75 protein-coding genes and 1 other RNA gene (2 of these 76 only partly in view) are annotated in these 53,775 nt (G+C 45.3%); 59 read left to right on the top strand and 17 right to left on the bottom strand.

Features of this window, described 5'->3' with window-relative positions; translation table 11 throughout:
• From J4N45_RS10655 to J4N45_RS10635, 5 genes are all read left to right on the top strand, one after another.
• Positions 1-30, top strand: partial view of a DMT family transporter gene (locus J4N45_RS10655; RefSeq protein ID WP_252011387.1) — the final stretch only. It extends 867 nt beyond the left edge of the window; the window shows 30 of its 897 coding nt (coding positions 868-897); its start codon lies off the left edge, out of view; it ends in the stop codon at positions 28-30.
• A 382-nt stretch (positions 31-412) separates the two neighbouring features.
• An RNA gene (ffs, locus tag J4N45_RS10650) (signal recognition particle sRNA small type) lies at positions 413-509 on the top strand.
• A gap of 437 nt (positions 510-946) precedes the next feature.
• The gene (locus J4N45_RS10645; protein ID WP_252011386.1) at positions 947-1,195 is read left to right on the top strand and encodes a hypothetical protein; all 249 of its coding nucleotides are present in this window, start codon (positions 947-949) and stop codon (positions 1,193-1,195) included.
• Positions 1,196-1,889: 694 nt separating this feature from the next.
• Positions 1,890-2,273, top strand: a complete 384-nt coding sequence (locus J4N45_RS10640) for a hypothetical protein (protein WP_252011385.1) — start codon at positions 1,890-1,892, stop codon at positions 2,271-2,273.
• 44 nt (positions 2,274-2,317) lie between these two features.
• On the top strand, positions 2,318-2,812 hold the full coding sequence (locus tag J4N45_RS10635) for a hypothetical protein (protein ID WP_252011384.1): 495 nt from the start codon (positions 2,318-2,320) through the stop codon (positions 2,810-2,812).
• Positions 2,813-4,229: 1,417 nt separating this feature from the next.
• Here the strand turns inward: J4N45_RS10635 and J4N45_RS10630 are convergent.
• The gene (locus tag J4N45_RS10630) at positions 4,230-4,580 is read right to left on the bottom strand and encodes a hypothetical protein (RefSeq protein WP_252011383.1); all 351 of its coding nucleotides are present in this window, start codon (positions 4,578-4,580) and stop codon (positions 4,230-4,232) included.
• A 253-nt stretch (positions 4,581-4,833) separates the two neighbouring features.
• Between J4N45_RS10630 and J4N45_RS10625 the strand changes: the two genes are divergently transcribed.
• From J4N45_RS10625 to J4N45_RS10605, 5 genes are all read left to right on the top strand, one after another.
• The gene (locus J4N45_RS10625; protein ID WP_252011382.1) at positions 4,834-5,040 is read left to right on the top strand and encodes a hypothetical protein; all 207 of its coding nucleotides are present in this window, start codon (positions 4,834-4,836) and stop codon (positions 5,038-5,040) included.
• A 55-nt stretch (positions 5,041-5,095) separates the two neighbouring features.
• A complete protein-coding gene (locus J4N45_RS10620; RefSeq protein WP_252011381.1) occupies positions 5,096-5,359 on the top strand; it encodes a hypothetical protein in 264 nt (87 codons plus the stop codon).
• A 354-nt stretch (positions 5,360-5,713) separates the two neighbouring features.
• Positions 5,714-5,974, top strand: coding sequence for a hypothetical protein (locus J4N45_RS10615; protein ID WP_252011380.1), 261 nt, complete (start codon positions 5,714-5,716; stop codon positions 5,972-5,974).
• A gap of 119 nt (positions 5,975-6,093) precedes the next feature.
• Positions 6,094-6,315 carry a hypothetical protein gene (locus J4N45_RS10610; RefSeq protein ID WP_252011379.1) on the top strand — a complete coding sequence of 74 codons (222 nt, stop codon included), beginning with the start codon at positions 6,094-6,096 and terminating at the stop codon, positions 6,313-6,315.
• A 1-nt stretch (position 6,316) separates the two neighbouring features.
• Positions 6,317-6,775, top strand: coding sequence for a hypothetical protein (locus J4N45_RS10605; RefSeq protein ID WP_252011378.1), 459 nt, complete (start codon positions 6,317-6,319; stop codon positions 6,773-6,775).
• 183 nt (positions 6,776-6,958) lie between these two features.
• Here J4N45_RS10605 and J4N45_RS10600 read toward each other — a convergent pair whose 3' ends face one another.
• The 3 genes from J4N45_RS10600 to J4N45_RS10590 all read right to left on the bottom strand — a co-directional run bounded on the left by J4N45_RS10600 (position 6,959) and on the right by J4N45_RS10590 (position 8,324).
• Positions 6,959-7,357: a hypothetical protein gene (locus tag J4N45_RS10600; protein ID WP_252011377.1), complete on the bottom strand. Its 399-nt coding sequence runs from the start codon at positions 7,355-7,357 to the stop codon at positions 6,959-6,961.
• 108 nt (positions 7,358-7,465) lie between these two features.
• Positions 7,466-7,957 carry a hypothetical protein gene (locus J4N45_RS10595; RefSeq protein WP_252011376.1) on the bottom strand — a complete coding sequence of 164 codons (492 nt, stop codon included), beginning with the start codon at positions 7,955-7,957 and terminating at the stop codon, positions 7,466-7,468.
• Positions 7,947-8,324, bottom strand: coding sequence for a hypothetical protein (locus tag J4N45_RS10590; protein ID WP_252011375.1), 378 nt, complete (start codon positions 8,322-8,324; stop codon positions 7,947-7,949). The genes J4N45_RS10595 and J4N45_RS10590 overlap by 11 nt, the downstream gene beginning before the upstream one ends.
• A 220-nt stretch (positions 8,325-8,544) precedes the next feature.
• Between J4N45_RS10590 and J4N45_RS10585 the strand changes: the two genes are divergently transcribed.
• Positions 8,545-8,784 carry a hypothetical protein gene (locus tag J4N45_RS10585; RefSeq protein ID WP_252011374.1) on the top strand — a complete coding sequence of 80 codons (240 nt, stop codon included), beginning with the start codon at positions 8,545-8,547 and terminating at the stop codon, positions 8,782-8,784.
• A gap of 113 nt (positions 8,785-8,897) precedes the next feature.
• Here J4N45_RS10585 and J4N45_RS10580 read toward each other — a convergent pair whose 3' ends face one another.
• The 3 genes from J4N45_RS10580 to J4N45_RS10570 are packed head-to-tail and all read right to left on the bottom strand — an operon-like array spanning position 8,898 to position 10,683.
• Complete coding sequence (locus J4N45_RS10580) at positions 8,898-9,137, bottom strand: hypothetical protein (RefSeq protein ID WP_252011373.1); 240 nt, start codon at positions 9,135-9,137, stop codon at positions 8,898-8,900.
• A 32-nt stretch (positions 9,138-9,169) separates the two neighbouring features.
• Entirely contained in the window at positions 9,170-9,478 is a 309-nt protein-coding gene (locus tag J4N45_RS10575; protein ID WP_252011372.1) for a hypothetical protein, read from the bottom strand.
• Between the two features lie 8 nt (positions 9,479-9,486).
• Positions 9,487-10,683 carry a DNA sulfur modification protein DndB gene (locus tag J4N45_RS10570; RefSeq protein ID WP_252011371.1) on the bottom strand — a complete coding sequence of 399 codons (1,197 nt, stop codon included), beginning with the start codon at positions 10,681-10,683 and terminating at the stop codon, positions 9,487-9,489.
• Between the two features lie 214 nt (positions 10,684-10,897).
• On the opposite strand from J4N45_RS10570, the gene J4N45_RS10565 reads away from it, so the two are divergent.
• On the top strand, positions 10,898-14,269 hold the full coding sequence (locus J4N45_RS10565; protein ID WP_252011370.1) for an adenine nucleotide alpha hydrolase family protein: 3,372 nt from the start codon (positions 10,898-10,900) through the stop codon (positions 14,267-14,269).
• On the top strand, positions 14,269-14,760 hold the full coding sequence (locus J4N45_RS10560; protein ID WP_252011369.1) for a hypothetical protein: 492 nt from the start codon (positions 14,269-14,271) through the stop codon (positions 14,758-14,760). Before J4N45_RS10565 ends, J4N45_RS10560 begins: the two co-directional genes overlap by 1 nt.
• A gap of 131 nt (positions 14,761-14,891) precedes the next feature.
• Here the strand turns inward: J4N45_RS10560 and J4N45_RS10555 are convergent, their stop codons facing one another.
• Positions 14,892-15,083 carry a hypothetical protein gene (locus J4N45_RS10555; protein WP_252011368.1) on the bottom strand — a complete coding sequence of 64 codons (192 nt, stop codon included), beginning with the start codon at positions 15,081-15,083 and terminating at the stop codon, positions 14,892-14,894.
• Positions 15,084-15,373: 290 nt separating this feature from the next.
• Between J4N45_RS10555 and J4N45_RS10550 the strand changes: the two genes are divergently transcribed.
• From J4N45_RS10550 to J4N45_RS10360, 40 genes are all read left to right on the top strand, one after another.
• Positions 15,374-15,574 (top strand): hypothetical protein, encoded by a 201-nt coding sequence (locus J4N45_RS10550; protein ID WP_252011367.1) that lies wholly within the window; start codon positions 15,374-15,376, stop codon positions 15,572-15,574.
• Positions 15,575-15,644: 70 nt separating this feature from the next.
• Complete coding sequence (locus tag J4N45_RS10545) at positions 15,645-15,875, top strand: hypothetical protein (RefSeq protein ID WP_252011366.1); 231 nt, start codon at positions 15,645-15,647, stop codon at positions 15,873-15,875.
• Between the two features lie 19 nt (positions 15,876-15,894).
• Entirely contained in the window at positions 15,895-16,257 is a 363-nt protein-coding gene (locus tag J4N45_RS10540) for a hypothetical protein (RefSeq protein WP_252011365.1), read from the top strand.
• 34 nt (positions 16,258-16,291) lie between these two features.
• Complete coding sequence (locus tag J4N45_RS10535; protein WP_252011364.1) at positions 16,292-16,459, top strand: hypothetical protein; 168 nt, start codon at positions 16,292-16,294, stop codon at positions 16,457-16,459.
• A 75-nt stretch (positions 16,460-16,534) separates the two neighbouring features.
• Entirely contained in the window at positions 16,535-16,666 is a 132-nt protein-coding gene (locus J4N45_RS27205; protein WP_286036866.1) for a hypothetical protein, read from the top strand.
• Between the two features lie 42 nt (positions 16,667-16,708).
• The gene (locus J4N45_RS10530) at positions 16,709-16,873 is read left to right on the top strand and encodes a hypothetical protein (protein WP_252011363.1); all 165 of its coding nucleotides are present in this window, start codon (positions 16,709-16,711) and stop codon (positions 16,871-16,873) included.
• Positions 16,874-17,211: 338 nt separating this feature from the next.
• Complete coding sequence (locus J4N45_RS10525; protein WP_252011362.1) at positions 17,212-17,751, top strand: LOG family protein; 540 nt, start codon at positions 17,212-17,214, stop codon at positions 17,749-17,751.
• A 41-nt stretch (positions 17,752-17,792) separates the two neighbouring features.
• Complete coding sequence (locus tag J4N45_RS10520; RefSeq protein ID WP_252011361.1) at positions 17,793-18,329, top strand: hypothetical protein; 537 nt, start codon at positions 17,793-17,795, stop codon at positions 18,327-18,329.
• A gap of 101 nt (positions 18,330-18,430) precedes the next feature.
• Entirely contained in the window at positions 18,431-20,314 is a 1,884-nt protein-coding gene (locus tag J4N45_RS10515) for a BRCT domain-containing protein (RefSeq protein WP_252011360.1), read from the top strand.
• 241 nt (positions 20,315-20,555) lie between these two features.
• Positions 20,556-20,903: a DUF3085 domain-containing protein gene (locus J4N45_RS10510; protein WP_252011359.1), complete on the top strand. Its 348-nt coding sequence runs from the start codon at positions 20,556-20,558 to the stop codon at positions 20,901-20,903.
• Between the two features lie 14 nt (positions 20,904-20,917).
• Positions 20,918-21,658 carry a hypothetical protein gene (locus tag J4N45_RS10505; protein ID WP_252011358.1) on the top strand — a complete coding sequence of 247 codons (741 nt, stop codon included), beginning with the start codon at positions 20,918-20,920 and terminating at the stop codon, positions 21,656-21,658.
• Between the two features lie 54 nt (positions 21,659-21,712).
• Positions 21,713-22,012: a hypothetical protein gene (locus tag J4N45_RS10500; protein WP_252011357.1), complete on the top strand. Its 300-nt coding sequence runs from the start codon at positions 21,713-21,715 to the stop codon at positions 22,010-22,012.
• Positions 22,009-22,308, top strand: a complete 300-nt coding sequence (locus J4N45_RS10495; RefSeq protein ID WP_252011356.1) for a hypothetical protein — start codon at positions 22,009-22,011, stop codon at positions 22,306-22,308. The genes J4N45_RS10500 and J4N45_RS10495 overlap by 4 nt, the downstream gene beginning before the upstream one ends.
• Positions 22,305-22,658: a hypothetical protein gene (locus J4N45_RS10490; RefSeq protein ID WP_252011355.1), complete on the top strand. Its 354-nt coding sequence runs from the start codon at positions 22,305-22,307 to the stop codon at positions 22,656-22,658. Before J4N45_RS10495 ends, J4N45_RS10490 begins: the two co-directional genes overlap by 4 nt.
• Before the next feature lie 227 nt (positions 22,659-22,885).
• On the top strand, positions 22,886-23,413 hold the full coding sequence (locus tag J4N45_RS10485) for a hypothetical protein (RefSeq protein ID WP_252011354.1): 528 nt from the start codon (positions 22,886-22,888) through the stop codon (positions 23,411-23,413).
• A 74-nt stretch (positions 23,414-23,487) separates the two neighbouring features.
• Entirely contained in the window at positions 23,488-23,766 is a 279-nt protein-coding gene (locus tag J4N45_RS10480; RefSeq protein WP_252011353.1) for a hypothetical protein, read from the top strand.
• Between the two features lie 3 nt (positions 23,767-23,769).
• Positions 23,770-24,264 carry a hypothetical protein gene (locus J4N45_RS10475; protein WP_252011352.1) on the top strand — a complete coding sequence of 165 codons (495 nt, stop codon included), beginning with the start codon at positions 23,770-23,772 and terminating at the stop codon, positions 24,262-24,264.
• 153 nt (positions 24,265-24,417) lie between these two features.
• The gene (locus J4N45_RS10470) at positions 24,418-24,759 is read left to right on the top strand and encodes a hypothetical protein (protein ID WP_252011351.1); all 342 of its coding nucleotides are present in this window, start codon (positions 24,418-24,420) and stop codon (positions 24,757-24,759) included.
• A gap of 269 nt (positions 24,760-25,028) precedes the next feature.
• Positions 25,029-25,238 (top strand): hypothetical protein, encoded by a 210-nt coding sequence (locus J4N45_RS10465; RefSeq protein WP_252011350.1) that lies wholly within the window; start codon positions 25,029-25,031, stop codon positions 25,236-25,238.
• Positions 25,235-25,492 (top strand): hypothetical protein, encoded by a 258-nt coding sequence (locus J4N45_RS10460; protein ID WP_252011349.1) that lies wholly within the window; start codon positions 25,235-25,237, stop codon positions 25,490-25,492. The genes J4N45_RS10465 and J4N45_RS10460 overlap by 4 nt, the downstream gene beginning before the upstream one ends.
• Positions 25,493-25,509: 17 nt before the next feature.
• A complete protein-coding gene (locus J4N45_RS10455; RefSeq protein ID WP_252011348.1) occupies positions 25,510-25,935 on the top strand; it encodes a hypothetical protein in 426 nt (141 codons plus the stop codon).
• A 37-nt stretch (positions 25,936-25,972) separates the two neighbouring features.
• Positions 25,973-26,257 (top strand): hypothetical protein, encoded by a 285-nt coding sequence (locus tag J4N45_RS10450; RefSeq protein WP_252011347.1) that lies wholly within the window; start codon positions 25,973-25,975, stop codon positions 26,255-26,257.
• 356 nt (positions 26,258-26,613) lie between these two features.
• The gene (locus tag J4N45_RS10445) at positions 26,614-28,035 is read left to right on the top strand and encodes a DNA cytosine methyltransferase (protein WP_252011346.1); all 1,422 of its coding nucleotides are present in this window, start codon (positions 26,614-26,616) and stop codon (positions 28,033-28,035) included.
• Positions 28,036-28,462: 427 nt separating this feature from the next.
• Entirely contained in the window at positions 28,463-28,840 is a 378-nt protein-coding gene (locus J4N45_RS10440) for a hypothetical protein (protein WP_252011345.1), read from the top strand.
• A gap of 96 nt (positions 28,841-28,936) precedes the next feature.
• Entirely contained in the window at positions 28,937-29,224 is a 288-nt protein-coding gene (locus tag J4N45_RS10435; protein WP_252011344.1) for a hypothetical protein, read from the top strand.
• Entirely contained in the window at positions 29,208-29,480 is a 273-nt protein-coding gene (locus J4N45_RS10430) for a hypothetical protein (RefSeq protein ID WP_252011343.1), read from the top strand. The genes J4N45_RS10435 and J4N45_RS10430 overlap by 17 nt, the downstream gene beginning before the upstream one ends.
• Before the next feature lie 13 nt (positions 29,481-29,493).
• Entirely contained in the window at positions 29,494-29,730 is a 237-nt protein-coding gene (locus J4N45_RS10425; RefSeq protein WP_252011342.1) for a hypothetical protein, read from the top strand.
• Between the two features lie 11 nt (positions 29,731-29,741).
• Positions 29,742-30,035 (top strand): hypothetical protein, encoded by a 294-nt coding sequence (locus J4N45_RS10420; protein WP_252011341.1) that lies wholly within the window; start codon positions 29,742-29,744, stop codon positions 30,033-30,035.
• Between the two features lie 53 nt (positions 30,036-30,088).
• Positions 30,089-30,607, top strand: a complete 519-nt coding sequence (locus J4N45_RS10415) for a DUF6884 domain-containing protein (RefSeq protein ID WP_252011340.1) — start codon at positions 30,089-30,091, stop codon at positions 30,605-30,607.
• Positions 30,604-30,831 (top strand): hypothetical protein, encoded by a 228-nt coding sequence (locus J4N45_RS10410; protein ID WP_252011339.1) that lies wholly within the window; start codon positions 30,604-30,606, stop codon positions 30,829-30,831. The genes J4N45_RS10415 and J4N45_RS10410 overlap by 4 nt, the downstream gene beginning before the upstream one ends.
• A gap of 115 nt (positions 30,832-30,946) precedes the next feature.
• A complete protein-coding gene (locus tag J4N45_RS10405; protein WP_252011338.1) occupies positions 30,947-31,183 on the top strand; it encodes a hypothetical protein in 237 nt (78 codons plus the stop codon).
• A gap of 23 nt (positions 31,184-31,206) precedes the next feature.
• The gene (locus tag J4N45_RS10400; RefSeq protein WP_252011337.1) at positions 31,207-31,536 is read left to right on the top strand and encodes a hypothetical protein; all 330 of its coding nucleotides are present in this window, start codon (positions 31,207-31,209) and stop codon (positions 31,534-31,536) included.
• Between the two features lie 60 nt (positions 31,537-31,596).
• Entirely contained in the window at positions 31,597-31,773 is a 177-nt protein-coding gene (locus J4N45_RS10395) for a hypothetical protein (protein WP_252011336.1), read from the top strand.
• A 12-nt stretch (positions 31,774-31,785) separates the two neighbouring features.
• Positions 31,786-31,989 carry a hypothetical protein gene (locus J4N45_RS10390; RefSeq protein ID WP_252011335.1) on the top strand — a complete coding sequence of 68 codons (204 nt, stop codon included), beginning with the start codon at positions 31,786-31,788 and terminating at the stop codon, positions 31,987-31,989.
• Positions 31,990-32,038: 49 nt separating this feature from the next.
• Entirely contained in the window at positions 32,039-32,386 is a 348-nt protein-coding gene (locus J4N45_RS10385) for a hypothetical protein (RefSeq protein WP_252011334.1), read from the top strand.
• A 35-nt stretch (positions 32,387-32,421) separates the two neighbouring features.
• Positions 32,422-32,724 carry a hypothetical protein gene (locus J4N45_RS10380; RefSeq protein ID WP_252011333.1) on the top strand — a complete coding sequence of 101 codons (303 nt, stop codon included), beginning with the start codon at positions 32,422-32,424 and terminating at the stop codon, positions 32,722-32,724.
• 106 nt (positions 32,725-32,830) lie between these two features.
• Positions 32,831-33,097: a hypothetical protein gene (locus J4N45_RS10375; RefSeq protein ID WP_252011332.1), complete on the top strand. Its 267-nt coding sequence runs from the start codon at positions 32,831-32,833 to the stop codon at positions 33,095-33,097.
• Positions 33,098-33,139: 42 nt separating this feature from the next.
• On the top strand, positions 33,140-33,703 hold the full coding sequence (locus J4N45_RS10370) for a DUF5983 family protein (RefSeq protein WP_252011331.1): 564 nt from the start codon (positions 33,140-33,142) through the stop codon (positions 33,701-33,703).
• 78 nt (positions 33,704-33,781) lie between these two features.
• Complete coding sequence (locus J4N45_RS10365) at positions 33,782-34,204, top strand: AAA family ATPase (protein ID WP_252011330.1); 423 nt, start codon at positions 33,782-33,784, stop codon at positions 34,202-34,204.
• 200 nt (positions 34,205-34,404) lie between these two features.
• A complete protein-coding gene (locus J4N45_RS10360; protein WP_252011329.1) occupies positions 34,405-35,031 on the top strand; it encodes an integrase arm-type DNA-binding domain-containing protein in 627 nt (208 codons plus the stop codon).
• 122 nt (positions 35,032-35,153) lie between these two features.
• On the opposite strand, the gene J4N45_RS10355 is transcribed toward J4N45_RS10360, so the two are convergent.
• From J4N45_RS10355 to J4N45_RS10315, 9 genes are all read right to left on the bottom strand, one after another.
• A complete protein-coding gene (locus J4N45_RS10355; protein WP_252011328.1) occupies positions 35,154-35,918 on the bottom strand; it encodes a nuclease-related domain-containing protein in 765 nt (254 codons plus the stop codon).
• A gap of 12 nt (positions 35,919-35,930) precedes the next feature.
• On the bottom strand, positions 35,931-36,374 hold the full coding sequence (locus J4N45_RS10350; RefSeq protein WP_252011327.1) for a hypothetical protein: 444 nt from the start codon (positions 36,372-36,374) through the stop codon (positions 35,931-35,933).
• Between the two features lie 300 nt (positions 36,375-36,674).
• Entirely contained in the window at positions 36,675-37,652 is a 978-nt protein-coding gene (locus J4N45_RS10345) for a S49 family peptidase (RefSeq protein ID WP_252011326.1), read from the bottom strand.
• Positions 37,653-37,677: 25 nt separating this feature from the next.
• Positions 37,678-38,361, bottom strand: coding sequence for an IncC plasmid conjugative DNA transfer DtrJ family protein (locus J4N45_RS10340; RefSeq protein WP_252011325.1), 684 nt, complete (start codon positions 38,359-38,361; stop codon positions 37,678-37,680).
• Between the two features lie 2 nt (positions 38,362-38,363).
• The gene (locus tag J4N45_RS10335; protein ID WP_252011324.1) at positions 38,364-38,999 is read right to left on the bottom strand and encodes a hypothetical protein; all 636 of its coding nucleotides are present in this window, start codon (positions 38,997-38,999) and stop codon (positions 38,364-38,366) included.
• 10 nt (positions 39,000-39,009) lie between these two features.
• Complete coding sequence (gene traD / locus J4N45_RS10330) at positions 39,010-40,929, bottom strand: conjugative transfer system coupling protein TraD (protein ID WP_252011323.1); 1,920 nt, start codon at positions 40,927-40,929, stop codon at positions 39,010-39,012.
• Positions 40,922-43,600, bottom strand: coding sequence for a MobH family relaxase (gene mobH / locus J4N45_RS10325; protein WP_252011322.1), 2,679 nt, complete (start codon positions 43,598-43,600; stop codon positions 40,922-40,924). Before mobH ends, traD begins: the two co-directional genes overlap by 8 nt.
• On the bottom strand, positions 43,601-44,371 hold the full coding sequence (locus tag J4N45_RS10320; protein WP_252011321.1) for a hypothetical protein: 771 nt from the start codon (positions 44,369-44,371) through the stop codon (positions 43,601-43,603).
• A complete protein-coding gene (locus J4N45_RS10315; protein ID WP_252011320.1) occupies positions 44,364-45,269 on the bottom strand; it encodes a hypothetical protein in 906 nt (301 codons plus the stop codon). Before J4N45_RS10315 ends, J4N45_RS10320 begins: the two co-directional genes overlap by 8 nt.
• Positions 45,270-47,086: 1,817 nt before the next feature.
• Here J4N45_RS10315 and J4N45_RS10310 point away from each other — a divergent pair.
• From J4N45_RS10310 to J4N45_RS10285, 6 genes are all read left to right on the top strand, one after another.
• Positions 47,087-48,172, top strand: a complete 1,086-nt coding sequence (locus J4N45_RS10310; RefSeq protein WP_252011319.1) for a ParM/StbA family protein — start codon at positions 47,087-47,089, stop codon at positions 48,170-48,172.
• On the top strand, positions 48,169-48,696 hold the full coding sequence (locus J4N45_RS10305) for a hypothetical protein (protein ID WP_252011318.1): 528 nt from the start codon (positions 48,169-48,171) through the stop codon (positions 48,694-48,696). Before J4N45_RS10310 ends, J4N45_RS10305 begins: the two co-directional genes overlap by 4 nt.
• Before the next feature lie 313 nt (positions 48,697-49,009).
• Positions 49,010-49,690 carry a hypothetical protein gene (locus J4N45_RS10300; protein WP_252011317.1) on the top strand — a complete coding sequence of 227 codons (681 nt, stop codon included), beginning with the start codon at positions 49,010-49,012 and terminating at the stop codon, positions 49,688-49,690.
• Between the two features lie 21 nt (positions 49,691-49,711).
• The gene (locus J4N45_RS10295) at positions 49,712-50,392 is read left to right on the top strand and encodes a hypothetical protein (protein WP_252011316.1); all 681 of its coding nucleotides are present in this window, start codon (positions 49,712-49,714) and stop codon (positions 50,390-50,392) included.
• Positions 50,385-51,320 carry a conjugal transfer protein TraF gene (gene traF, locus J4N45_RS10290; RefSeq protein WP_252011315.1) on the top strand — a complete coding sequence of 312 codons (936 nt, stop codon included), beginning with the start codon at positions 50,385-50,387 and terminating at the stop codon, positions 51,318-51,320. The genes J4N45_RS10295 and traF overlap by 8 nt, the downstream gene beginning before the upstream one ends.
• A gap of 134 nt (positions 51,321-51,454) precedes the next feature.
• Positions 51,455-53,775, top strand: partial view of an Ig-like domain-containing protein gene (locus J4N45_RS10285; protein WP_252011314.1) — the 5' portion only. 136 nt of this gene lie beyond the right edge of the window; the window shows 2,321 of its 2,457 coding nt (coding positions 1-2,321); its start codon is at positions 51,455-51,457; its stop codon lies off the right edge, out of view.

Raw genomic sequence — 53,775 nt, 5'->3', positions numbered from 1 at the left:
TGTTTGTTAATTCAAGTAAAAGGTAGGTAGCTACCTTCCCATGTTAAGCATTAGGCTGACTGCTAACAAAGCTGTTTGACAGTGATATATAAAGTCACACTAGAACGTAGGATACCCCCACCTAGCGATTTTCTAATGCCTATAGTTATTCGTGTATTAATAAATGATCAACCTCGGTAACTCATTTATGTCCAAAAGTTTGTTTCAGTGCTTTCTATTCAGATGTGATTTCAACTCAGAGATAGCTCAACTTCTGAATGACAGAATAAAGAGGAGTTTCAAAATTAACTGCTGATTAGTAGACAGTAGTTAGAAGCTGTCGAGGTTTGCTTTACTGCGGATAAGTTCTTGCAATTTGGCGATTAATACTGATAATAATGTCCATTCGCGAAAAGCGTCAGAATCTATGGGATTTTGGTCCTCTCGCAACAATAGCATGTGAACTCGGTCAGGGTCGGAAGACAGCAGCCGCAGCGTGTGATTTGTGTGCCGAGATGTGGCTGAGATCCCACCCTTTAGAGAACCGCCTTTTGGCGGTTTTTGCTTATTGGGGATGGAGTAGTTCTGTCCAGGGTTGCTTTGCTATTTCCAAAAGTAGCTACCTACCACCCAGACTTAATCAACCGCTTAATCTGCGCCACCGTATCGTACACATCATAAAAAATAGTTATTGTTGGTTGCAGTGAGATCTTCAAGAGATTTATCCGTTAAGTAATGAGCCTCCGAAACCTGCAAAGTTCAAACTTATGACCTTACTTGGTGTAACTTTCTTTCAGCTTGAGAGACAATTTTGAGTTGGAAAAAAATTGGGACGCCTTATGGTTTCATATTGGGACGCTTTATGGTTTTTACTTTGTTCTAAGTTGTTGAATCTATTGCTACTACATGGACGTCTTTTGATTCTAACCACAACATACCGGCGATAGTCGTTGGTGCTCGAAAAGGTATGTGCACGCAGAAAGCCTTCCGCATCTCAAATCAATGCAGTTACGCTGCGGCATACCGCAAAGCGGTGGATTTTTTTGTAAAAACGCGAGAGATGACCGAAGTCGAACGCGATCACCTATTAACTCAAATGCCTTCAGAAGAAGTATTCATGATTCATGTCGAGCGACTTCAGAAAGCAGGTCACACGATTTGTGCTGAGTCAATAATGGCTAAACTCAGAAGTCACCCTGTTACATTGACCGATTGATCCTTTCATGTCCTATCCCTCGGCCAAACGGCTCCGAGTGAGCCTTGGTTGCCCAATAATTATTTAAAGTGTCGGTTTTTGCTTGTCAAAGATTGACGCCGATTTCCGGTAAAAGAAAGTGAAGAGCAAATTTAATGGGTAAAGTTTCGTAGACGCGGTTACCGCGTCGTTAAAGTGTTACCCATTAACTCGCTGCGCCGCAATGACGCTGCGCTGTGCGTCCCAGATATTCCTCGCCCTATCCATCAGAGCGTACTAATAAAAGTAAATGCGACGATTGCTGCTAGTACAGTAGGTATGTATAGGTTTAGGGTGATTGCTTTGTTAGCAAAGAAATTTTGCATGTACCTACTTCCTCTTCGACTGTTTTTGACGCTAGGCCACGAAGCAACAAAACATGTTGTGAGGAAGCATCCTGTTAAATAGTTCGTGATGTCTCCGCCGAATATCAAATGGCTTGCGAACGCGCTTCCAAATATTAATAGAGCAATGTGGAGTACAGCCTTATACCAGACCCCCATGTAATCGCTTAGGTCAATCATCTCGAAATCTGTAGTGTATGGTTACCTGCCATTATACATCTTAAACAGTTTGATTTACGCCATTAACGAGCCAAATTCGCTCCTCTATTCCCTAAAACCACGTTTTGTTTTGTGTATAAATAAGCGACACATACACTAAAGGAACTTGGGATATGAAATTAAAAACGATTCTCGCGGCATCAGTGCTCACTCTAACGGCAGGTTTTGCTCAAGCAAGCTCGCCAATCGACGGGTTCGTGTACATGGTCTCGGGTAAACATTCAGTGTCAGTGATTGATTCCGGGCAACATGAAGACTTCTATCGGGTTGCTGGGGTAAATGTGTCAGGAACCAGTTGTACTGCAGAAATCACATTTGTTCCGAACCCAGCGCTAGATACATTAGCGGTCAAAAGTCTCAGTGGCAGAGTAGAAAAGTTAGAATGCTCCAATAAAGCCGAGTCAAAATTATTCACCGGTCACGGCAACGTGGTTGGACGTTTCGACAGTAACGCAATGACGATGGAAGGTCTCATCGTTTCGCTGTGGTTCATTTGATAATCAAGATTTTTCTTAGATAAACAACAAGACTGAGGAATAGGATGGCTTTAGTTGATAAACACAAAAAGGTGCTCGCAGGGGCAATTATCTTGGCCATATGTGGCATGGCTTCCTATGAGCCGACTAGTCCTTTAATTTTCTATCTGATTGTATCGATGGTGGTTATTATACTTGTCAGCGTTGGAGTCCAAACGTATAGAAGCTATAAGCGTTGGCAATTATTCATCATGCAGAGAGTAAATATGTCAGTTCCAGGTTCTCGCTTGATTGGAACATGGAAGTCACCTACCAGCGATCACCATTTAAAATTTACTGAGATGGGTACTATAGAGGCTTTTAGCGACACTGAGAAATGCCATCTAGTCGCAAGCTATGTTATAGAAGGGCAAACCATCAAGATTATGGAAGGTAGTGAACTATTTGGGTTTATAGATCATAAGACACGGCGCTCACCTTTCGATATTAATAGTGACACGCTTACATTATACCGTGACGTTGATGATACTATCACATTAAAGAAAGTCGAAGCGGTTTGATTCTAAGGGTAATGCTACAGGGAATATTTATGAATATTTTAGGATACATTGTTCTACAACTTGGTATCGTAGTCTTCTTGGTCAACCCTATGAATAGTTACTGGGTTTCATTGGTCAATTTCATGGCTCTAACCATACTTTATATGAAGGTACGACCATGTATCATTGAGTATATTGAGAACCGTAAAAGCTTCGAAACCTATGTAAATATCCTCTATGACTGCAATCGAAATATGAACGCTATAAAGCGTTTTGGCTCCTTTATTGACAAGCACATTTTATTAAACTCAAAACATCCCCAAACGACCGAGAGAAGTAGAAATCTCGGTGCTTATGTTGCAACAGATTTTCAACTATCTTTATTGGTATTTGCTCACGCCGTTTTGCCAGCCATGATCATAAAGGCCGTATTCTTTTAAATCGATAGACCTAGAGTAAGTGTTAATTGGCTATTTTCTGAGAATGAAATTGCTGACTAAGGCATAGTGCAATGCATCTACACGTAGAACTACGAAGGGGAGCCGAAGCTCCCCTTTATCATAGTACAAACCCTGTTTTAAAGTGTATTGCGGTCGCAAGTGCTCACGATAACAACGACGACCGGAGTCGCCTCGTGATGTTCATCTACCTTTGGTTTATCGCCTTTTAAGAGCGAAGATAGAATTGCTACAACAATCCACTGGATCAGTTTCTTCACAGCCACATTTCCAGATGAAAGGTGGCAGATGCTCTCTCCAGCCAAGTTGGCGGCGACGTGGAGGGGGCTCTCAGATAGCAAAAATCAAGAGTGCCCTTGCATGTGCCGTTAATGATCTCTACAGCCAACGGGGCTCCCCAGCCCTAAGAGTCCAAACGAAGTGCGGTTATCCCGCGTTTCTATTTTAAAGAGATACATATTTCATGTATCGCTAGTCAAATAAAACTGGTCTAACCACTTAACCCGCAATGTTTCAGACCCATCAGAAATGAGTCTGAAGGGTGCGGGTTAGTATCGAATGTTTACAACGTCACAAGTGCATCTATATTGCGTCTGTGGGAATAGTATAAAGGAAATCAGGAAGTTGCACAGTCTTTATATGAAAAAAAACCGCCCATATGGACGGTTTCTATTCATTTGCAAACCTCGCGGGTACAAGATTTACAAGGGTTTGTACTTGTTCGTTTGTGGGTCAAACTTCACAAGGGCACTCTTGATTTTTGCCTCTATAGTGTTGCTCCAATAGGAACAAAAGTCAACATATTCGGTTCTAAGTTGCTGTATTAGCATGAATAAGTCTATATGTTTATGATATATCGACTAATTAATTTTGTACACTTCTTGTACTGCAATCCCTCTTGTTTAATTTACGTAGACACTTACGGTCTCTGGCTGACATTGACTAAGTATAGTCGCTGGTGGACGTTACCTGTTTCAACGCTAGGCTATATCAACATCAACCGTGTGCTCTTGGATTGAGAAGGCAGCGGTTGTTTCAGTGTCATTCTGAGTCGAGAAGTACCATTCGCAATAACGCAGCTGGTCATCCTGATTTGCTTCTTTCAGAACTGCAATAAGCTCATCGACATTCATGGAAGGACACTCCAAAACCTCCTCACGAAATAGATCCGGGCAAGCGTGCAGCAGGCGTTGCTCTACATAATCGAAAACATGACCTAGAGCATCGCTATATGAGCTCGTGACATAAGGCTCAAGGTCGTCACTTGATATACCGTTAGATTTATCGCAGTCATGAAAGTTAGAGGTGTATAACGTAACTATCTTACCCATTAGTGCTTCCTTCTTCATAAAGTTTAAGCGTTGAGTCCACAAAATTGCATGCAATGTTTAGCCGTCATCTGTGAACACTGTTCATCACCAGTGTGGTCTGGAACCTAAATCATATGGCTGCATGTAGACCGTCCCCCCCGAATGTACTGTGAGCAACGTATAGTGGGCTTTGAAAATGGAAAAGGGGGGAGAGGTGGTTTTGTCATTCATACTGATTACACCAAGTTGTTGAGTAATTTTATGAGGTGAACCCATGACTAAATACAAAGCCGAATTGCATTCAGCTTTCTCATCAAAAACCGTTGAGTTTGAAACAGAGAAAACAGGCGTGGCGCTGGTTAGATTGGCTAAAAAGAAGTTGAATTGCACAGGATTCAAACTTCAACTAGCTGTGCATTCTGGTGACCACAAGCAGTGGGTTTCTCCTGATTTCAGCATGACACTTAATCCCCTCACTTAACCGGTAGAGAAGTGGCCACAAAAGAGCGCAGCCAGAATAAGAAGGGTAGTTACATATGAGCAAGACGAAGGTATGGGCTGTGTACGCACAACGTCGAAATCGCGATCTGGCATCCCAAGGTGATGGTCAGCCAAAGTTTCTGAATGTCTTACAAAGAGAGTTTGGGTTTCACGAGTCCAGGGATGACGCTGTTCGAGCCTTGGTCGTTGTCTACTACCCAGAGCTCGCTACCTCAAACATCCAACACATTAGGAGGGTTTCTAAAGAGTTTTTACACGGAAATATGAGTCACTATAAGATAGCAACTTACACGGGATAGGGATAACGCGGGTAGCATCTGCAACGAATCTGTCATTCTTGCAGAAAAAATGGCCTAAATTCTCCCCCCGAAATGCTTTGAACCTCGCCATTGGCGGGGCTTTCGTCGTGTTTTGGGGGGAGGCGGGGTCGGTTGTGCCATAATTAAACTGTCAACAAAGCAAAGAGAGGAAATGATGTGTTTTATTGACGGCAAGAGCGCGAAGCGCAGTATAGCTTGCAACAGTTTGCCACACCGACGGGCAGAGATATTCTCAAATAGTCGAGTACATAAACAAATGAATACCAATTATTAGCGATGGTGTGGGACAACCAATAGTTTGGTTCTACGCTGTCCATGACGGAGACTGAAATTATGCGTACTAATCAAACTACTCAAAACATCGATCAATTACCTGACGACCCATACCTAGCAGCACTTCAGGTGACTACTCAAGCGGCACAACCAACTACTCGTAGTCGAGATTCGGAAATTAAAGCGCTACAACGTGCGAGTCGTCGTGCGTCTCGATATCAAGCATCTCCTGTATTTGATGTTGCATATCAAGCTAGTCGCGATCAGGACTGGGCTGACCATGAGCACATTACTGAACTAGCAAACGAGATGTTCCATTAGGATAATCCCCCCAAAATTCGTTCAGTCCCCACGCCTCCGGCTCTTCCTCCATGAAAGGGGGGAGAGCTTTTTCTTTGCCTCATACTAACCCTATGTACTACAAACAACAGGTAAATGTTATGCCAGCAAACACAGCAACAATTTACGAAGTAATTGATTCGAAGACAGAAGAGTGTATTGGGTATGGTGTGGAGCTAAAAGGACATTGTGCGGATGAGTTTGGTATCGATAGAGACGAAAGCTTTGAGACAGCTGTCGATGCTCATGAGTTCGCAGAGCAATGCCAGATAGAAGCTGATGCACATATCGTTTGGGACTGCATTCAACCGGGATGGGCTTGATATGGATATTAATAGCTATGCCGAAATGGGGCGGATTCTTTGTGTTGACCCCCAGCACATGCAGCATGTTGAGATCCGCAATCTACCAGACGAAAAACTGGCTGTTGTTGAACCCACTACCATTACTCGGCTTTGCTATAACAACAGCCTAGTCGCCTCACGACTCCTCAATGGTGAGGCCTTGGTCTTTGGTGTTGCTTTAACCTGCTTTGAAGGGACATGGCTTCCAGCGGAGCATTGCTGGGTGAAGTTACAGGATGGCACCGAAGTCGATCCGACATATCAGGTACTACAGAACGAGCGTAAGACGAAACGAGAAATCCTGTATTTCAAACTATTTGAAATCACATTACCGTCATTGAGAGACGTTCAGGAATCTCTTGGTAAGTCGAGTTTGGCAGGTTTGGAGATGCGCTGGTTTCGTAAATCAGAGCACTATCGACACTGTTTTCTTGGCTAAGCCTTCAATTAAGAAAGGCCGCGTCACCTAGGTGATTTCGCGGCCTTAACTCTATATCTTGCATCATTATTCATGTCTATTCACTTTCCAGCGTCGACATAGACTCAATTTCAGGTATTACCCCCGTATATTTTTTAACCATTGAGCTGTTTGTCAATACGAATTGCATAAATCGTGCATAAATTAACCATCACTGGTTAATGCGTCGTCCAGTAAGGACAATGGCCAAGAAAATTGATAAAGCGGATCTAATGCTGAGCTGATTTGGTTATGCATATCCCTTACGCCAACGGCATCTGCACAGTCATTCATCAACACGGTAATATCAACCGGGTCTTTGAGTTGCGATTCTAAATCTATTTTGTCATTTTTCGATATTGACTCTCCAAGGCACTGCGCTCGATATTGTGCCACTAGCTTGCTGTCAGAAGGGTTGGCTGCCTCCCAAGAGAGTAATATTGATTCCTGAATACTATCCATGCTGACCTTTAGCTGTGAGGCTTGGCCGAGAGCTACGGCCACAAGGAAAACAAAGCTTGCCAGCGCTATTAAAGCTGTGGTTCTAATGTATTTCGCGATCATTGTGCTATCTCCAGTTTATTCCCCATCTAGTTATAACAAGCACCAAGGCGCATTATCTTAATTAGAGAGACGAATTTCTTTCATTAATGGAGGATTGAACTTGGGAGATCAGTGTTTATTCACTCGACTTGGAAATGAAACCACGTTGTCTACGTTCTTGGGGGCCTGTGCTGCACGGTTAGCGTTTCGAGTCATTAAAGTCTCGCCATCGAGCAGTAGGTAAACACCGTTGTCATTCGCTTCAAAGACACCGATACAGTAATGGTTTGAGTCGATAAATTCAGCTTTTGAGAAGTCGTCTTTGTAGAAAGCAGAGACATTCCATACCTTGACGAACTGAATCGGTAAGAGTGAGTCTCGATAATCGGCATATTCTCGAAAGCCCTTGAAGTTGAAGCGCTCTGTTGACCCGTCTGTCCCCAGGACTTCTACTGTGCTTCCGCAAATTGACTTGTGTCCATCAATGACACCATGTTCGTTCATGGTGACGGTATTGTAGTGAAAGCGAATCCGAATGTGTGGCATGGGCGTAAAGGTATGTATATAAACACAGCAATTATGCCCCCTGTCGATGATTGAAGCAACCGTTCTACGCGGCACTTAATGTTGTCCAATGTGATGGTCGACCGTCGTCTAATGCAACGTCTTCAGCATCTTCCGACATGGCCAACACGACAGAGGTGTCATAATCGTCTATATCACGATCACGTTGATGAATGGTTTGAGCTGTAGCAAATCCGTTCTCATAACCTTCTAGGTAAGGCAGTGAGAAGCCATCTCTTTTGCCTTCTTTGAATGTCGCTTGAGAGAGCGCTTGTCCGGCTTTTACTTTGATTTGCTCTTCAGGGAAGGTTAAGTGATAGCCAGAACACGCAAGGAGTTTATATGCGCAAAATCCCTCGTACCATGCGTCCCCATAAGCACAAAGCTTTTGGTCAGTGACTTTATCTAGTTCCGTGGTGTACATAGTTTTCCCTTTTGCTTGAATGCTCAATAAATAGACTAACAATGTGAAAACGATCGTCAAATTGATCTTAGTAAATTGCAAGTTTATCGGGGGGCGTTGGGGGGGGAGTTTTCGTTACTTATCTCAGAGGTGGAACGTGTTGGATGTCATGCTCAGACTTTGAACAATGCAAGAAGTCACGCTAAGGTATGTAAGTGTATGGCTTACAGGAGAATTAACCATGACGAACGAATTGGCACAATCAAGATTGCAGCAATGGCTTGAGTATGGAGATCATGCCCATCCGGAAGATCCGAAATTGCCTATGCATCCTGAGTTCTATTACCGAGTAAATGGTGGTTGGACGAGTTGGAATGATTTCTTCAAGACTCCCGCTAACTCGCCGGCTTTTGAGGAGCACTTGTTCCAAGACACGATTGATGAGCAAGCGTGGCACTTATATACCCAAACGCAACAGTGAGTCGTTACGTCAGTGAGGAGATGCAGCCGAAAGAGATAGCTCTACCGCTTCTCCTCGCTACGTTGTTGTTGCTTAGTCTTGTTCCCTGATTCCGACTACCAACGCTACATGAGTTAGATGATGGTTGACTCCATTATAAGCCGAACATCAGCGAGTTGATGACGAAGCCCTTTAAGGTAGTGTTCTTTCTGTTTGATAGACGTCTTAGTCACTCCCATTGTTCGTGCGCGTGAGGGCATATTTGTACTATCAGCCAACAATGAACGGTCGGTTTCTAACGAACGTTCGGTACGTGTTACGTTGTCTTCTAGTTTAGCCAATACCGCTTCGAGCTTTCTATTGCCATTATCCATATCGATTTTCCTTGTGCTTGGTTACGAATTGTTTATCCATTCACCTTGACGGTTATCCACTGTTCGCTATCAATGACGGACAACTGATCTTCAGTAATGTCCTCAGTGGCCAAGAGTTCAGCGCGGCGCGTATCGTCAATAGGTCGGCTGGTGGTCGATTCAATCGTCACGGTATCCAACTGTGCAAGAAAGACCTTGAGTTTATCCGGCACAGATTGCTCAATGGTTCTGATCTCCACTTCTCCATCAAATCCACCGTCTACCGCTCGCAAGAACGCGGTTCGAACAATGGACATGACGTGGGGACATCGTTCTGCCTGTAGGTCGAGTAATTGAGCCATGAGACCTCCTATCGATTACAGTATTCACTGGCAATAATGCGAAGTTGAGTACAAAGCAGACGGGCAAGCCTACGTTCGCTCCCCTTGACGATTTTCACTTTCCCGTCAACTCGCTGATAAATTTGAGCGTTTATCCAGAGCGGGTCCTCTCGGTCTGAGAACGGCAGTTCAGCAAGCTTGGCCAACGGATTCGCATCGAAATCGTCTAATTGGTTATGAACGGCGTCAACATGCAGACTGTTCCCAACCATTGCCAATGCCTTTAAGCCGATCACGCACATTGAAAGATTTCCATCGATCTCCGTTTTCCATTCCGCCTTGCTTGCTGAAAGTAGGGCTTCATAGGGTAAGTGCTCATACAGACATTGAATGAAACGAGCAATCTCCATGAGGTAGTAGTCATATTTCTCGGTATCAGCGAGCAACGCTTTTACTTTCGCAGGACTGTCTCCGATGAAGGCACATACGATGTCAGCCAATGTCGCCATATTCATAAACTGACCTTGATTCAATCGACCTTCGATTGCCACGGCTTTCGATAAAGGGGTACCCATGCGATCCACAATCGTCATGAGTTCTTTCGAGAACACATGCAGAGGGCATTCGCCGTTAAAATAGATAGATTGGCTTTTTGTCGGCTTCTTCAGATGTAAATGGAAGTCAGCGAAAATTTGGCGAACAAACTCTGCTGAGTCATAAATCACGTCTGTGGGAGCGATAACGACTTTCAAGTCAAGATGGTTATCAGCAATGGCTTGCTTTACCTTCATAGCATCTTGAATACCAAGTCGACGTCCTTGCCCGTCAACGATGAAACGGTCAACCGACTTATCGATATTCAGGATCGATAAACTCGTTCCGTTGTTTTCAGTATTGCCAATGTCCCCATGAATGGGTGAAATGGCGGCTTCATTACCCAAAATCAACACAGCTTCAGGAAAGACCGTGTTGTCACGTTCGACAAGGTAATCCGTCACTCCTTTAGCACGACTGGTTTGCACCAAACGCTGCATACGACTCTTTTCATCAAGGTCGGCATCCTCGATAGAGGTGATAGCACAGTACTGCGCATAGGTGACTTTGGTCAGGTGTGTTTGACCGATGCCTTCATTACCCGTGATGCAAACTAACTGTACCGATGTCTCAGCAGTGATTTTTCTATTTTCTAGTTTGCAATCATCTTGGATGTTTATCGTGTCAGTCATGAGGAGTTCCTTATCGGATAGTGATGTTAAATCGTTAACTCAATGCTAAGTGATGTTAAATCGTTAACTCAATGCTAAGTGATGTTAAATCGTTAATCAACCTAAGCGACAAATATTTAAGGGTTTACACACTAAAAACGGGGGGATGAAATAATTGCTCAATCAATATCTGATGTTAAAATGTTAACTATGATATGCAAGGGCGAGACGGATTATGAATTACTTTGATGTGACCTCACTGAACTACCAAGTAGCAGAAGAAACTTTTGAACAGTTTGAAGCGTTGGTGACTGAGCTTATGAAGTTACTCCGCGAAGGCATGGTATTTCGTGTGGGGCTGAGCACAGGTAAAGACAGCAGTACCGTCATGAATGCCGCAATTGAAGCCATGCGTCGCTGCTTGGAAAATGGCGACATTGAACAGGAAAGACCGCTGGTGGCTATTACGGTGGATACGTTATTAGAGCCCAACAACATCCAAATGTATGTCCCTTTTGCTCATCAACAAATCAAAGCTTATTGTGAGCGACACGATATCAACCTGCATTTAGAGTTGGTGTCACCTCCTCTCCACCAGCAGCTTATGGTCCTGTATGCCGGTGCTCAAAAACTCTTTGCCACCTCGGCAAGTGGCCGCGCTGCCGACTGTAGCCCAATTTGGAAAATAGAAGTTGGAAAACGTGCTGTCGCGAAGATCATTAAATCTATGCCAGAGCGTTACCGCACAGCGAAATGGGCGAATCTCAGCGGAGTCAGAGAAGATGAATCTGCCCGTCGTAAGAACAATATGTCAAAACGCGGGGAGTCTGGTCTGAGTGCTGACATGCTGATTGAACAAGTTAAGAAAGATGGAGAGGGCTTTGGAGAGTATCGCTTTGCCCCGATCGCCGATTGGACGACACGAGATGTCATCAACTGTCTCAATCACGCGGGTTCCATGCCGATGAAGAAAATGCCCGTTGGCAAGTTTATTCCTTCGTATGGTAATAATTTCGGTCTACTTCTCGCGATCTATGGAGAAGGTTCGAACGATGTTTGCCAGGTTGGTGAAACAAGTTCATGTGGCGGCGTGGCGCGTTATGGTTGCCAAACATGCGGGATGGTCAGTGAAGACGTCTCAGGCCGCGAAATGTTAGAATACCCTCGCTGGGCTCGCTTTGGGGATGATGTGCTGCGCCTACGCGATTATCTTGTCCGTTGTTCCATCAATGTCAGTAACCGAGCATTCCACCCGCGTGCCACTTGTGGCGTCACATCTAACGTTTATCTACAACCGAATGTGTTGAAGGCCACGGTCCTTGAATACATTTTGTATCAAGCGGCTCAAATAACAGTGAAACACCGTCGTATCCATCAAGAGTTTGTTCAACATGGCGCTGAGCATGGCTATGACAATGATGTGGGCGTCATGGACATTCAGCAAGATCTGACGCTCAGAGAGGATGTCAAAAAAGAGTATATCGAGGCGTATACACAGCGCTTGAGCGAGAAGCCAATGCTGGAACTGTTCACGGAGAAACACGCGGTGATGCTCTCGGCACTTTGGTCACTACACGGAGTCAAATCTGCGCCGTACCGTCCAATGGCCATTCTTGATAACGTCATTAAAGGACATCGAAAACCACTACCGCCACTCAATAGTGAGCTCAATGCTCAGCGTGCCGCCTTGGGACTGCCTAAGTGGGACGACGCGTCCGTGTTAGATAAAGAACTCCCTGACGCGCTCGTTTATCAGCTGTTCTCGCCATGCAAACCCTTTGATCCAAGCATTGATACGGTAGAAGAGTTGAGCCATTGGATGCCAATGAGCTTCACTGGCCAGTCATCTCAGCGCACTTCGCAAATGCTACGTGACCTTGAAGGTGGGCTGATTCACAGAGACCGTTTGCTTCCGAGCAATGCCATGACGTTGAAAGTGAAATACTCAACGGATGGAATGACCGATAAACTGTCGGTTCACAAAGCCTCTTCATCAGTGAAACTGAACCTCAAAGAAGGCGGGGAAGCCTATGTCGAGTTACTCCAGATGGCCAAAGAAAAACTGCAATCAGAGTTATCTAAAGTGAGCTTGAAGCACAGCACGACGAACGATGTCATATTGGACACCTTGATCAAGGAACATGGCTCCTTCGAGATTGAGTTTCACGCAGAGTTGCCCTACAGCAAAGAGTTCACGTCGGCCTTCTACGGGGTGACGGAAGAGGCGCGTACTCGCAAAGCAACGGGCGTTCGCTTTACCAAACGTAAGCGCATCAAGCAAAAGGGTGGCAGCTTTAAAGCCTCTCGCACAAGCCTGCAAGACTACAACCCATCAGCTGATCCTTTGCTGGCTGCGCAGTACCAGTCCTCGGTGAGCTATTGGCTACCCGACAGTCATGAAAGCCGCACTCTTAAGTTGTCCTTGCATGACTACGATATGGATGAAGACTTTGTTCACCATCTCTCTGTTTCTATGGATTTCTTGGACAGCAAGTTTGAGTCATTTATCAACAAACACTGGGCAATCGCGATCGCTCGCCATGACGATTATGTCCGTTCTGGGTTCAAGACCCGATTAGGGGCTAGAAAGTATGCGGGAACTGGCACTTTTCACTCTTTGATGAAGCACTCCGGCCTTAACATGGCTCCTCGTTTTCAAGACTATGTGAATCGCTCTCTCGTTCGCACAGAGATGTTTCATGCCTCACACCTGTTTAACCTGTCAGACAGAGACTATCAGCAGGTGCTAAACGCTGGGCATGTTATTTCGATGACTGAGCATCGCCGTCAAAAAGCCAATCAGTTGCTTGCCATCCGAAGAGCGCGAAATATCAAGCGCAAGGAGCTGCAATCGGTACTACGTTCTGACCGTCAGAGCTTTACTGCGAAAACAGTCAGCCATCGTTTAGTCGAATTTCTTTCTCATTATGAGGAGCAAGCGTTCGCCAACGCGATATTTGCTTCGCACCGAGGACTGGCTAACAAGCAGCGTCCGTCATTGAAAGCCAGCGTAAACCAGATGTGGATGGACGAGTTCGGCGTGCTGGTGGTGAACTTTGAGAAGCTGCTAAAATTGTTGACTTCTGCTAATGAGATGGCATCGCTCAACGCTGATTTTCAAGGTATGCAGTCTGTCTTTAAGGTCTATCAAAACAAAGTATCGATGGTCATTGAATCACTGCAACGACGAACGCATCACGTCATTGACTGCTTAGTTGATGTTCAGGCTCATACACAGACAAGTGACCTTATTGATGATGGTATGGGTAATGTCGAGTTCAGAAATCCCGAAGTGGTCGCGCCCGTGGTTGACGCGTACCTAGCGGTCGGTGCCACACGTAACCGATTCCTCACTGAAACGGGATTGTGTAATGTCCTAGGAACGGCGAAAGGTGTTATAGGCACAGAGAAGAATAGAGCGGCGTCGCACTATGCTTCTGCTATCGCGAATCTTCACACGTCTAGCCAATCTACAGTTTCCGACCTTCAGTCAGTCGATTATGATATGGCTATCAGAAAGGCGGTGACGCTTGAGTGTCGCGCTAGTGCAATCACAGGGCTATCTCAAGCGAAGAAAGATCGCCTAGCGGCTTTGAGAGCGCTTTAATGAATAACGCAGCAGGAATTCAGCAAACAATGCTAACGGACACCCAATTTGACCACTTACAACAGTTATCCCGCAAATCACGAAACATCGAGGTGGCTCAACTGATTAGGGAACTGTTTACCCAACATGAGATGTCTGAGCATGACCGGCTAATCGATGCGCTCGATAAACCGGCTGAGTTCAAACGTTATGTTCGTGTGGGTTGTGAAACGATGGCCGCGTCGCTTAACACACTATTGTCTTTGAATGACTATCTTGTCGATGGCACCGTTGGGACGCTCGCGCATTTGGAGCTCATACTGGCGTTATACCAGTATCAACCGAATGAAGAAGCAAGAAAACAACTGGAGCTGCGGATTGTTCACCAAGTCCCCGCCAGTCGTGTTGCTGAGTTAACAGGAACTTCCATTCAGCATTTGAGCCGTTTAGTCAGTCAGTACAACAAGAAAGTGTCAGTGATTGAAGAGGTTAGGCAGCAGTTCCTCGCGTAAGAACGCATCCAGAAAGAGAAGGCTTGTTGCGAATGAGCGTTCGCCGTTCAGAGTTGGCAGGTGTCGGTGTCTTTGACGGACAGTGAAAAGGGCGAGCGTAATGAACTCGCCCAGGTCCAGGTATTGCCGGGTTATTCGACGTAGCCCCAGCCATCTTCATCGAACGACCAGCGAACGTCACTTCTTGCGTTTAATTGTTCGACATTGTTGCGACCTTGGGGGTCGATTTCGTCGAGCCAACTGCGTGCATCTCCCCATTCCTTATCGTCGAGCGCTTGAGCAACGCGGTCGTCTAGTTGAGTGTCCGTGCTTGAATTTTTCATGGCGTATTCCTTGAATGTCAAAAATGAATCGTGGTGTTGGCCAACGAGTACACCGTAGCGTTTTTTGAAATCCCGGCCCAAAACCCGGTTCTCAACTTGCGTTTAAAAGTGAGAGTTTTATCACGTTTTCCCTCGCTGACGGTTTGATCCACTGTCTTACAGTGCCATTGACTCTTAAACGCGCTCTCTCCTGTTCCCCCCAATAATTTCAGGCTCAATTTCCTCCCCCCAAAAAGTCTCATTATGCTTGTTGAACGGTCATTGCAACGGGAATACAGGAGTAAATGAGAATGCTTTCAGATAATCAAGTAAAACAAATTCAGCCAGCAATGGCGGCGTTTTCTTCTTATGTAACATCGCCAAGCGATGAGCAAAAGTCTCTGATCGAGCAGGCACGTAAAGAGGGTTTAGTTAATGTTCGAGCAAAATACCTAGTGAGCTGGACTGACAAAGGAGTAGCTCGTTTTAGAAGTGCCAACGGCTTTAGCTGATTTATTCGATGCGCCACCTCGTGAGGCGTATCTGGTAGGTTTCTAACCCACAACAATCACGGAAAGACTTATGAGTGAGATCAACCTAAGCTTCGTTCCAAATGACTTACTTTCCCAATTGGGTGATTTCGAGAAAAAGGTGTTAGCTCAAAAAGATGTATCAATCACCAATTTCTCGGAGCCATTTGGAGCTTCACTGTCTAGGGTGCGGAAAGCACATTGGATTAAAAGTGAAATACTCGGCAAGGCGTTTAAATTCTGCTTTGTCACGCGAACCATTATCGAATATGTAACAAAGTAACGGAAAGGCGGAGACTAACATGGGCGGAATTGTAGACTGCAACGCAGCAACTAAGAAAAACAACGTCATGCAAGACACTTGGGGTCATATGTATCCAGAGGGCGGCTCAAAGCATAAAGGTTACATCTATCTTTCCACTGGAAACTCTACTTGCAGTGTTATTCATGATGAATTTCCTACCTTGTGTGGATCTCCAATGCGGTTTGAGTTGGTTGGTACTGCCATTGATTTGTTTGATCTCGATTGGGATATACCCGCTACATACCGAATTGACTGTGAACTGTGGTTCTTTAAAAACTGCAATGACATGTATTTGGGAGAGAAAATAGGGCGCATCATCAAGCCAAAACTAACCATTGAATGGCAATGCCCTAACCACTAAGCATCAACTAGAACGGAAAGAAAGGAGAACCACGATGGATACAGCACCAGTAATTCCAAATGGCACTTTTACTGAGATTTTATCTTCAATCGAAAACAAGCTCTGGGATGAGTCCATTGAACTGAGTAACTTGGATAAGGAACATCTAAGGAATCAGCTTGAGAAAGCCTTTAGTGAGATAAGTATCCAAGTAGAGAAATAGCTGATTCACTCGATGCGCCATCAGCTAGAGTCGTATCTGGGCTCGTTTTCTAACAAAACCATCAAGGATTGAAATATGTTTAAATCAGACAAAGAGAAGCAAATTGAAACGCTGGCAAAACAGTACCGCCAAAAAGATAAGAGACTATCTTGGGAAAGCTGCCTGAAGAAAGCCAAGCAAGCCCAAAGGCGTTTTAACAGTAATTAGGGTGCAATACCTATGGTTACATCATCAACTAAGGACTCAGGCATGAACAAGCAACCTCAACAACCAAGCGAGAGTTGGAAGACTCAGACGCGAGGAGATAACCATACCGAGTATCAGATCTATTTGCGATGTGCTAATGATGGCAAGGGCAACGACTGTACGACGGGACTGCCTCTCAAAACGTTCGAACAATGGCTTAACAGTTAGTTCTACGATACTTGCTGCGATTGTCGACCCTTGGCTTCAATGAAGTCTAGGGTCTATGTGTATCTGGTTGTCTTGGTTGGGCATTGAAGACATTAGTGATGCAAAGACAGCCAGACTGCAATCTCTCAGTGTCATTCCAAGACCATCAGTTATGATCCCAATCTCAGTTTATTCACCAGGGACTATGCCAGGGCTGGAAGTATTTCTTCAGAGTCAAAGCATGAGAGTGAGCTGAATGAGAGGAGGTGACTGGTTGCCGCTGATTTGGTGATAACCGGCTTTCTCCCCCCATCTGGATTGATTACGCTGTGTTTATCTTTTTTATGATGGAGCATGATATGACCAAGTGTTACGCAGGAATTGGAGCGCGAAAAACACCCGATGACATCCAAAATTTGATGGACATCTTGGGCTATAAATTGGCTTCCCGTGGTTTTTGCTTGCGAAGTGGCGCGGCGGTGGGGGCAGATGCCGCATTCGAAAAAGGTTGTGATCGCTTCGGTGGAAGCAAACAGATCTTTTTGCCCTTTGACGGCTTTAACGGGCGGCATACCACCGAATCTGGTCTCATTGTGGGCGACCAAAAACTAGGTAGTAACATTGCCTCTCGATACCACAAGGCATGGCGACACCTTAAACCGACCGCCAAACTCATGATGAGCAGAAATACATTTCAGGTACTTGGCCAAGACACCAGAACGCCAGTGGATTTCATATTGTGTTGGACGCCAGATGGCAGTTTAGATGGTCGCCAGAGGAGCAGTGGCGGTACAGGCCAAGCACTGAGAATCGCTGCAAACTACGGTGTAAAAGTCTATAACCTCGCCAGAGAAGACCATCTTGCCATTGCAATGAATTGGGTTGAGGAGACTGCATAAGACGTTCTTCGTTGCACAGTTCATTATCATGGACGGAAAGTATGAACATAAAAGACGCATTTGAGTACGCGATTTCGAACCACAAACAACTTACCGCCAATGGGCAGAAAGTGATTGGGATTGCTCACAGACCATTACATACATTCAATGTGTTGATTCTGTCGCTCGGGTTGGACGAGGTATGTACTTGCGAAGATTGTGACCACGATGACTCTTGTGTAACGCCCTTCTATGAAGTAGAGATTGGCTATCATGGCGTGATAGAGCACGATACCGATGATGAAGACGTGCTGGAATATTTCCGTACCATCACATGGGATAACGACGAAACAGCGTTCCGCGAAGGTCTTATTTCTGCGATTCACTCTCCAGAGGAGGCGATAGAAGAGATCCCATTGTCTTGCCGTGATATTCAGTTTTTCGTTTATGAAATTAATGACGTACATCTAGAGCAAACGCATATTCTTGAGTTTCTTAGCAACGCATTTCCAGAACTCAAGGCGATGGAGCAGACGGCCTCCTACACAGAATTGTCTTTAAAAGCTCTGAGTTTTATTCACACCTTCAACGCAAGTTAATTTGCTGAAATAACTCCCCCCGATTTCCTTTCCACTCAGTGTCTCCCCCCTTTTTCAATCAGTACTCTAAAGGTCTATCAACGGCAAAAAGGAAGATATAAATGAAAGAGTTATTGTTGAAAGAGGTAGCGACATTAAGCAACGCGGAGCTGGGAGCACTTTGTACGCACCTCAATGTTCAATATCGCCAAGGTGAGCCGATGGTGAGCGATGAATGCTTTGACCAAGTGTATATGCCAGCCCTTGCTCAGCGCCTACCAGACCATCCGCTCATTGTGTCCCCTCAGAGTACCTTGCAAGGTAGTAAAGGTCGTGTTGCTCATCCAAGCCCGATGTTATCGACAGAAAAAGCGTACACAGAAGATGAGGTGAAGGCATTTGTCGCTCGCTGTGAAAAAGCGGCTAGAGAGCTGTCAGTAGATCCCACAACTCTGCAATATCGCGTCATGGCAAAGCTTGATGGCATTGCAGGACGTTATAATGCTGCCGAGCAACAATTAGTCACGCGTGGTGATGGCGCATTTGGCAATTGCATCAGTCATCTACTGCAAGATGGCTTGGTCATTCAAGGAAATGACAGTGAAAACGGTGTGGGTGAGGTTGTCATGCCGACCGAATACTTCGAGCGACATTTGTCAGAGCATTTCGCACACCCTCGAAACTTCGTTAGTGGCGTCGCAAGTTCCGACAATTACAGTGAGTTTGCACGCCAAGCATTAACCGATGGTGCAATTCACTTCGTGTTATACAGAGATATGCCACATGTGGTGGTTGATGGACCACAACTTGTCGGTTCTCTTCAAGAGCTGGTGGCAGAGATAAAATCGACGACAGTGTATCCAATTGATGGCACGGTCATTGAGGTCATGGGAGACGAACTTCGAGCTTCCATGGGGCATACAAGTCATCATCACCTATGGCAAGTGGCAAAAAAAGAAGTCGGTGAGACCAAAGACGTTCTAGTGACAGGTATTGATTGGCAAGTAGGCCGTTCAGGACGCGTTACACCGGTCATTCTCATCGAGCCGACCGAACTCAGTGGCGCGGTGATTTCTAAGGTGTCAGGGCATCATGCCGCGTATGTCCGTGACCATGGTATTGGCATAGGTGCTACGATTCAAATTGTGCGTTCTGGGGAAGTGATCCCCACTCACCGAAACACCACATCACCTGTAGAAGCCCAGCTTCCTAGCCACTGTCCGTGTTGCCATGAGCCGCTAAGTTGGAAGCAAACGTCTCAAAATCAATCACAGACATTCTTGGTGTGTGAGAATCTGCACTGCGAAGCCCAAAGTGAATCTGCGATACGCCACTTTTTCCGTACCATCCAGTGTGATTTGTTTGGGGAAAAATCTGTCTCAAAACTCGTGGAAGCGGGTTATACCCATGCTGAACACATTCTCACAATGGATAAGCAAGATTTCATTAACGCGGGGTTTGGCGCAGGCCAAAGCAAGAATTTTGTCGATGAGATAGCGCGAGTACGACGTGAGCCGTTGGCTGATAATCTACTGCTTGGTGCGTTAGGTATCTCCAAATTGGGACGTAGTGCCAGTGCAAAAATCTTGGCACATTACAAGATCACGGATTTAGACGGCATTAGCGCAGAACAGATTGAGGCCATTGATGGATTTGGCTCAATAACGTCAGTGAGTATTGCCAAAGCTCTGAAAGAGCGAGCGGCACAATTAACCCACTTGTTGTCGCTCAACTTCAACTTAACCCACCAGCAAGACAGCGCAGCCGATGGAACAGGATCGCTTTCTGGTATTCATATCGTGTTTACAGGCAGTATGAGCGGGTCACGCGATGAAATGAAAGCCGATGCGAAATCCAAAGGGGCAAATGTCCAATCTAGCGTGAACGGGAAAACCCAAATCTTGTGCTGTGGTGAAAAAGTTGGACAGAAAAAGCTCGATGCTGCGACCGCGAAAGGGGTTGAGATCATCAGTGAGGCTGAGTATTGGGAACGCTTCGCTGCATAACATGTCATTGAGTGACAAGGCGTCGATGATGGTGCGAGTTTGCTGTGCTATCGTCGGCGATTTTCGTTGCCCGACAGTCAAGACTGACAGCGAATAAGGTTGTTTTGACTGAGCCTGAATGACCTTGAACTGAGCGCTAAAGGGTCATCCTCCTTCTCCCCCCGTTTTCCTTGAGCGTGATTTTCTCCCCCCAAATTGCTTGCGTAGTCTGATAGTACATCCACAAAACAAGGGCATCATCATGGGAATCGCAATCTTTAGTCGCAAGCAAGTGGAAGAACTTGTCCAATTCTGTAAGAAGCACAATAAGCCTCAGTTTTTCCTTGCTAAAGATCAGGGGTTATATCTCGGTCAAACCGTTGGTAGCCACAAAACGAATGACTTTCAGAACAACGTTCAATACGCAAAAGGGTGTGACCCTAAGCTAGATGATGAGCTGTGGTGGGATAACTCAAGAGACATCGCAGGTGGCGACGATTTCGGTGAACACCTTCCTTTAGAAATGCTAGAGGAGCCACTAACTGACGACTCTTGGAAGACGTTTAAAGTAAAAATCACTGAAACCGAACTGACGTTCATCGTCGAGTAAATGGGGAGTGGAACATGAAGTATTTGACTCCAGAAGATGTGGCGACCTTGGTCGCTACTCTACTCATCAAACCCGAGTTACTGGGATGCTTTGATGAAAGCGGTCAACATGCCGCATTCATGAAAGATATTGGTGAAGTCGTTTCGAACCATTGCGGGGGTGAGGTGGCGACGGTTACGCACGGAAAAGACAACCAAGCGAACCGACTCGCAGTGGCTCCCAATGATTGTCTACCGAGTTTCTATCAAAACGTTTGGTCACCCTTTGACGTTGTAGGTTGGGAGTTCATGGATGTGGCTCAAGAGTGCGATGGTGGATTGAATATCGAAATGGGTGAAGAACTGACCCCCGACCAAATTCAAAATCTTCGCGTGAAAATGAGATCGCTTATTGCTCCATCGGACAACGTTCGCTACGAGTACGAACACAAAATGGTGGATTGGCGAGTTATTGAGGACACGCCAGTTGAAAAGAACGGTGATGATGTCCCTTACGTTGTCACGACCCGACTGGGTAATCAGCCTTCCATAGAGATGTACCCAGAAACGGAAGAGCAACCCACGTTTGGGTTTATCTGTGAAATCAATCATGGCGTCCCCGCGCTACACATCGACTTGGGTGGTGACAGTTTGCTCCACCTTCATGCTACAGGCGATGGATTAGTGCTGGTGTCTGATAGCGGTACACGTTTTGAGCACGCCCCGCCATCACGACACAGTTACCAAGACCCTAACGCGCTTATTGTCCGTTATTGATTCTGGCTGCGCTGTCAGTTGGCGGCGCGACTTTTGAAAAGGTAGGAGATAGCTATGTTGCAGATACTCTCAGAGCACAAAGCTCAAGTTACCGCAGAGCGTCTTGGACTTATCAAGATTGACCTCTTGATTGACCGTATCTGTTCAAGAGGGGAGCGTCGTCGGAAAGATTTTCTAGAGACGCAATGCAACCCAGCAATTTTTTTCGGCAATCCGATGCAGTTCTGGTTGACTCCTTTAGAAGTTAAAGTCCTACACCGACTTCGACTGGCTCAGCAGTTCTTCGACCACCGTGCTTTGGCTAGAGCAAGAATCAAACAGCGTCGCGCCCTGCGCCGCATGGAGAAACGATGATGAGAGATGATATTGCCGCTGTAGAAACAGCGAAGGAACTCGGGTTTAAGGTGGTGCGCACAAGCAACCGAAGCCGCATTGAACGCAGTGAATATCATATAGGCGACCCTATTCCACACAATCCATTGAGCTTTGAAATTGGTCGCATCGTGGTTTGGCAGGTGCGTGGAGGTTGGCATTTTGCAGAACTCATTGATGGACATTACACCAATCATTCTCAAGTAATGAACTTATCGTCATGCCTTGTCCTTGCTAGTCGTGTTCATCAAATAACATTAAAAGAGGTAAATGTATGACCCTGAAAAACATTACAAGATTTATCACTGATGACCTCAATTATCGAGTGATGCAAGCCTTGAAGGCTGGTGGAACGTACAAAGCAGAGGAAGTTATGCCACGTATTGAAGAGAGCATGACGATTGAGCAGGCCACTGTCTTTTGGGCGTTCTTGGAGTGGGTTCATAGTAATGGCAAGAAGTTTAACCGAACCACAATTTATGGCTTGATGTTGGAGTTCTACGAAGAAGCAGCGGATAGTAATGTTAAAGCCTATATCGATGGAAAGATAGTTGAGATCGACTTAGACAAAATAACGCTGGTTGAAGTGCAAGTGACCGATTTTAAACCCCGAAATTCAAAGTCATAGATTGATGTCGTAGTTTATTTTGGCGGTGCGTTTAACTGCAACGACGCATCGCCTTTTTTCTCCCCCCGAATCGCTGAACACACATTTTCTCCCCCCAAACAGAAGCCTTACTCTGATGTCAGAGCATTCGAATTCGAGTTAGTGAAAGAAATAACGTCTCTTAATTCAAAAACGAACCTCTACTGTTCGATATGCTCAACAGACACAGTGCCATAGGAGAAAACCCGATGAAACATTCATTATACGACGCCCAAGGAAACGAAATTCCACCACGACCTACGTGCGACGATTCGCTCATTAAACAATCAGTGATGAGTCTACTCAGTGAGGGAAAGTTCACCTTTGACATACCAGTCGGTCAGCATGAGTCTTTTGCGGATGACATTGCGAAACATGCGTCACTTGATTGTGATGAGTATGAATTGTCTAAGGAAATGGATAACGAGGGCTGGGCGGTCGATAAAAATTTTGTAGAAGATATGTCTTTGATCAACGGTGAAGTCAGTTATCGCCTTCGTAATGCGGTCAAGGAGTGGTTTGCTCAGTACAATCCAGTTCCTCCGTTTGAGGTGGGTACGGTCATATCTATAGGCTACAACCGCATGGGTAAAGGTTGTGGTGAGATAACAGGCATTTACGAACATCAACCAGCTAAATATCTTGTACGCCGTGATGGTCAGAAAGATGACGATAACAGCCGCTTACTCATCGCATTTGAAGAAGCGTCAGCTTATATCGAAAAAGCCTCTGCCTAAGTATTAACCATGCGTCTTAACGATAGGGCGCATCATTAATACCTACCCCCATACCCCACACGGAGAGACCTAGAATGTCATTGCGTTTAATTCATATTGAAAATTTGCAACTCTGGATCAATGAGAGAGAAGGTTCCGACCTTACCTTTAATCAAGTTCAACATTTTGTTCAAGAGACTTCGCTCGATGATCTCTTTGCCATGGTAAAAGGTACCCAGACGGGAGAAACACCTGTCCTTGCGAACGAGGTATTGGCCGCATGTGAGGGTGTTCAATTGTCATCGATAGATCCTGAGTGTGAGCCACTGATTCAAGACCAATTGGCGTCCATTTTACTGAGCGTAGGAGAATGACCTATGAGCCATCCATCAAAAGAGTACAACGAGCTTTGGGCTTGGTTTAAGGACGCGTTTCGCTTGAATCAATTGATTGAATCGCTACCTGATGAGTCCATCTCTGATTTCGATTCACGAGAGGTGATGGCTGAAGGGGTATCAAGCTTTAAAAAGGGGACAGAAAAACATCTTGCGGTTATCAAAGCAAAGTTGTTGGTGTTCAATGAGCACAAGACTCCTAATGGAAGTGAAGGCTTTAGTGTATGGCTAAACTTTGTCGACGTTCCCGTTGTGCACCTTCCCCAGCTTATAGAGGTTTGGTCGCAGCACATACCGTCAGGCAATGCTCGTGAGTACGTCATGCACATCGACTTTAACAGTGGAAGTCATGCTTCAGTGTTTATTGAAAAGTTCCACCTTGTGGACAAGGACGACCCAAAGTTAGAAGTCCTCATGGTACTTAAGAATGTACTGGATGAGATGTTGGCAGGCGATTATAACCTATTGCATTTCTGACAGGTTATCGATGTCAATGAACGATATACAAGAATGAGCGCTAAGCAAAGCGCTCATCTTTTTGATCCCCCCGTTTCGTATATAGCACGACGTGCTCCCCCCAAATACGATCGCTACTATGAACGTATGTCACGAGATAAAAGGAAATCGGCAATGTCTGAACGCAAAGTTAACCTGTGGGTTCTAAAAAATGACAACTGGCAACAAGTGAATGTTAACTCAATGACTTTGAGCGAGGGTGAAGACCTAAAGCGTGATTACGAGAGAAGCGGCATTTCATTTAAAGACATTGAATTGAGAGACGCAGGAGAAACCTTAATGGAAAAGCTTCACGTCAAATGTACTTGTGGTCGCGATGAGAAATTGACCGAGCAACAGGCTGATGATTTGCCGTGGCAAGAATCTGAAAAGGTGAACTGCCATTGCGGTAAGGCACTACCACACAAAGGTCACGGCAAGGTTGGAAACTTCGGCACTGCTTGGGTTAGTGAGTAGATAGCGTGAACCATAAGCTTTTATAACTTCCGAGATACAAATACAAGGAGACTCAACCATGTCTAATCGAGATGGCAAAGGAGCGAAGAGACGTCGCGGCCAAAAAGTGTCGCATTCTAAGCGAGGTGATCTTTGTCCACGTTGTCGCGAGAACAAATTAAAAGCAATGTACCCTTCGTTTCCACCAAAGCCTCATATGAAAGATTACGCTTTTTGCGAAAATCCCCGATGTCGCTTTAGCAATTTCTAACAACAAGAACGAAAGCATTATGAGAAACAGCAAAGTTAAGCAGATGATTTGTAGTGTTGAAATATATCGTCGCAATGGCTGTCTTCCTGCAAAGTACCAATTCACCTACAAGGATGGTGAGTTCGGATATTGGGTGCACCTGAAAACTGGCTGGTTTTTTAGAGCTGTGTATCTCGGTTGTGTCTCTGTGACTGCCGACCAACTAACCAAAGGTAGGTTCGAATCATGAAATTAAAAGAACGTGACCCACGTATCGCACAGAGAAAAGGGCACTATCACTCGATGGCTGAATACCTTCGACTAAAGCATCAATTTGAGGCTTGCCACCAGCCTGTAAAGAACGGCAAGTTTCATAATCTTGCAAAGAAATTGGAGTCATCGCTACCTCGGGGGTTAAGAACCGCTGGTGGCTTACTAACTACTGAACTGCTGCTTGAAATTATCAATGACGAGAAGCTTCAAGAAGCGGCGCTGAAAAGCTAACTAACGAGGCAAGGACGATGGCGACAATTAAATACCTTCCGACGAGAGAAATAAAACCTGTCGTGAACTTAATGGTTGAACGGCACAAGTTTGGCGAACTGAGCTTTCCTGATTCGCAAACTGCTACTTCTGAAGATATAGAAGAGTCGCTGTTGCTTCTTAGTTACGGGATAAACCCAAACATAACAATGATGGACAAGCGAGATGGTAGTTCCGTTATCTTAAACGGAAATCGATTCATTAGAGCTGTTATTGAGTATGTGAGTGATCTGCACGTTTATCCAATTAATGGCCACCTTGAATCATTTCAAGGGAAACGGTTTAGTGAACTTACGCGCAGCGATCAACGAAAAATCCGAACGGCTGACTTAACTATCACTATTTGTACTGAAGAGTCAGGACTTTTTTCTGATCTATCCAAAATTGCACAGCGCTTGAGCTGATGATTTTCCCCACGTACTTTTTTGACAGTGAGGCATTATGCTGAATAAAGAATATAGAGCTATCGCAGTTGGTCTAGCGAAATTTGATTTTGACCATCATAAGGACTTCGGCAATAAGTCACTAAGCCATCAAGCGGTTTCTGAGGTTTTCAATGCGTTACACCCAACCGATGCTGAGCAATGCGCCCACATCAAACGATACGAAATCATGTTTGACGCTTACAACGAGGAGCTTGCCCGTCTTCATGCAGCGGCCAGAACGCCACTGGAAGTTGCCAAAGAGAATCACACTCAAGAAGCATTAGGCGCGAAGCTGCTTTGAGTGCGGTCGAGCAAGTAGGCCATTACACGGCGTTGCTACTTAGTTAGAAGCGCAGCCAGAATAAGAAGGCTCTTTTTTTTTCTCCAGGCCACGTCGCTGGTGGCATGTTCGATGTGTCCTTTTATTGTCATTCAAGGACACTGACTTGGGCTATAGTTGTCGCCAGGGGATGTTAGGTCAATTTCTTTGCTTGAAGTGGTGTTGCGATTCAGGCTAAGACATTCAGCGTACAGCAATGAGCAGTAGCACCTCGATGTTTAATGCCCCCCGTTTTGCGATCCGTCGACTCGCTCCCCCCAATTCACGGCTCTATCTTAATCCTTACTGATAAGAACGATGTAAGAAGGTGAATGATGATGAGCACTCTCTCTATCTCTGTCCCAACCATCTGTACGAAACGACGAAAGGTCACTAAGTATGCTGATGGCAAAAGAAAGATTCAATACAGTAGCAATATCCTACGCGCAATCGGTTTTGAACCCGGTACGCGGCTGATTGAGAAACCATTGGAGTCTGGCGGGTATTCAATTGAAGTTGCAACTTCCACTGGCAATCCGTTAATGATGGCGACCAAGAAGGTTTACGAGCGAGAGTATAAACGACGTCGTAATAACCCGTTTGAAAGCTATATCGAATCCACTTCACAAGCTGTACTCAATACCATTGATAAGTCATGCGATTATGTCCACCTGACAATGACATTTGGGAAGATCATCGTCAAAGAGGTGAAGGATATTGTCGCCGAACGCATAACAAAGTTATTGAATAGCAAAAATCCGTTTACCGTCTTTAGTGCATTATCCTCGGGAGTCGATGCTCACGCAGCCCAATCGGTGGGGTTTGAGATAGTGTCAGCCCTTGACTACCGACCACAGGAAAGCCGAGACAAACAGGATTTTACCGAAACAGGCATGCTGTCATTCCTTCACAATGTCACTGGTGTAAAACACTTTTTTAATGAAGATATTTATGAAGTATCTCCTGAGATGGTAGCGCACTTCACTCGGCACTCTCCCAGTTCCCTATTGACGCTTTCACCTCAATGTGATGATTTTTCGGTCGCTAAATCAAAGTCCCTCAAAGACAAAAGCTTTGAAGATTTGAGCTCTACGCTCGATATGCTTGTCCCTTGTCTGAATTTCATTCGACGACTTCAGTTCCCTATGATTCTGACCGAAAATGTCCCCGGTTTTGGAAGTTCAGCTTTGGGGCAGGTTTGGGATCTCCAATTACGTCGATTAGGTTATACGACCTACCAAGCAACACTCGACCCGCTTGAACATGAAGGCAGGACATCGAGAAAGCGCTTTTATCACTTTGCAACGTCACTTCCGGTAAAATTTGCGTTTCCTGACCCTACAGGTAAGGCAAAACTCGGGGTATGGGAGAGTCTGATTGAACCGAGGTTAGAAGACTTTAGGGATGTTTCACATTCAATCAGTATTCAGAAAGGTGCAGCGAGTGGCAGGTTACGAACGATCACTCCAGAAAAGGCCCACAGCCCTTCGATATTAAAAAGTCAGCTTAGAATGTGTAAAGATAGTGTGGTCATCTCAACGCCAGATGGACGATATTTGTGGCCTGATGAGAAGTTGATGAACGATCTAATGGGTATACCAGATTCATTCAGCCATGACATCTCCAGTACTACCATCGCCTCAGAAATCATTGGGCAATCCGTGGACTACCCGCATTATCAGCGCATTCTACAAGCCATAAAATCTCATTTGAGCGCCTTTTTGGAACAGCAGGCGTGGCCAATGGCAGAAGCAAGTTAACTCGCCCAGTCGTGTGGTTTGACTGTCAGTCATTGACGATGACAAAGAAGCATAGGGGAGTAAGCTGCTCCCCCCGTTTCGGCTGGGGCTTTGTCGCTCCCCCCATTTCAGTTTTGTAATCTAACCCTATCGAAATTGAGAGGGTTACCATTATGTACTTTGATTACTTAGTGTTAGATATGCTTGCTGTTTTTGCTGTGAAGATTGTGCTTAGCTGTCTGCTTATGTGGAGAACTGAGTACATCACAGGACGTGACATCGATTGGGTCATCAACGGGCAACATTTTATAAAGCACACTTTAAAACCACATTATCCTCACCTCTACATTGCGCATCGCATCTGTGCGCATTTGGAGGGCATCTGCTTGATGGCCATCATATTGTCGACCATCGCCTTCTTGACCCTTGGAATTTAAGAGGGCTAGGTATGAAGTTAACGAGTAAACAAGCGCGTCACATCTGCACGAATCCTAAAGCACATATGGACTTTGTTCTTCGTGGCGCGGTGCCATCAGAAAAGCCTGCTCCTATGACACCCTTGCGACAGCTGATTGAGAGCATTCCAACGTCATTGTGGCGTGAGTATCAAGGCATTCGCTTGTCACCTGAAATGGGCTTTAACTGCTCATTCCAATTTCGAAATCTACACCAACTCTATAACTGGTTAGGGGGTGGTCAAACCCTGATTGGCAACAAGAGATTGCCCTATCAGTCTTACCTCAATAGGCGCGTAGTTCATGTTTCATTGGAGACATTGCAAGGTCATTGCGTTAAGTACGCGACAGTCTCTTTAAAGAGATGCTGAAGGGGTTGAACAGATTAGATGGCGAAAATAGCCCCTCTAATCCACATATTCATTGCCTGACATTGATACGCTGATGTAGGTGGTAAGGAGAAAGACATGGCTGCTTATGTGATTGAACGATGTGACTCAGCGGAAGTGAAAGCGGAATTCAACGAAGCCAAAAAGGGCTTGTGGAGTTGGAGTTGGGATCGTGGTCCGGCATTGTTTGAGAAAGACAGCGATCAAGAAGCGATAGAGTACTTTCACCGTTACAAACGTTACTTTTCGGATAAAGCCTATCGACTGTTGACGTTCCCGAGCGGTACAACGCTCGCGGCTTTGAATACCCAAGATGTCAGCCAGTTCAATGAAATTGAAGGAGAAGGACATGATGTCACTATATAACGTAATCCGTTTGCACATCGCTGAGTTATATGAGAATGAGCAAGAGCTCAAGGCACTTCAGAAAGAGAAACCCCATTACAAAGAGTATTTTGCCGCGAAATTGGATGGTGTTATGCAGTCTCGCATCAAACTCGAAGTTGAGCTTGAAAAGGCAGGGTATGAACGCCCTGTGCGCATTGATGGCTATACCGATACCGTGGTTAACGAAGATTCTGTCGTGATCGAGAATGGCAGAGTTGTCTCAGAAAGACATTAAAGGAGAGAGAAACATGTATGTATGGGAGCACGAAAATTGGACATATGACTACGGCAGACCACTAACGGTAGGAGATAAAGTCAAGGTCACCAACAAGTCTAAATTTAGCGATCTAATAGGGGGTGAATTTTATGTCACGTCGCTCTCTTATGATGATGATGGGCTGAAAATCGGAATCAATGATGGTACCGATAGTTCCAGTACAGCTTATGACGGCCTTCGCATTGATGATTTAGCCTCTGTACCGTAAGGAGATACCCCATGACACAACATGTGTTCACCACCGAAACGCACTCGGTTTTTTGTGGCTATGATCGGCCATTGCAAGGCTTCTTTCTCGTTATCGAGAAATTAGGCGGAGAAGATATTCCCCTGTATAGCAACTTGGATGAAACCGATCCGACTCTGGTTCATCCAAAATCATTCGATCATTTTGCGAATGTCTTGGAGCAACATGCTATCGAGATCCCTGATGGTTTGATTGCTGCGCTCAATGACGATCTTAAGCATAACCGAGGGAATGGCTTGACGAACTGGGATAAGTCCGTCCATTAACCAGTGAGGTGCAGGCTGTCATCGTCTGCACCCTTTAAATTCAAGGAATGACCATGAAAAAGCCTGTCGTTATTATTAACTGTTCAGCAAAAAAGCTTGCAGTTCCTGCGATGGCCGCAGACCTGTATTGCGACCCCAATTCACTCAATCATATGGTTAACAAGCACCTAGGTCGGGCGGGTGGCGATTGTGCTGACGTACTTATTTTGTCTGCCCACTATGGTTTGATTTCAGCGCGTGATGAGTTAGCTCCCTATGAATCAAAGATGCCGAGTGATGATGCTTCCATCGAAGAGTGGGTAGGGCAACACAAACGTAGGTCTCTTGCTGTTCTGAATGAGACCCTAGATGGACGAGATGTCTTTGTATTGCTGACCAAAAACTACCTTAACGCCTTTTCACAAATCATTGAAGGAAGTCCAGTCTCGCAGCGCCTTAAATCAATGCGGGTATCCACGGATCACGTAGGGATATTGCAACTCAAAGGGCGATTAAAGCGAACATTGCTGCACATCAAAGGTGAGCCTATGCCCGAGGATTTGTCGCTTGTTCTGGGTTCGCAGGCGCGATGACCCGTTTTGAGTTCGACAATACGGCTTTTGGCGGCAATATGTATGCTGTCTATGAAGGAGAGCGAAAGTTCATTGTGAGTGTGAATTTCCCAGAGAGACTGTTCGGCCTGCTGCCAGAGCGCCCCGCTGATGATGATGAATTTGATCCATGGGAAATTCAGTGGGTAAGGTGTGAAAGTGTTACTGAGGTGTATGTTCCTCAAGTTATCCAGTTCAATCAATAACCCCAATCAATCAAAACCCATCCCCCCGTTTTCATTAACCACGATTTTCTCCCCCCAGTTTGTCTTAGTAATCTAACCCTATCGAAACAAAACAATCTTTAGACGGGGTGACACCATGGCAGCACTGAAAGTATTTGAATTGACTCGTTGTTGGAAAGACCCAAGAGGGCGCTATCTAATTGCTGCAACGTCGAAGACTGAAGCTGCGAAGCTTCTGGGGTGCAGTCTTTATCACCTTTCTACCTATTCGTATGTGCTTGATGCAGATCACCCAGAGTACAAAACCGCTATGTCAAAACCAAAGACGCCATTTAAAACGATGGATGATCGAACACCCTTTCAACCTTTATAACATCTGATAAAAGGAGCCACATCATGGCACGAACCAAAGTTCATCACTCTGACGATGCCTGTCACATCCTGATCAAAGGCGATAAGCGTAATCCCGAGCCGACGTTGCATGTGATTCAGTTTCCGGGTGGGAAAGTGGAAGTCAGCCGTTGTTCAGATGGCAGTTATTACACTCATATCCATGTCAATGAAAGCGCCGATATCATCGATTCTCGCGTTGATTATCCCTTTGAAATCGCACGTCAGCGCGTAGATGACGGACTGGGGCCAATCCCAACAATCGACCAGTTTGAACACATTGAAAAAATCGCTATCAAGATTAATGGTGCCTATGAGTCGAGTGAGACCCTGTAGCCTCTGAATTAACCCCGCGCTTGGCTGGTGGTCGAGCGCTAATCAAACAAGGAGGTCATGATGAATACTGTCATTGTCCGACCACTAACGGAAGCTGAAATTAAGCGATTTGAAAAGGCTGAAGCCCAAGAGAAGAACATCGCTCAAACCTATGGTCCGTATAGCGAGCACGATTCAATTCGTGAAGGTATGTGGATCATGAAAACGGGTCAGTTTGGCCACTCACACTTTGATTAAACGAGGTTCACTATGTCACACAGTATCCAATCGAAACTAACGGAACTTGGGATGGATTCTGAGCATCTTGATGCCGTGGTAGACCATGCGGCGCAAATTCAAGTGTCTCGCATCAACAATGAAGGTATGGAAGCGCAGCTCCGATATTTAGAGCAGCAAGGCTATTCTGAAAACGAGATCCTTGCAGTGATAGCCAGCGTTGAGGCGGCGCAGTAACCATTTGGCCCTGCTTAATTGCGGGGCACTTTATCGAGCAGGAGCGACTATGAGCGGTATTTTATCTATAACTCATCCAGAGCTATCCCACACAGGTAAGCGGGTACTGATAGAACGTTACTTACAGCGATGCAGCAGCAAAAACGTCACGTATTCGTTTTCCGTCACTGACAACCAGTTAACGGTCTCTCCAGCATTCAAATCACAAGAAGCGTATGACCGCGTTGAATCCGGCATCTTGGAGATACTGTCGGACATGTGCGAGGAAATGGACAGTCGTGGCCGTGGTTGTTCTGACCACTACAACTGTTGCGACTGTGGTGGCGAGAACTGTGGCTGTCGCTACTGCTTCTCTTGCAATGCCTGTCACGAATGCCTTGGCGACGATGACGAGTAGGTCATTCAACGAACATCCACTAGAGGGGTACGACAATGCGATATCACGATACGTTAACGGCAAATGAGCAGCAAATTTGGAATACTGAATCGGTTTTCAAGCCAGTGTCAGAATGGACGGAAGACGACGGCCAAGCGCTCTTTTTTCGACTCGACGCCGGGGAACCACCACAAGTGACATCCCCAATCTCCAGTGATTGGGACTCTTCGTACTTTACGCATTTCATGGCTTTGCCAAACGAGTTGGTAAGCATTAACAAGTACCGGGAAACATGTATCAAGTCCGGCATTGAAACTGAAGTGGAAGCCTTACTGTTTGACCTGCCATCTCACGACTAATAAGCCTCCCCCCGTTTGATATCGGGGGTGATTTCCTCCCCCCAGATTGAATTGCAATACTGACCTTACTCAAGTCAATAGCAGCTTACATTGTGTGGGGTTCATCATGGCATTCTTTCATCAAGCTTTAGAGGTCTCAAAGGTAAGTGGATTTCGAATGTTCATGCAAGGCGTGTACGCAACGAGTCCTGCTCAAGCTGTGCATCAGTTGATGGCAATGCTTGAGGCCGACAAATACACATTAGAGTCGATTCCCTTTGATGGAGATGAGTCAATCATCGCACGCATCACTACGGGTGAATTTCGCGGTCTGTACGATGTGGAATACTCCCTTGCTAGAGGTGAGTTGACCTTACTTGAGCAGTTGTATTAGTCCTTTCAACACCACCAACCAACAATCAGTGAGGGTAGGGTTATGAGTCAGATATTGACGGTAGACGATGTATTAGCAGGCGAATTTCGATTTCAAACCATTTTACCGCAGTGGTCGAATGACGAAGTTCTAGAACAGTTTTTGGGTAGCCATGTTGATGAAGCAGATGGCTTTAGGTTCGATAATGTCGAAGGCACCTACGCCGAAGTGACGTTGCCATCTGGTGAAACCTTTGAAGTGCACGCTGGTGGAGCTGGAGACAGCTACAGTCATCTCATTACCTTTAAGTCACTCAATGACAGTGAAAACGAGACAGAACAGGTCACCTTCAATGAAGAATATAAAACCGTTGGGGTCTGCACAAATCACATGACCTATGAAGACAGCTTGGAGTTGTCTCGCATGGTCAAAGAAGATGCGTCAATGATAGCGGAAAGACCAACCGGCTTTTTCGTGAAGTTATACGAAGAAGATAATAAGCCGTACCCCAATCTGTCACCCGCCCTCAACGCCATTCTTTTATCGGCTGCAAAACAGGGTTATCGTTGTGTTGAGTTCGATGGTGATGCGTCAGAAGTGGATGGTGCGCCTAGCTTCGATTGGTAATTCGGTGTCCATGCACCTCATTCAAAACGTCAACGAGTAGCGTTGGCTTGTCAATGTCATGATGTAAGGAGTCACTAAATGAAGGCAGTGTTTATTCGCGGTTGGAGTGGTAGCGGTAAAACAACTATGGGAACTGAGATAGTCGAGCAAGATAAGGACAATACCCTGCTGATAGAAGCGGATCAGTATTTCACGAACGCGACAACAGGTCAGTACAGCTACAACCGAGATGAAATCAAAGACGCGCACAATTGGGCACGCATGAAAATGGCGAAAGCGTTACGCGACGGCTTTAATGTGGTTATTTGTAATACGTTCACCAAGCCCTTCGAAATGCGTGATTACTTGGAGGTTGCTCAGCGATTTGGAGCCGATGTACAAGTACTGCAAGCACAAGGTAATTATCAGAACGTTCACAACGTACCAGATAATATCGTGCAAATGCAGAAGTCTCGATTCGTCTCTCTCGACGCATTTATGACAGAACTCAACCTCGCGTAACACGTAGTGTACTCTGGTCGGTTGACGGCCATCGTGGTGAAGGACATCGTATTTATGATTCGATGTCCTTCTTTGCGTTTCTGGGTTCGCTAGAGTCCCATTGAGTGTCTATCGTCTCAGTTCGTGTCACTGGTTTTTTTGAACCAACATGGCATGAAAGGTTGTTGTACTATCAAGGGTAGAGATGACGGGAGGAATGGATGCTGACAAGGAAAGACATTGAATGCGCCACAGCAAGGGAGGGCGCATACCGGCTCTGTGATGGTAAGGGACTGTACTTGCACGTCAGACCGTCAGGAGCAAAAAGCTGGGAGTTTCGCTATGTCAAGCCGGTTACGGGCAAACCGACGTTTATGGGGTTAGGCTCTCTGACTCGGTGTGATCTTACAGAGGCGCGATATCAAGCAAAACGATACCGTGCGTTGGTCAAACAAGGAAAAGATCCCCAAATTCACAAACACGTCACCGAGTTGGATGCCTTAGCTATGCAGACGCTCTGTGTTAGACATTGTTTATTATTGTGTATTGGGCGTTTAAGGGAGACTGAGAACTGCCCTCTACTCGATCAAATGCAGCATTTTTTTGAGCGCGATGTCTTTCCTTTGCTTGGCGAAACACCAGTGTCGCAACTAACGAGTGCAATGTTGGCCAGTGCGCTTTTACCACCCCCTTCAGCAAGTGATACTGACATTGAGTCGGCGATAAAGAAAGCCCAACTCATGGTACAAGTAATGGACTACGCCGCGTCTTCTCGATTTATACCGGCTAACCCAATTTTGGATGTCGTCACGCTGATACAAAATCAGTCAAAGAGTCTGAACCCATAGCGTTTCCACAGACGGCACTTTGGGCCTAATGTCACCAGCTCTACTCATAATGCCGTGTAGGTTCATATCTTTGTCACCAGTCGCACTCATTAACGCCTTGTGTGATACCCCTACACGCTTCTCTATAGGGTCAACCCAGACTTATCCTTACTCTTTGATGTTCGTTTTGATTGTAGGAATTTGAGATGAAGACGATCGGTCGCAAGTCCCGGTTTGAGTCTTGTTTCTTCAATGCGGTCTACAAATTCGCTGACCTGCTCTTGGGTAAAGACATCATGCTTAAAGTGACGGATGTAGTGAAGCAAATCGGTCAGTTGCACCACTTTTTCGGGCATAGGACTGTTGAGTCGAGCGTTGCCTACAAAGACCACCAATGAATGAACATCCAGCGGCTCACACTTCAATAGTTTGATCACCTCATTGACGTGCTTTACGTTCTGGTAGAGTGGATTTTGCATTTTATGACGACGGCCTTTAACAACTTGGGTCCATTTCTTATCGTTTGGCTTTCCATGCAAGACGCCCGTGTAGTTCTTGGTCTCGATAACAAAGATGCCATACTTAGACAGCAAGATGTGGTCAATTTGTGTTGTCCCTCGGGGTGATAAAGGTAAGGTCACATCGTTTATAAGCTTATAATCTCCTTCTGTCAGATTTGAGAGTGCCGTGACCACCTTTTGCTCGCCCAGCATTCCCTTCTTCTTCTGACGATTCGGCTCCCCCAGTCGATACAAAGCAAAGATAGAAAAAACAACAAACAGCATTAAGATATACAAATCAGAGACAATGAACATTGCCCCGCCTACTACCATCTGAAGAATGTTCCTAACCGGCTCAAAAAAATATGCCGCAGCAACAAAGAAATACGCTGAGATGATTAGCTTCATTTTATCCTACCCCTAGAGCCCAAGTTCAATGAGGCTGACGGATTCTGGTTCAATACTTTCCACCTGCCATTCAGAAGATGGGGAGGGCAGACGCTTAAGTACGAGTTTGCTGGAAACTTCATAAGCGTCTCCCTTCTTAAAATCTCCATAGATAGATTGAATCGTCGTGAGTTGATGCGGCGTATGCAGTCGTCTTCCGAGCCTATCCTTTGCTCGTTTCATGGCAGAGAGGTCTTTTTGTGCCTCCGCTTTGTAGAGAACGGTGCTTACAAATTTGGTATCTGAAGCAAGGTAACCATCAACTTTAGTAAGGTCGGTAATAGCGAATGCATTCAGACCGTCGTTTTGTTGTAGGTACGACTGATGCGCGTCACTGATGACAGTTTGACTAGGTTCACCAAGACCGCAGCCAAAAAGAGAAAGGCTCATGATGGTCAAAGATAGCGCGTGTCTCATAACAGCTCCTCGTGTTTGCGCAATTCGGTTAGATGTCATTCCTTGATGTTTACTGTGAAGCTTATAGACCGACGATTTACCTGACCCTGGGTCTTTTCCCCAGCCCGGTCGGCTGGTTTTCTTTCGTTGTCATGGAATGAAAGTTACGTGGTTAATGGGTTGTACCCAGCGGTGAGACCCGGTACCAGGCTGGAAATTGGTGATGTGCTCTAAGTTGCTTGTCATTCACCGACATTGTGTATGTATTTCACATCGATTCCAAACCTGGGCCCACATCATCTCCGGGCACGCGGCAGTGTATTAGTTCAGTTCCAATTTTTGTTGTCCATGAATGTCCGTGACGGCTTTTGATACTACCTCGGCCCAGAAGTCTGAAGACAAGAGTTTCATCATAGAAAAGCTCGGTTTGGTGTAGTTCTGGATGTCGGAAACCTGATAGGTATCTCGTAGCATTTCACGGATTTCGTAATGGGTTTTGATTTCGTCAGCAAACCCGAGCTCCACTGCATCTTGCCCGGTCCAAATGTAACCGGTAAACAAGTCCGGGTTCTCTGTCGCGAGTTTGTTTCCACGTCCTTCAATGAGCGCGTTTTTAAACTCCACGTACAATGGGGCTAGCACTTCATTCTTAAGGTGCTTCACCGCCTCCGGGTTCTCAGGCATAAATGGATCGAGCAAGGCTTTGTTTTTACCCGCAGAAAGTGTACGACGCTCGATTTGTAAGTTCTTGATAAGTTTATCGAATCCCCAAGTGTCCATTCTCACGCCGACACTCCCAATCAGGGAATTACGGTGAGCAAAAACTTTATCTGCCGATGAACTCACGTACAGGCACGCCGATGCACACATCTCTCCAATGCTAAAGAAGACCGGCTTATTTGTGGTTTCCCTCATTGTCATTAATGTACGGTGAAGGATTTCTGCTTGTACCGGGCTTCCACCAGGGGAGTTCGCTTCAATCAATACTGCATGGGCTAGTGGATCTTCCATGGCTTTTTGGATGGCCTCAGATAATCGAGTGCCATCTGCTGTTGAACTTCCGCGAGTGACTTCACCCTCAAATTGGATCAAGGCAATGTGCGGTAATGGCATGTTGAAAAAATGAGCTCGATACATGGTATGACCGATGGCAAACAACACACCAAACACAATGGCTGACACCTTAATAAAGTTCAGTGTGTGATTCTTCTTGTACAAACGGGCCATGTTCCCGAGCTGACCTTTTAACGACGTAGTGGTCTCTTTCGTTGTCTCTCGACGACGCTTAAAAAAATTCATGTTAATACTCCATTCCCGGCGCTGGTTAAAAGCGCTGGTATTCACGAATGATGGTAGTGGTCAAAATGATGCTCATGGCAATAAATCCAAGCGGTAGGTATCTCCACCAGCCGCCGTCAATCAATGGCACTACAAGAAAAACCCAGAGAGAGAACACAATGATGGCCACTAATCGCCATGCGATAGACGCTAGCTTTATGTTGTGCTGTTTAAAATTGTGGGCACGTTTGCGATAGTTGTAATAGGCATCGCTTATAAACGCGAAGATGAGGACACTCCCTAAGAATATCCATTCGAACAGAACGTTTATTCTGACGATGCTCCGGTACCACCACATCTTGGTGTTATCCACCAGACGCTCTGTCATTCCGCCAATGAAAGTGGCGGTTTTATTCTCAGGGTCATTATTGATGTACAGCTTATCGATGCTGTTAGACATACCCGTATCGACCATGCTGACTTTGTACCAGCGGTTGATACGTTCGAACAGTTCATCTGATTGGGCTTGAGTCAGTTGTCCCTGCACGATGGTGACTTCCTCAACAACCGCTTGCCGGAACTCGCTGGCAGGTAGCCCAAACCAGCAGTACAGTAGAGATAGAAACCAAACTAGAAAGCCTGCTTGTATCCATGGATTTCGAAATTGGTGTTTATCACCGAGCAGGGCATCATTGCCCTGATCAATGAATGACTGTGTATCATGTGCCATGCCTACGCTCCCAACACCAGTTCTGGCGTTTGAATTAGCTCGATAATTCTGTGCTTGCTTTGGTCTTCACTGGTGTATGGCAAGATCCCCAGTGAATGGAAATCGGCTCTAGCGAACAGCTTCGGCAAGATGAGAATCACCGATTGTCGGCATCCCTCTAGCTGCTCGTTATCCAACTGTTGGTCAATGATTTTGACCTTACGCACGCGAGATGAAGACACAAACTCATGAAAGGTTTGTTGTAGTGGATCCCAAATGATCTCATAACCCACTTTGTTCTCATCAGCCGTCACCATATATCGATACAGGTCAGTGCATCGCTTAATGACGACCAAGCACACTTGCTTAAACGCCACTTCTTTCCCGTGCTCTGGGTAGTAAGCGTCCCACGCTTCAACCATGTCATTGAGGGTCTTGTCCAGCAGTGAGTAATCCGGGTTACTAAAGTCTGCCGGGATGGCGTCACCAAAGAACTTAACCAAGCGCAATTGGATTTCTCCCAATGACGGCCAAATCTCAGACTGGGCAGACAGGGCGACAGAGGTTTCTTTTTCCAACTTACTTAGCAAGTAACTGCTCGGGGAGATTTGCTTGATGGCCGTTGGTTTGTAAAAGTACGATAAATCGTCTTGTTTCATATCAATGTCCTTATCTTGGCTCGACAGGCAATCGAAGCAATGTCTTCGACCCGTTAGAAAAACTACAAATGGCCTGCAAGTTCGGTAATGCAGATACCATGAATGGAGGGAATAGGGGGCGCTCTAGTGTAGATTCACGCATACCAGAGCCGGCGTTGTATGACCCTATGTTGTCTTGGGTAGATGCTGAGTTGCTAATCATTTTCTGATATTGAGCAAGGTCGGCAGCACCTATTTTTTCGGAGACATATTCTCGTGTGATTTTGCCTTCACATCGAAGAGCAATGGTGTTGGCACACAGTTCTGTTACTCGGTCAGCTGTTGCTTGTGAAGTTTTCTCAACAATATCTGGCAAGCTTTGTGTGGCCAGCGTCAGCTCGTATTTTGACTGTCTACCGATTGCTAATAAGTTCAATATCATGTCATTCAACGCGTTGTGCGCCTCATCAATCATGAAGCAAACTTGAGGCTCATCTCCGGTGCCGTAGTTATAACGCTCAGCTGACGCGGCTGATGTAGAAGCTGCAATCAAACGGGAAATGGTACCCGCAATCAGTGGGTCGGTTAGACCATCCGTTGCACAGTAAAGCACCCCACCGGTATTGGCGATTTCATCGATATTTACGACGCGCTGTTTATCATCCGCTAGGTCGTTTAAGTCCGGGGACAATAGGGTGTCCAGCGGAGACGAGCAAAGCTGTTCTAAGATAGAGTTCAATGAACCGGTCATCTTACGCACCTCAGCTGGCGAGGTTCGATAGGCATCAATGACACCAGATAGCTGCGAACACGGATGGTCTACTGCCATGACGTCGACATAGTAACCGACCATTTTCTCAAGCCAGCTCGTGCCTGCTTGTGAATTAATTCGTGCTTGTAAGGAGTGCTTCCAGTCTTCTCCAGCATGATTTGCAAAGTATTTCTCACACGTTTGCTCGCAAAGACGGTCAATACCTTCACGTAGGTAGTAGTAAAGCGTTGATAGCGTGAGTCGCTGGCCAATGTAATTCGCAGCTTGGAAAATTTGGTTCGAACGTTCAAAACAGAAGTTCTTAAATGTTTCACCTTCACTACCGCCCGTTGGGATACATTCCACGACACGGGTAGACAGTTCGGTGATGCGGTTATAGTTACTCATTGGGTCAATGGTGACCGATTCGCTAGGACGAGCTGGGGCGAAGTAGTAGAACTGGTCACCTTTACCTTGGCGCTCCATTTCTTCCTTAAGGCCATTTTTAAGTTCCGGCGTATTCTTAGGGTCAATGATCAACAATAGAACCTTTTCACCAGACCAAAGTTTGTTCAATGCCATCAATTTCAACAACGTGGTCTTCCCAGCCCCCGGCAGACCCACAATCAATGTATGAGCGCGACCAATGTTCTTACTCGGCGCGACCGGCTGTTCATCTCCCAGTGCCATTAAGTATGGTTCCCCACCAAGCTCTTCATTGAGCTTCGGGTTATAGGGTATGAACTTCCGCAAGAACACCGGGACTTGATGCTGACGACGGGCACTCGGTAAGGCGTTAACCGCATACATGTTGACTGCATGCTCCGGTCCCCAGTCATACCCGGTACCTAGATACATTTTCCCTTTTTTTGTGTATTTCATTGCCCGACGCCGAGTTTGTTCCAGCGACTCAATGACCAGCGAGTTAGAACACAGCTTCGCCTGGGTCTTCATAATCGGCCAAGCTTCGGCTGAGCGCTTGATGCCCATCCCTAGAGAAATAGTGGTACCCAAACCTGTCAGCAACATGGAGTCGGGGACGTTTGTATTAGTCAGTAGATGATTGAGTGTTTGATATCCACCCGTGACAGCGAAAAAACCTGCTGAAGCAAACCAAGACTGGGCTTGCTTGATTTCAAATATCTCTCGGAAATAGTTTTCAATTTGCTCAGAGATGGCATTTTTTTTACTTTTAAACATTGATCACCCCATCGTTATCAAGGGATAGCTCTTTAGCTAGCTTCGATTTCAATATCAGCATTTCGTGTTGTGCCGTGACTTTGAGTTTTCCATGGAAAAAATCAGGATTGGCCATACGACCTTTGCGACCCAGGTTGTAGATGTATCGCGCTTGTTCAATGAGTAACTTCCCGTCAATATCAAGAAGCTCGGCGACGGCAAGATACATCTCTTTGGAAATCGTGATGTAGTCGTCAGTGTCTAGGCCCAAGGTGGTTTTTGGCTTGTAGGACTCTGACAATTTGTCGAGGTATGTCGTGTCATCAAAGTTAGATTCAATCGCCGTGAGTACCATGCCAAGCCAATGCTTGTTCACGTACAGTGAAGGACGTTGTTGCACCTCAATCAGTGAATCGTTATCAGCATGGATTTCAGATAGGCCATAGGCAATGACATAACAAAGCGTAATGAGCTCATCAGTCTTCACGCTGCGCAGTCGGTCCGTGGCTCGGTGCTCTGCATTCACATGAGTGTTCGATTTTGCTTGGTTGACTGGTTTCTTTGGTTTGAATTTTGGCACCGGTGATGACGTATCCACGCCACCAGCCGATGATTTACCCAGTGCCACACTCCCGTTGTCATTCTCGGACAGCGAATTATCTGAAGCTGAATGCGTTTCATCTCCAACGGAACCAGGGGACACTTGCCCGTCATCCATATTATTAAAGGCGATTTGACCTTTAGGTGACGTGTCAGTCTTTGATTGTGGCTTGTCTGGATTGGCGTTGATATTGATGCCAGCCCAACAATTCTCATCCACCGGCATCGTTGGCTCTGAACTTCGCTGGTTGTCAGGGGAGATATTCATACCATCCCATCCACCGTTATCCTCGTTCTCAAACTTAATCGAAGGTCGGGAAGTCTTTGGCTTAGACTGTGACGTTTTCTTCGTATTGTTGCTTGGCTTTGCCGCAGGCTTGTTCGCTGGAGTAGCTGATTTAGGTTTACTGCCTGCCGGTTTCTTTGTGGACGCTGCTGCTTTAGGCTTAGCACCAGTTTTATTGGTGTTACCTTTGGGCGCATTTGGTGTTTGCGCCACAGTTGATGGCTGATGAGGAGACGGCTGAGCGCCACTGCCCATCGTACTTCCGGCTGCAACTGAACCTGCATTATTCGCGACGGACTGATTAGCCGCGAGAAGCTCATCTTTGGTTTTCGGTTTACCAGTGACATTCAATGAACGTGCAGCATTTCGGTTTACTTGAGAGCCCTCTTCAGGGTCAAGGTTGTAAATCGTTTGGTAAGGGTTTTTCTTCGGTTCGTCATACACAACGCGACCATTCGGTGCAACGGTCAGTGTTTCACCAATATTGGATAAGACGATTTCACAGTCCGTTAGGTTAGGCGGCACGATAGTGTCTTCAAACACAAGGTTTGGGTATGACACGCGCACAATGTCGGTTTGTCTCGGATTACCTTTGGCGTCTTTGTATGTCAAACGTGCAAAATCGGATTCTTCGTGCATTGGCTCTATGATGCCTAGCTCTTCCATTATCGACGCGACTTTACCGTAACTGTTGATAATGCGAGCATTCTCTCCTGCGTTTGTCGCATCTTTGTTGATGTGTTGGATCACTTCCATGATTCCATCGCGATAGTCGAGATAGACCTCCTCATCAATGACGAATATTCGAGCACCGTATTCATTCACTTTATTCCACTTGTTCTTTTTCAATTCTCGTAGGCTAGAAATGAATGCATGGCCAAGGCCACTTTTGCGATCACCCATAAGGTGGTGGTACTGAGTTCGTCGGTCTCGCTCTGATGATTTAGCATCCGCCTTGCGCATCGCCTCCTCAATAAACCCATTCTTTCGTGTGTAAGATTGCAAGGCGTCAATAATAGGACCTGAGAGGTTGTCACTGCTCTCATACAACCATCGCTTCGCCATAGGACTTAATATTTTGTCCATAAGGAGTGCTGATAGCTTTTCATGATAGTGATTTGCACGATGCGGATTCCAACTCACCGTGTATCTCTCTATCCGATGTCGGTCAGCGAAATCGTAAATGGACTCTATCTGTGGGTTCCATTGAGATGGGACTTCTTTACCGTGTACTCGCATGTCACTGATAATCTTTCCTGCATCATGTAGCAGACCAGATAACCAAGCGGCAAAACGCCAGCGTGGTAAACGCAGCTTTTCGACATCTTGAAACCCTATCGGGTCGGGTGTCTTAGCCTTACACATTCTAAGGGTCATTAATGCCACTTCTAATGAATGACGGAGCAAGCCTCCAACTTCGTTGTGGTGATGAAACTCAGAAGCCGGCAATAAGTGATAGTATTGGACAACGTGTCGTATGGCAGGCATGTACGTATTCATGAAACATGGCGTGCTAAAATCTTCATGGCCTTCAATCATCCCTGCTGCAAGGAACGTTTCTTTGATGATGCCACGGTAGGCAAACAAGATATCGTGCTCTGTTAGAACCGGTACACCTAACGGCGTAGGGGGGTATTTAATCATCGACGCCACTTCTTTTTGCAAGCGAGTAATTTCCTCTTGCTGAAGTAGATACTTGTCGCTAGCAAAATGCTCATGTAATTCACCCGACTTTTTACCGAGTAAATCCATGACTTTGTAGCCGAGTATTGAAACGCCTTTACCTACGCCGTCAAGTAACTTCATTTAAGCACCCTCCTTCAGCGACTCTTGGCTCGCCAATACACTGTCGATATCTTCTGCCATCAAAGGATTTTCATCAGATGACACAAGAACAGAGGTATTGTCTGATTGCTCAGAAACTTGATTGATTGGAGCATCGGCCAAGGACTCATCGGAAACCACTGATTCAGGCTCATCAGAAACTGCCGCGAGTTGAGCATTGATTTGACTATTGATGCGTTGCTGCGTATTACCACGACCCGGATCCAGTGAACGGAGTTTATTGGTGATACCAAACACATCATTCGAAAAACGAGATAGGGTAGAGGCCAACTTCATTTTTGCGTTTTTGTATCGCTGCTCTTCAAGTTCGCCGAGCATCCAAAGTGTTTCCATGACGGCCATTGAATTGTCCATTTTACGAACAACGCTAATGACTCTCTGGAAGATTGGGTGGGTGATCTCAAATGTAAATGAGTGAGAGTCGGGTGCTTCAACGTTAGGAAGCTTACGACCCGATTTTCGATTTTTTCGATTCCACTCGCGCTTCACCGCATCAGTCTGTTTGCTAAATTCAGATTGGCCTTGCTCTAATGTCTCAAACAGACCTTCGAAAATAGAAACGACAACTTCTCGATTGCCATCGTTGTTTTCTGTACTTTCGTACATTGTTGCAACGCGTTGTGTAGAACCAATCAATTGGCCACCTTTGGTACCTAGGTAACGGTACATTGCTTCACTGCGACACAACACACTCTCCGGAATGTGACGACGCATTTGCTTGAAATCAGCCATAGATGTCTCCTTCGCTCTCTTTGTTTTCTTTCTTCGACTTTTGGTGCATTAACTTGCCACTCAAATCGACGTTATGAATGTTGATTTCTGGGTAGTACTTTTCAAATATCGGTATAAGTTGCTTATAGGTCGTTTTCCCGTTTCCTTTCCTCGGCATGATGCCTAAATCCACGGCTAAGTCCCGATACAGTGAAGTGCGCTCATCGAGTAACCGCTGGTAGGTGTCAATCAAATAAAAGTAACGCCGAAGAACAGGATGCACGCGACGAGCAAGTTCCTTAAACATGTCGCCTTCCCAGTCTTCACCATGTTTTTTGATGGCTTCCCAACAAAATGGCTGACAAGCTACTCGGACAGGCGGGTTATTCGAACTTAAGCTTGCGGGATACTTCGGTAAGACTGAGTGTTGCGTTTTCATTTGTGCCTTATCAGCATCAGCGACCCAATTCATGCGTTTAAATGTGCCTTTAAATGTCCGACCGTAGTCTTTAATGAAAAGACCCAAGCACATATCATCAGGCCTATTTGGTCCGATTTTTGTATCGACTTTCACCTTAACCACTAAGTGGCCAGTATCGGCATAACGGTACCTCTCTTCACGTACGTTCTTTTCCTGAATCTTCTTGTTAAAGGCCAGATGGGGCTCGTTGTAGTACTGCTGGCAAATTCGCTCTACGATTTTCCAAAGCTCTTTCGCTTCGTCCTGCAATGACGCCAATTCAATACCAAGGTGCTCAATCATCTTGTTGAACATCTCAATAGCGTCTAAGTCCACGCTCACAAGCTTGCTTACATCTACTTGTGCCATGAGCGCTTCTTCTTTCGTCATCACGTAGGGCGGTTCAAAGTTCGATGAGTCAGCGCTTTCAACGCTCTCAACGGGCTCATTTAAATCCATGACGTCCTCGTTAGTCGTAAATCTGAAGTCTTATTGTGGCCGTTAAAACAATTCGTTTTGCCGATTAACGGCCTTAATTTCGATGCTTAATTGAGATTTTGATGAAAATGGGGCGGTTCTAAAGCTGCAACTGTTTGTTTAGTTTGCTCAGAGATGCCGGGATATGTGTACCTAAAATGAACGATTTCTTTCCAAGACATCGTTTGGGTCGTGAGTGTTTACGCTTTAGGCCACCAGCCCAAGTTGGTCAATGCGGTTAAGCCATCCCACCTCTCGGGCTCGGCATTTTGCCTCGGGCGGGGTCATCTCCAGGCAAGGAATGTTGGCTCATGGCTCCATATAGACAGATTGAAAATCCGACAAAGACATCGAATAAGGCAGGGCAGTGTATCGTCATCCATGTCTCGGAATGAGTTGGTATTAGCTTAGGAACAGCTCTGATAGTCCGGGTTGGCCATAAATCTATGTTCATAAGTTCTAACATAGGCAGTGGATAATGCTCGGGCAGGCACTTGAGATGAGGTCAATGTCTCGGAATGAGTCATGGGCAATGCATGATGCTCGGGCAGGCTATTGAGATGAGGTTAATGTCTCGGAATGAGTCATGGGCAATGCATGATGCTCGGGCAGGCTATTGAGATGAGGTTAATGTCTAGGAATGAGATACGGGCAATGCATGATGCTCGGGCAGGCTCTTGTGATGATGTCGATGTCTAGGAATGAGTCATGGGCAATGCGTGATGCTCGGGCAGGCTCTTTAGATGTAGCCAATGTCTAGGAATGAGCCATGGGCAATGCATGATGCTCGGGCAGGCTCTTTAGATGTAGCCAATGTCTAGGAATGAGATACGGGCAATGCATGATGCTCGGGCAGGCTCTTGTGATGATGTCGATGTCTCGGAATGAGTCATGGGCAATGCGTGATGCTCGGGCAGGCTCTTATGGCAGGGGGGTAAAGGCTTAAAATGCGGAAGGTGCGCGCAAACCACCGAAAATCATATATTACAAATATATTCTATATATTAACAACCCGTAATGGGTTACCCAATATGGGGGCTATCCCCGTTATTATGTGTGGATCTTGCCCATTTCGCTATTCTCACAACTCTTTGTACGTAGGACAAAATGGGTTGGAGATTATAATACGTGTTTTGCATGTAGAGTTGTCACCTATATACTCCGACCCATTATTTTGATGGTTTTTGACTGCTAACATATCAACAGTAAAGCGTTTTTGTTAACTTTCTAAAAATGCGTTGCCTTATATAATACGAGTTTTTTGATCATGTAGAACGATATACGCTCCAACCTAATATATATGTCCTAATTATGTCTGAGAAAGATATACAGGTTTTCTTTAGAAATATATCCCTCTGAAAACGTATTTTTTTACCGATTAGGGCAGTCTTTCTTAAAGAATATGCTTTTACACCTGCTCACCCCATACTTATACCAGTTTGGTAACTCACTTATCCCACATTTACTTATATCCCCCTCTTTCTTACCATATTAACCCCCGATATACCCCGTTTTTATGCGTAATGAGCTTTCAATTGAATCGTACAACTTCTTTATCACGCCTCCAACCCATGTCTGTCCCTCATTTACAACCGCTTTCCCGTAGACACCCTATTTAACCCCGTAACACAACGCTATTGCGGCTAAGTTAGCCCACATTTAACCCTCTTTTACCTCCTGATTTAACCGATTTTTCAGGTTTTCCGATTAACGAGCGAAAATAGCCCCACTAATCGCTAAATTTTGCAGGTTCATAGTGTATTACTACTTCTATCTTCACCCATTAGAGAGAAATCACAATGAAACGAATGATGGAAATTGCAGCTATCGATGTCGGTTTTGGAACAACCTGCATTGCTTCAAACGTCTCTAAGAACGACCAAGAGTTTGTGGTCTTTCCGAGCCGTGTGCGTAAAGTTGACCCAACAAAAAAAGATCAAATCGGGTCACTAGAAGGGATTGAGAGAGAAACAACGGTGGTCAAAGTAGACGATACATATTACGAAGTAGGACCCGGCGTAGTCGAGCTAGCAAGCAATGAAGAAGAACGTTTGCTTAGTAAGCGCTATATACATAGTCCAGAGTACAAAGCTTATTTTTTAGCAGCCTTACACCAACTCAAATCAGACTCTATAGATCTTATGGTCGGAGGCCTTCCATTAAACATGCTTAATATGAAGCAGTCATTAGTGGAGTTTATGGAAGGGGAACATCAAGTCGGTGGCCGTACAATAACGATCAAAAAAGCCATTGTTTTTGCCCAACCATTTGGTGCTCTCATCCACTATGCGACGCAACAAAGTCTAGATAACGGTGTAGATTTGATGAGCGCATTGGGTAAAAGCACTCGTACCGTTGTTGACCCAGGTTATGGGACTTTAGACATTCTTACTGCAAGTGGTCTGTCTGTTGACGATGATCGCACTAAGGCTATTGGTTTAGGACAAGGGAAATTGCTAAATGAAATCACTGACCAATTAAGCCAAGTATTTAATGCTACTATCGGGGTTGAGCTGGTGGATCGAGGATTTGTCACTGGCAACCTAGAGATGTTTGGTGTTGAGTACGATTTTCCGGTTAACGACAAAACCGTGACGGAAGATGGCTCTCAGTCTATGGAAAAATATGATTGCCTCAAAACAATAGATAGCTATTGCGACAAGTCAATCAAAGTCTTATCAAACCTAGTAGGTGACGCGATCGACATCAAGGAATTTTTGGTCTGTGGTGGCCCAGCTCCCGATTACGTTCGAGCTATCAAGCGTGCTTTCCCAAGGCACCGTGTAACGCTGGTACCGGATCACCGTGTTAGCGTTTGCTTAGGATTCGCTCAACTCGCACTTCAAATTGCAGCATCGATGCAAAAAGAGGCGGTAACCGTATGAGTAAGGGATTCGTAGAACTATACCCAAGACTGCCTTTGTACAAGGAGGCAGCAGTAAAGAAAATCTCAACTAACCCGCAAGCAGTAAGAGTCTTAATGAATGCAGGTGCAGCATTGCACCGCATTCATTCTGGTAACTGGGGGTTGTTAAGGGCTAAGGCGGAACTGGGGTTGCCAATAGAAAGGGCTAACGTGGCTATCCGTCTCCGTATATCCAAACGTGCAACTCCATATCTATTTGACCTTTTATCAAACAAACAAGATAGAGGATTGGCGATAATCCTATTTCATTTGGGTGTGATGAACCATATTCATGGCGAAGACTGGTTTGATAAATCCCTGTTAGGAGAACAACCAATTAAATCGCAGCCGATATTGATTGATAATAAAAATGAAACTACTACTGCAAGTTCATCCAATAAGGAGCCTGATGAGCAGGTTGATAATAAATCTAACAGTAAGTTAGTAGCAGTTGAATCTGGGGACCTTATTACCCAGCTGGGAGTTGAGGGTTTATACCAATAAGCATAGATATAGAAAGCGATATATTAGGCTTTACTACTATGTTAATTTGTTATCTACCTCAATTAAATCATAATAAATGTTGAATTATTGAACAATTATGTGAATAATTTCATAGTTCATTAAGAGTTTGTAAGGTCGTTGTGGTGACGGCTTCACATATGATTCAGCTAGGGAGCGGATCTGTCTCGATGATGTTTCAATAAAATGAGTGCGACGAGGGATGGTTGTTTTTGGCTTAGTACCGTCTTGAGCATGAGTGACGTTGTGACTTCATGGTGAACGATACTTAGATACGAACAACAGGGTTTGAAACATGATTACTACATCTGACACTAGCAATCGTGCAAATCTATCTGATTTGTACAGAACTAACGGGTTGGCGCTCACTACTATCCACGAAATGGTCCTAGAGGCGATTCAACTAGGTAAACTCGACGAGTTAACCGAATCATCTATATTCAGCAATCAAAAAGATCTCGATATACATTCTTTATCCCAGATCGATCCCAGTCTTCTAAACGAGTTTACAGAGCACTATTGTGGTCCCCACCTTCTGCATCTCCTACCTACAACGAATGGATGTAAACGAACCACTAATTTTTCTCTTTTACTGGATGCGTTAGAAACCAATCATGTTGGTTTGTATCAAGAACGCACGAATGCTCTTAACATCAAAGATTTAGATCTACCTGTCGAATTCCATCACAAAATTATGATTCTCACGCAGACGTATTTGCACCGTCTGCTGCAAATGGCTAGGCACTCCCCAAAACGTTTACGTTTACAGGTGATGTGTACTCAAGAAGAAGCGCGTCGCTTTGCCAAATTATCGGCTAACGAAATTGCACTCTTCTCAATTTCGGGGGTCTTCCCGTTTACATTTTATGCCAATGCAGTAGGCCCACTTATTAATGCGTGTGTTACTCATAATCCAGAAACGTATGCTCGCCATGTGAATTGCGAGAGATTTCGTATTTTGAGTCCCCAATTCTAATCGACAAAGTGGTGCGACAATATGGATAGTCTAAATGACTTTGAGTCGAATTCTGTGACTCAAAATAACTACCGTGCTGAGCGGATGGCCTTCTATGGGGCAAACAAAGCGACAATAAAGGCTTTGCTCGGAACGATACCCAAAGCAGCCGAAAGTCCTCTGGAAACATATCGGCATATCAGTAAAAAATCCCGCAATGGATGTAGGGCGACATTTCTACACCAAACACCTTCAAAGTTCATGGTTTGTAATCATCTGTGGGTGTATTTTGCGCAATTAACTGGCGAACCATTAGTATCCCGACCTTTAGCTAGTTACGTTGATGAGATGTTGGCGACATACTCTGCAGTTATGGATGATTACAGGCATGATCCGTCTTTTGGTCATCATGACATAGAGTCCATCGATAACACCGAACAGTCATTGGCTCGGAAAATGGGTGATATCCGATACGAAATAAATTTTACGCAGTTCTACACCTTATTGAATCGTATCAGTGATAATAACGTTGTACCCTACACCTGTGATTGTGGAGCCAAATTCATTGTTTTAGCTGATCGGCGTGGTGACCGATGTCCAACATGCAAGATTCGTCATGAAGCTAAACGTCGATTAGCTCAAACAGCAAAAGCTGGCGAATGTCATCGAGTATCTAGACTGCCACCAGCCGACCTTGATACTGGAGTAGTGCACTATGAATAAGACACTACTCGCTATGTTGACCGCGACAGCCTGTGCTACAGCTGTCGCCAAAACAGGGTATTTGAGTGATACCGACGAGCCTCGTGGTTGGCATTTCTACGCTGAAGAGGTCAAAGATAAACCGGAACAGCCACAATTCAGACCACCACCACCGAGCCAGTCTTCACCAGTTCAATCCCAACATAAGCCGTTATCATCGAAATGGTTGAAGGAGCACTTTATCAACTTTGTGTATGAAGCCATTGATAATCCATCACCGGCTAATATTCAGCGTGCTCGTTATCTCCAACGTGTGATTATGGATAAATCGTCACAGTTTTCAGAAGCGTGGATGCAGGATGTTATAAATAACCCTTATTTGGATGAGACTCAGGCGCGTGCGACGTCTCGATTTGCGTTGGATGCAAAATCAGAGTCTTTACTGGCAGCAGAGAAAACAGTAATGAGCAAGATTGGAGAAAAAGCTGGCCTCTGGTTTTTTTTCCAGTCAACTTGCGACTACTGTAAAAGGCAGGCTCCAATTGTTGAGATGTTAATGCAGCAATACGGGTTGAATGCCAATGCCATAAGTATTGACCTAGCTCCCTTCCCTGATGGACGTTTTCCTGACTACTCGCCCGATTTCAAGGGAATTCATCGTGAGTTAGGCGTTCAACGAGTCCCTGCTCTCTATCTCGTAGCAAATGATAGTTCCTTTATTGCTCCTATTAGCCAGGGAATAATGACAGCTGACGAGATAAAAAGAATTATGATGATTCAAGCCAAAACGGCCAACATAATTACTCAACAAGACATGGATGCCGCATCCCCTGTTGAATCCATGGAACGCCTTGCTAGCTTTGAGGGCATAGATGAGGAACGGGCGTTGTCTGATGCGAATTACTTGGTCGAACTCCTCGAATCAAGATTGAGGCAACAATCTCAATAAAACGAGCCAGCGTTCTACGCTGGTTTTTCTTACCTTGTCCCTTCAAAAACGAATATTTGTCCCTCTAATCACCACATTTCAAGCCGCAATCCATGACACTAGAGGATGTTTCGAGCATTCGTAGGGGGTTGTGTATGTATCCAGCGGTAAAAAATCTTGCGCCTTTATTGTTATTTGTGACCTGCGGCCTACAAGCTGGGCTTGTTGAGTTTATCGATGACAATGAGGTCAAATCAATCAGCAGCGGTTCTAACTCTTATCTACGCTCAACGACACCTGATGTGGTTATTACGGCTGGTTTAGATCGCATTCTAAAAGTTGAAGTTAAGGATTCATATCATCAATTAGTCTCTCAATTAACGACTGATAAAATCGGGATTACTGACAGGATAACAACGTCGACTGGTGAAGCTTACGGTAAGATTATTCCTTTGGATCTTTCACATGGTGACGGTGCGTACGAACTCACATTCACCATGCTTGATCTGCACGGCAACGCTGTTGATGTTGAAACCCACAGTATCTATCTCGATACAGTCCCACCCTCTGCAGGGGCATACAGTTGGGGATTTAACTATGGGCGCGGAACGGCTGACTCTACAGGGTTTCCCATTTGGTCACCAATAGAAGCCAAGATTATCAAAATATCGAATGTTTCAGATTCCGGCAGTGGAATTGAAAAAGCTTGGTTTGAGATGGTATACCGAGGCGGCAGCAAAGATGGTCAAGCGTTCTCCACAGGGACAATGGACTATATTGCTGATGAACAAGCGATAGTGCTTGGGACGGGAGGCATGTACTCTATTGATTCGTCCTATTTTACTCGAGAGAAAGTAGATGCCACCATACGAGCGTTCGTACAAGATAAAGCAGGGAATACAAGACGTGTAGACCAGCATTTTCACAATAATGGTATCTGTGTAAGCAAGCCTGTTATCCATGCGTATCAAGACCCTACGTCCTCGGCAGTGATTTGGGGTCAACCGAACATGCGACTTGCAGGTACCACAAATCATATCGTTCAAAATCCACTTAATTTGATCTTTAGAATGCCCAAAAATGAGGGTAGGAATAATAATCCCATTTATGGGGGAGGTCCTACAAATGTGAGTCATCAATGGTTAGGTAATGACGATACATATACCTATGTATTAATCCAAAATGTCTCTCTTGGTACCGACCACAAAGTTTTTTGGCCAGATATTGGTCACACAGATTGGTATACATGGCGTTGTCATCCATATGAGGTTCCTAACCCAACATTTACAGCAAGTTCGGCCCCTCCAAAGTTTCTCGGGTATGAAGCCTATATCAATGGAGTTGGTTGGGTACCCAATTCATATGATCCCTATGTTACCACTGGCTACTATTCACCTCGAAACACGACCTTAGTACATCTAAAAGCTAATGTTGAAGCAAGAAGTTACACCCAGGTGTTGATTGATGCATCGCAAGTATTGTGTACCGTTCCTGTCGGTGCAACCTCATGTATCTACACGCCTAACTGGCCGTACAACACTGAAGGCCAGTCATCTCACTATCACCGACGTCCTAGTTTGTATAAACAAGGCACCACATTGAGAACACCCACAAGTTACGTTTTTAAATACGACGGTTCTGATCCAATTATTCATGATATTGACTCTCATGATGTAATTAACCGCCGACTCAAATTTAACGTAACGGAGTTGCACACGGGTAATTCTTGGGGAGCAGTTCGATTGAAAGAGGCTGGTATAATTTTTCTTGATACCCAGTCTAAGCAAGAAGTAATAAGAGTCGCAGGCGAGATGTCTGGCAGTGGAGATCTTAATTTTATTGACGTCGACTATTCTACTTTTTTGATTGAAGGTACGTATGACATCTATGCGTACGCAATTGATAATGCGAACAATGAAAGCACAAGGTCTTTCGTCACTGATTATGAGTTAGACACGACACCGCCAACGATAAGTATGCTTGTTGATGGGAACCCATATTTGGAAGGTATGTTAGTGAAAGGACTTGAGTCTATCGCGGTCTATTTGCAAGATGAGTCAAGTGCTCATGTATCTAGTATGGTGCTGTCAGGTGGCCCTAGTGATGATAAAGTTGAATTGGCCTATGTTCACAACGATGACGATAGTGTCACCATTGAGTACCCGAAGCTATTCCCGGCTTTAGAGCAGGGGGAATCGTACACATTAATGGTTTCAGCAAAAGATACCTATAATCAAGCGGCAACGAAAACATTTACGTTCTTGTATGAGCCAAACAACCTTGTGCGGCTCGATGCCATTACATATCTTCCAACTGAAGTGGAGCTTTATACAACTCAAGGTAAGCCCTTTGCTATTATTCATTCTAATACATTGAGAACAGAGAACGGCAATATTGCCTCGGGCAAACAAGATTTGGTTGCTACGGTAAGAAGTGACTCTGACGCTGCTCTAAAAATAGCAGGGGAAGTTGTTCA

Origin of the sequence: Vibrio sp. SCSIO 43140 (genome assembly GCF_023716585.1) — a bacterium.
GTDB lineage: Bacteria > Pseudomonadota > Gammaproteobacteria > Enterobacterales > Vibrionaceae > Vibrio > Vibrio maritimus_B.
This window is presented reverse-complemented; position numbering and strand designations above follow the sequence as displayed.

What these genes read in the sequence shown, in the direction of transcription:
- J4N45_RS10645 (WP_252011386.1), top strand. Translation starts at nt 947, where the DNA reads ATGTGCACGCAGAAAGCCTTCCGCATCTCAAATCAATGCAGTTACGCT.
- J4N45_RS10640 (WP_252011385.1), top strand. Translation starts at nt 1,890, where the DNA reads ATGAAATTAAAAACGATTCTCGCGGCATCAGTGCTCACTCTAACGGCA.
- J4N45_RS10635 (WP_252011384.1), top strand. Translation starts at nt 2,318, where the DNA reads ATGGCTTTAGTTGATAAACACAAAAAGGTGCTCGCAGGGGCAATTATC.
- J4N45_RS10630 (WP_252011383.1), bottom strand. Translation starts at nt 4,580, where the DNA reads ATGGGTAAGATAGTTACGTTATACACCTCTAACTTTCATGACTGCGAT.
- J4N45_RS10625 (WP_252011382.1), top strand. Translation starts at nt 4,834, where the DNA reads ATGACTAAATACAAAGCCGAATTGCATTCAGCTTTCTCATCAAAAACC.
- J4N45_RS10620 (WP_252011381.1), top strand. Translation starts at nt 5,096, where the DNA reads ATGAGCAAGACGAAGGTATGGGCTGTGTACGCACAACGTCGAAATCGC.
- J4N45_RS10615 (WP_252011380.1), top strand. Translation starts at nt 5,714, where the DNA reads ATGCGTACTAATCAAACTACTCAAAACATCGATCAATTACCTGACGAC.
- J4N45_RS10610 (WP_252011379.1), top strand. Translation starts at nt 6,094, where the DNA reads ATGCCAGCAAACACAGCAACAATTTACGAAGTAATTGATTCGAAGACA.
- J4N45_RS10605 (WP_252011378.1), top strand. Translation starts at nt 6,317, where the DNA reads ATGGATATTAATAGCTATGCCGAAATGGGGCGGATTCTTTGTGTTGAC.
- J4N45_RS10600 (WP_252011377.1), bottom strand. Translation starts at nt 7,357, where the DNA reads ATGATCGCGAAATACATTAGAACCACAGCTTTAATAGCGCTGGCAAGC.
- J4N45_RS10590 (WP_252011375.1), bottom strand. Translation starts at nt 8,324, where the DNA reads ATGTACACCACGGAACTAGATAAAGTCACTGACCAAAAGCTTTGTGCT.
- J4N45_RS10585 (WP_252011374.1), top strand. Translation starts at nt 8,545, where the DNA reads ATGACGAACGAATTGGCACAATCAAGATTGCAGCAATGGCTTGAGTAT.
- J4N45_RS10580 (WP_252011373.1), bottom strand. Translation starts at nt 9,137, where the DNA reads ATGGATAATGGCAATAGAAAGCTCGAAGCGGTATTGGCTAAACTAGAA.
- J4N45_RS10575 (WP_252011372.1), bottom strand. Translation starts at nt 9,478, where the DNA reads ATGGCTCAATTACTCGACCTACAGGCAGAACGATGTCCCCACGTCATG.
- J4N45_RS10570 (WP_252011371.1), bottom strand. Translation starts at nt 10,683, where the DNA reads ATGACTGACACGATAAACATCCAAGATGATTGCAAACTAGAAAATAGA.
- J4N45_RS10565 (WP_252011370.1), top strand. Translation starts at nt 10,898, where the DNA reads ATGAATTACTTTGATGTGACCTCACTGAACTACCAAGTAGCAGAAGAA.
- J4N45_RS10560 (WP_252011369.1), top strand. Translation starts at nt 14,269, where the DNA reads ATGAATAACGCAGCAGGAATTCAGCAAACAATGCTAACGGACACCCAA.
- J4N45_RS10555 (WP_252011368.1), bottom strand. Translation starts at nt 15,083, where the DNA reads ATGAAAAATTCAAGCACGGACACTCAACTAGACGACCGCGTTGCTCAA.
- J4N45_RS10550 (WP_252011367.1), top strand. Translation starts at nt 15,374, where the DNA reads ATGCTTTCAGATAATCAAGTAAAACAAATTCAGCCAGCAATGGCGGCG.
- J4N45_RS10545 (WP_252011366.1), top strand. Translation starts at nt 15,645, where the DNA reads ATGAGTGAGATCAACCTAAGCTTCGTTCCAAATGACTTACTTTCCCAA.
- J4N45_RS10540 (WP_252011365.1), top strand. Translation starts at nt 15,895, where the DNA reads ATGGGCGGAATTGTAGACTGCAACGCAGCAACTAAGAAAAACAACGTC.
- J4N45_RS10535 (WP_252011364.1), top strand. Translation starts at nt 16,292, where the DNA reads ATGGATACAGCACCAGTAATTCCAAATGGCACTTTTACTGAGATTTTA.
- J4N45_RS27205 (WP_286036866.1), top strand. Translation starts at nt 16,535, where the DNA reads ATGTTTAAATCAGACAAAGAGAAGCAAATTGAAACGCTGGCAAAACAG.
- J4N45_RS10530 (WP_252011363.1), top strand. Translation starts at nt 16,709, where the DNA reads ATGAACAAGCAACCTCAACAACCAAGCGAGAGTTGGAAGACTCAGACG.
- J4N45_RS10525 (WP_252011362.1), top strand. Translation starts at nt 17,212, where the DNA reads ATGACCAAGTGTTACGCAGGAATTGGAGCGCGAAAAACACCCGATGAC.
- J4N45_RS10520 (WP_252011361.1), top strand. Translation starts at nt 17,793, where the DNA reads ATGAACATAAAAGACGCATTTGAGTACGCGATTTCGAACCACAAACAA.
- J4N45_RS10515 (WP_252011360.1), top strand. Translation starts at nt 18,431, where the DNA reads ATGAAAGAGTTATTGTTGAAAGAGGTAGCGACATTAAGCAACGCGGAG.
- J4N45_RS10510 (WP_252011359.1), top strand. Translation starts at nt 20,556, where the DNA reads ATGGGAATCGCAATCTTTAGTCGCAAGCAAGTGGAAGAACTTGTCCAA.
- J4N45_RS10505 (WP_252011358.1), top strand. Translation starts at nt 20,918, where the DNA reads ATGAAGTATTTGACTCCAGAAGATGTGGCGACCTTGGTCGCTACTCTA.
- J4N45_RS10500 (WP_252011357.1), top strand. Translation starts at nt 21,713, where the DNA reads ATGTTGCAGATACTCTCAGAGCACAAAGCTCAAGTTACCGCAGAGCGT.
- J4N45_RS10495 (WP_252011356.1), top strand. Translation starts at nt 22,009, where the DNA reads ATGATGAGAGATGATATTGCCGCTGTAGAAACAGCGAAGGAACTCGGG.
- J4N45_RS10490 (WP_252011355.1), top strand. Translation starts at nt 22,305, where the DNA reads ATGACCCTGAAAAACATTACAAGATTTATCACTGATGACCTCAATTAT.
- J4N45_RS10485 (WP_252011354.1), top strand. Translation starts at nt 22,886, where the DNA reads ATGAAACATTCATTATACGACGCCCAAGGAAACGAAATTCCACCACGA.
- J4N45_RS10480 (WP_252011353.1), top strand. Translation starts at nt 23,488, where the DNA reads ATGTCATTGCGTTTAATTCATATTGAAAATTTGCAACTCTGGATCAAT.
- J4N45_RS10475 (WP_252011352.1), top strand. Translation starts at nt 23,770, where the DNA reads ATGAGCCATCCATCAAAAGAGTACAACGAGCTTTGGGCTTGGTTTAAG.
- J4N45_RS10470 (WP_252011351.1), top strand. Translation starts at nt 24,418, where the DNA reads ATGTCTGAACGCAAAGTTAACCTGTGGGTTCTAAAAAATGACAACTGG.
- J4N45_RS10465 (WP_252011350.1), top strand. Translation starts at nt 25,029, where the DNA reads ATGAGAAACAGCAAAGTTAAGCAGATGATTTGTAGTGTTGAAATATAT.
- J4N45_RS10460 (WP_252011349.1), top strand. Translation starts at nt 25,235, where the DNA reads ATGAAATTAAAAGAACGTGACCCACGTATCGCACAGAGAAAAGGGCAC.
- J4N45_RS10455 (WP_252011348.1), top strand. Translation starts at nt 25,510, where the DNA reads ATGGCGACAATTAAATACCTTCCGACGAGAGAAATAAAACCTGTCGTG.
- J4N45_RS10450 (WP_252011347.1), top strand. Translation starts at nt 25,973, where the DNA reads ATGCTGAATAAAGAATATAGAGCTATCGCAGTTGGTCTAGCGAAATTT.
- J4N45_RS10445 (WP_252011346.1), top strand. Translation starts at nt 26,614, where the DNA reads ATGAGCACTCTCTCTATCTCTGTCCCAACCATCTGTACGAAACGACGA.
- J4N45_RS10440 (WP_252011345.1), top strand. Translation starts at nt 28,463, where the DNA reads ATGAAGTTAACGAGTAAACAAGCGCGTCACATCTGCACGAATCCTAAA.
- J4N45_RS10435 (WP_252011344.1), top strand. Translation starts at nt 28,937, where the DNA reads ATGGCTGCTTATGTGATTGAACGATGTGACTCAGCGGAAGTGAAAGCG.
- J4N45_RS10430 (WP_252011343.1), top strand. Translation starts at nt 29,208, where the DNA reads ATGATGTCACTATATAACGTAATCCGTTTGCACATCGCTGAGTTATAT.
- J4N45_RS10425 (WP_252011342.1), top strand. Translation starts at nt 29,494, where the DNA reads ATGTATGTATGGGAGCACGAAAATTGGACATATGACTACGGCAGACCA.
- J4N45_RS10420 (WP_252011341.1), top strand. Translation starts at nt 29,742, where the DNA reads ATGACACAACATGTGTTCACCACCGAAACGCACTCGGTTTTTTGTGGC.
- J4N45_RS10415 (WP_252011340.1), top strand. Translation starts at nt 30,089, where the DNA reads ATGAAAAAGCCTGTCGTTATTATTAACTGTTCAGCAAAAAAGCTTGCA.
- J4N45_RS10410 (WP_252011339.1), top strand. Translation starts at nt 30,604, where the DNA reads ATGACCCGTTTTGAGTTCGACAATACGGCTTTTGGCGGCAATATGTAT.
- J4N45_RS10405 (WP_252011338.1), top strand. Translation starts at nt 30,947, where the DNA reads ATGGCAGCACTGAAAGTATTTGAATTGACTCGTTGTTGGAAAGACCCA.
- J4N45_RS10400 (WP_252011337.1), top strand. Translation starts at nt 31,207, where the DNA reads ATGGCACGAACCAAAGTTCATCACTCTGACGATGCCTGTCACATCCTG.
- J4N45_RS10395 (WP_252011336.1), top strand. Translation starts at nt 31,597, where the DNA reads ATGAATACTGTCATTGTCCGACCACTAACGGAAGCTGAAATTAAGCGA.
- J4N45_RS10390 (WP_252011335.1), top strand. Translation starts at nt 31,786, where the DNA reads ATGTCACACAGTATCCAATCGAAACTAACGGAACTTGGGATGGATTCT.
- J4N45_RS10385 (WP_252011334.1), top strand. Translation starts at nt 32,039, where the DNA reads ATGAGCGGTATTTTATCTATAACTCATCCAGAGCTATCCCACACAGGT.
- J4N45_RS10380 (WP_252011333.1), top strand. Translation starts at nt 32,422, where the DNA reads ATGCGATATCACGATACGTTAACGGCAAATGAGCAGCAAATTTGGAAT.
- J4N45_RS10375 (WP_252011332.1), top strand. Translation starts at nt 32,831, where the DNA reads ATGGCATTCTTTCATCAAGCTTTAGAGGTCTCAAAGGTAAGTGGATTT.
- J4N45_RS10370 (WP_252011331.1), top strand. Translation starts at nt 33,140, where the DNA reads ATGAGTCAGATATTGACGGTAGACGATGTATTAGCAGGCGAATTTCGA.
- J4N45_RS10365 (WP_252011330.1), top strand. Translation starts at nt 33,782, where the DNA reads ATGAAGGCAGTGTTTATTCGCGGTTGGAGTGGTAGCGGTAAAACAACT.
- J4N45_RS10360 (WP_252011329.1), top strand. Translation starts at nt 34,405, where the DNA reads ATGCTGACAAGGAAAGACATTGAATGCGCCACAGCAAGGGAGGGCGCA.
- J4N45_RS10355 (WP_252011328.1), bottom strand. Translation starts at nt 35,918, where the DNA reads ATGAAGCTAATCATCTCAGCGTATTTCTTTGTTGCTGCGGCATATTTT.
- J4N45_RS10350 (WP_252011327.1), bottom strand. Translation starts at nt 36,374, where the DNA reads ATGAGACACGCGCTATCTTTGACCATCATGAGCCTTTCTCTTTTTGGC.
- J4N45_RS10345 (WP_252011326.1), bottom strand. Translation starts at nt 37,652, where the DNA reads ATGAATTTTTTTAAGCGTCGTCGAGAGACAACGAAAGAGACCACTACG.
- J4N45_RS10340 (WP_252011325.1), bottom strand. Translation starts at nt 38,361, where the DNA reads ATGGCACATGATACACAGTCATTCATTGATCAGGGCAATGATGCCCTG.
- J4N45_RS10335 (WP_252011324.1), bottom strand. Translation starts at nt 38,999, where the DNA reads ATGAAACAAGACGATTTATCGTACTTTTACAAACCAACGGCCATCAAG.
- traD (WP_252011323.1), bottom strand. Translation starts at nt 40,929, where the DNA reads ATGTTTAAAAGTAAAAAAAATGCCATCTCTGAGCAAATTGAAAACTAT.
- mobH (WP_252011322.1), bottom strand. Translation starts at nt 43,600, where the DNA reads ATGAAGTTACTTGACGGCGTAGGTAAAGGCGTTTCAATACTCGGCTAC.
- J4N45_RS10320 (WP_252011321.1), bottom strand. Translation starts at nt 44,371, where the DNA reads ATGGCTGATTTCAAGCAAATGCGTCGTCACATTCCGGAGAGTGTGTTG.
- J4N45_RS10315 (WP_252011320.1), bottom strand. Translation starts at nt 45,269, where the DNA reads ATGGATTTAAATGAGCCCGTTGAGAGCGTTGAAAGCGCTGACTCATCG.
- J4N45_RS10310 (WP_252011319.1), top strand. Translation starts at nt 47,087, where the DNA reads ATGAAACGAATGATGGAAATTGCAGCTATCGATGTCGGTTTTGGAACA.
- J4N45_RS10305 (WP_252011318.1), top strand. Translation starts at nt 48,169, where the DNA reads ATGAGTAAGGGATTCGTAGAACTATACCCAAGACTGCCTTTGTACAAG.
- J4N45_RS10300 (WP_252011317.1), top strand. Translation starts at nt 49,010, where the DNA reads ATGATTACTACATCTGACACTAGCAATCGTGCAAATCTATCTGATTTG.
- J4N45_RS10295 (WP_252011316.1), top strand. Translation starts at nt 49,712, where the DNA reads ATGGATAGTCTAAATGACTTTGAGTCGAATTCTGTGACTCAAAATAAC.
- traF (WP_252011315.1), top strand. Translation starts at nt 50,385, where the DNA reads ATGAATAAGACACTACTCGCTATGTTGACCGCGACAGCCTGTGCTACA.